Origin of the sequence: Streptosporangium minutum (genome assembly GCF_002149035.1) — a bacterium.
In the GTDB taxonomy this organism is placed as follows: domain Bacteria; phylum Actinomycetota; class Actinomycetes; order Streptosporangiales; family Streptosporangiaceae; genus Streptosporangium; species Streptosporangium minutum.
The window spans coordinates 9,414-65,098 of the sequence record NZ_NGFP01000009.1 but is presented as its reverse complement, the minus strand read 5'-3'; the positions used below and the strand labels follow the sequence as shown (position 1 = coordinate 65,098).

The window sequence follows — 55,685 nt, the reverse complement described above, 5'->3', positions numbered from 1 at the left end:
GCGCCAGGCCAACCTCGCCACCGACAGAGGTGTCCTGTGACCGTCCTGGAGCAGCTCCTCCTCGGCGCTGTCTACGTCCTGCTCGTCGTCGTCGGACTTCAGCGGACCGACATCCGCGAGACCCGCCGGCTCCTTCGCCAGGCCCACGCCGACCGTGCCGCCTACGCCGAGGAGCGGCGGCAGCGCACCGAGCAGGAAACGGCGTGGATCACCGACCAGGCCGCGCGACTCAAGCACATGACCGACGACCTGCGACACATCCGCGAGACCCACACCCCGTGAACAGCAGTAAGGCCGCCCTCGTCGGTAGCGAGGGCGGCCACCCCAAGGATCGCACGACCAGCACGAACGAAGGGAATCGCCTCGTGTTCATAGCCTTCGCCACAACCATTGTCACCGCGAACGAGGAGTACCTCCTCGACGAGGGGCCCGAAGAGCAGATCTCTCGCGCCGTCCAGCGCCTGGAGCACTTCGCCAAGACCACCCCACTCACCGCCGTCCACGGCATGGTTATCGACCTCGCCGGCTTCGGAGAGGCGCCCGTCCACTTCACCAGCCGCGACAACAAGTACCTGTTGATCAGCGAGGTCGCTGCCCAGCTCGGCATGCCGGTCTGGCAGGCGGACGAGTGGGCGCGTCTCCAGTACGGCTACGCCGTGAGGGACCAGCGTGAGCACGATGAGGAGCGCGGAGACGGCCGTCTCGGCTACGAGTGCATGCGCGACTACCTCGACCTTCACTTCTCCTTCGTCCAGGACAACCCGGAGGCCAAGCCCGACGCTGGAGGCCGCCGCTGGTCCGCCTATGGCGACTGGCTGATCAGCAACGATCGGCTCCCGCTGCTCCTCAGCTGCAGCCCGTGGGGCCAGGAGTACATGAACAACACGATGGACGCCTTCGCCCACGGGATGCGGAAGGTGTGGGGCGACAAGCTCAAGGGGCTGACCGCCTACCACGCCGACGGCACCCCGGCGCCGGGCGTCGAGCTGTTCCACAGCGACCTCACCGAAGAGGAAGCGCTGAAGAAGGCCCGCCGCGGCCCGTCCGGCATCCTCTCGCCCGACTCCTGATCCACTCGGGGACGCACGGCCGTCACAGCCGTGCGTCCCTCCTATCAGCGCAGCTCACCGAGAGGGGAACGATTCGTTCCCCCCTCCAGCACAGCCGTACGACTTTCAGGGGGAACCAGTGAGCTCCATGCCGTGCCCGGTCATCTGGTGCGACCGAATGATGCCCGGCTCGGTCCAGGTGTGCGGCGCCTGCTCGGCCGGGCTGGTGCGCGACCTCGCGGACGTGCCCTCCCTCGCCCACCACCTCGACCTCGCCCTGACCCGGCAGACCCGCATGGGCGGCGGCGGCCGTCGCGGAGCCGAGACGCCCATGCCGTGGGACGAGCGGGCGCGGGAAGCCGGATTCATCCTCAAGAGCGCGCTCGTCGGCTGGGCCCGCATGCTCAGCGCCGGCGTGCAGACGCTGCAGGGGCCGCTGTGCGGGCAGGCGTGCGAGCACATGACGTGTGAGTACGCGAGCCTCGGCCGCGGCCCTGCCGATGACATGGCGGCCATCGCCCGGTGGCTGATCTGGCACAGCAAGGCGCTGCTGCGCCGCGAAGCCGCCGCGGAGGCCGTCGAGGAGCTCACCGAAGCCGTACGGCAGGCCCGTAAGGCCGTGGACCGGCCCGCCGACCAGGTCTACGCCGGCCCCTGCGACGAGTGCGGCAGCGACATGTACGCCCGCCCCGACGCGGTGATGGTGGCCTGCCCCGTCTGTGTGGACGACGACGGCCAGCGGCTGCGCTACCGGGTGAAGGACCGGCAGCTGTGGATGCTCGGCGCGGTGGAGGACCTGGAGTTGCCCGCCCCTGACGTCGCCCGTGCGCTGACCACGCTCGTGCGGCCTATCGCCCCCGCCCTGCTGTACACCTGGGTCAGCAGGAAGAAGCTCATCCCCCGCACGACTGACGCCCGCGGCCGAGCCCTGTTCCGGGTCGGGGACGTGCTGGAGCTGATGGATCCCACCAGTGTGCGCAAGGCGAGTTGACCCGACTTGCCGTAATGATCAGTGAGGTGACATGCTGTAGGAGCGTAACCTCGTCACAGTTAGCGAATCAGGCCCCGCCTCAGTGCGGGGCTTTCCGCATTTCCGGGGGTGAGCGCGTGTGCCTGCCCCCATCCCCGACACCACACGCGCCGCGATCCTCAAGGACATCCGCGCTGGTGAGAAGTCGAGAGGACAGATCGCCCGCGATCACGAAGTAAGCACCACGACCGTCAGCAAGATCGCCGCAGACGCCGGAATCGACTCGCCCTTCTCCCGGGAGAAAACCCAAAAAGCGACCGAAGCTCGCGTCATCGACAACAAGGCTCGACGCACACAACTCGCCTCCGGATCACTCGAAGCCGCTGAAGAGGCCCTCGCGGAAATCCGCAAGACGCTCCCCGGCTCCGCTCTACGCGACCTCGCCATCACCTATGGCGTCCTCATCGACAAGCATGTCGCCATCGAGAAGCACGACTCTGGTTCCGGCGCTGAGCAGGCCGTCAGCCTCTTGGGCGCCATGTTCGCCGACATGCAAGGGCGCCACGGTGACACCCCGACTGAGTGACCTGCAAGAGCGCTCGATCGCCCACAGCACGGCGCGCATCAACATTTGGTCCGGCGCCGTACGGTCCGGCAAGACGATCTCCTCCCTGCTGCGCTGGTTGATGTATGTCGCCCAAGCCCCCCGCGGCGGTGCGCTCGTCATCAGCGGCAAGACGTTGGACACGGTGGCTCGCAACGTGCTGGGCCCGCTGCAGGATCCGGCCTTGTTCGGCGACGTCGCCCGCCACGTTCACTACACGCGCGGCGCGTCCACGGCCACGATTCTCGGCCGCCAGATCGAGGTCATCACCGCCAACGACGCCCGCGCCGAAGGCCGCCTCCGAGGGTTGACCGCGGCCGGCGCCTACGTCGACGAGCTCACCCTGTTGCCGGAGTCCTTCTTCGCCCAGCTGCTGGCCCGCCTGTCCGTACCTGGGGCGAAGGTGTTCGCGACGACGAACCCCGATGGGCCGGCCCACTGGGCGCGTAAGAAGTTCATCCTTCGCGCTGGCGAACTCGACCTACGGCACTGGCACTTCACGCTCGACGACAACCCCGCTCTTGATCCTGCCTATGTCGCCTCGCTCAAGCAGGAGTACGTGGGGCTCTGGTATCGGCGGTTCATCCTCGGCGACTGGTGCTTGGCCGAGGGTGCCGTGTTCGACATGTTCGACGAGGCCCGCCACGTCGTCGACGAGCTGCCTGCGATTGACCGCTGGTTCAGCGTGGGCATCGACTACGGAACGGTGAATGCTTTCGCTGGGCTGGCGATCGGCTTGGGCGAGGATCGGCGCCTGCATGTCGTCTCCGAGTACCGGTACGACTCGAAGCTGGCTCGCCGGCAGCTCACCGACGGCGAGTACTCGCTGAACCTTCGGAGCTGGCTCGCCGGGATCCGCCGGCCGGGTGAGCAGGGCCGCGCGCTCGGCATCACACCGGAACGCATCTACGTTGACCCCTCGGCTGCGTCGTTCATGACGCAGCTCTGGCGCGACCAGGTGCCCAACGTCTCGGCCGCCGATAACTCGGTGCTCGACGGCATCCGCACGGTGTCCACGCTGCTGGGCGCCGACCAGCTCCGCATCCACCGATCCTGCGAGGGTCTGCTCGCCGAGCTGCCCAGCTACTCATGGGACGACAAGGCGGCCGAGCGCGGCGAGGACAAGCCCATCAAGGTCGACGACCACAGCACAGACGCGTTGCGGTACGGCGTGCATTCCTCAGCATGGATGTGGCGTCCGCTCATCCGCCCAGCGCTCCGACTGGCCGCGTGAGCGCCGCTCTAGCAGCACTAGCTTGCGGGAATCTCCATTCCCGGTAGTTGTTAAATCCCGATCTTCAACCCCTCTGGAGTTCCTCGTGCTTTCTGCCGGACGCAGCGCCTCGACCTACCGGATCGTCAGCTACTTCGAATTCGAGCACCTGCCCCCGAAGCTGCAGGCGGCCAGTAAGCCGTGCCACGACCTCGCCCACGAGATGATCGAGCAGCTGCCCGACGGCCCGGAGCTCACTGCCGGTCTGCGGAAGCTGTTGGAGGCGAAGGACTGCTTCGTCCGTGCCGCGCTGGACAAGCCCTGATGGCCGCGCGTACCGCCAAGCTGCACCTCACCCCCGGCTTCCTCGGCTCCACCGTCGAGGTCGACGGCCAGAAGCTCACCGGCATCCGGGCCCTCGACCTTCACACCGCCGTCAACGAGCTCCCCACGATCACCCTCGACCTCATCATCCGAGAGGTCGACGTCGACGGCGAGGCCATCGTCACCGTGCCCGACAAGACCCACGCCGCGTTGGTCGCGCTCGGCTGGACACCGCCCGCCGAGCCCGCGCCGGGTGAACCTGCCGAGATTGCGACGCTCCCCGTCGAGGTAGGGCCCCGCCAGTGCTGCCCATACGGCGGCCACGCGGTCAACGACATGTGCCGTCACGCTGACGGCCGTCCCGTCCTCTTGTCCGAAGCCGCCGAGATCCGGGCGCGCTACCCGCTCGACTGAGAGGACGTGCACGATGCCGCTGCCGAGCGGCGGCACCTGGCCGCCCCCCAACCTCACCGACATCTACACCGACTACGACGAAGCAGACGCCTGGTACGCCGGCGACAAGACCCGTCTCGCCGACCTGTACGGCACCCGCCTCGTCCGCGGCCGCGACCGCCAGGAGTACGTCCAACACCTCTGGGCGCAGACCCGGGATCTCACCCGGCACGAGACCCGCCTGCACATCCCCCTCGCCGGCGACATCGCCGCCACCTCGGCCGACCTCATGTTCAGCGAGCCGCCCACGTTCACCGTGGACGACCCGGCGACGCAGGACCGGCTGGACGAGATCCTCGAAGAGGGCGGCGTCCACATGCGCCTGCTGGAGGCCGCCGAGGTCGACTCCGCGCTCGGCGACGTCTACCTGAAACTCGCCTGGGACCAGGACGTGGCGAAGCGGCCGATCCTGGCCGTCGAGCACGGCGACGCCGCCATCCCGGTCTTCCGGTGGGGTCGCCTGACCGAGGTCACGTTCTGGCGCGAGCTGGAGCGCTCCGGTGAGCAGGTCGTCCGGCTGCTGGAGCACCACGAGTCTGGCTACATCTCCTACGCGGTGTTCGAGGGCACGAGCACGCACCTCGGCCAGCAGCTGCCGCTCGACGACCGGCTCGACACCGCGCACCTCGCCTCTGTGGTCGACGCAGACGGTAGGCAGGCAACCGGCATCCCGCTGCTCACCGCCACCCACGTCCCCAACATGCGGCCCAATCGCAAGCACCGCGGCCAGCCGTACGGGCGCTCGGACTACGCCTCCCCCTGCTTCGATCTGTTCGACGCGCTCGACACCACGTGGACATCGTGGATGCGGGACATCCGGCTCGCCCGCGCCCGCCTCATCGTCCCCTCCGGCTACCTGCAGAACCTGGGCCCCGGGAACGGTGCCGCGTTCGACGCCGACCGCGAGGTCTGGCAAGAGCTCACCATGGACCCGACACAGGGCGGCGGCATCACGCTCAACCAGTTCTCCATCCGCGTCGCCGAGCACCAGCAGACCATGCAGGCCATCATCGAGCAGGCCGTACGGAGCGCCGGCTACTCCGCCCAGTCCTTCGGGCTCGCGGGGGAAGCCGCGGCCACTGCGACCGAGGTGACCGCGCGGGAGCGCCGATCGATGATCACACGGGACCGGAAAGCGCAGTACTGGAAGCCCGCGCTGCGCCGCATCACCGAGGCCATGCTCGCCCTCGACAAGGCCCTCGGCTGGTCCAACGCACTCCCCGAGGTGCCGGCCATCGAGTTCGGGGCGGCCGTCTCCCAGGACGCCGAGAGCGTGGCCCGCACCATCCAAATGCTGTCCGACGCCATGGCGGCCAGCACCGACACCAAGGTCCGTATGGCGCATCCCGACTGGGATGACCCACAGGTGGCCGAGGAGGTCGCGAAGATCAAGGCGGATCAGCCGGCCCCGGTGATGGACCCGTTCGCGCTGCCCGGCGAGATGACCGGCGAGGACCCGGAGGCCGAGCAGCAGGACGGCCCACCCGCGCGTGAGGAATGATGGCGGGCATGAGCGACGAATGGACCTTAGGTTGGGCGATCCTGCTCATGGTTGCTGTGTTCATGAGCGGCGCGATCCATGTCCTCGAAACCCGATCGGCGCTTCGTTACTCGTTCGTCCGTGCGGGCACGCTGGTCGGGTCAATTGCCGCGTGCTGGCTAATCCTGCGCCTTCTCCAAGTGCCCATGTAGTACGCGTGAGGAGGTCCCCGTGGCTGTCGACCAGGATCTCCTCGACCAGATCGCCGGCACCGTCGCCGACCTCTACCGGTCGGTCGAGGCCAGCCTGATCACGGTCGTCGCCGACGAGCTCAAGAAGGACTTGATCGCGCCCACAGCCGAGGTCAAGTTGGATGCCATCCGACGGCTCCGCGCTGCCGCGGTGGCCGTCCACGACCGCCTCCAGAAGACCAAGAGCGCGGTCGTCCGCGAGGCCATCCGGCAGGCCTACCGGGACGGCTACGGCTCCGCCCTGACCGGCCTGCCCGTCAGCAAGGCCGTTCGCGACGACGCCCGACAGGCCATGGGCCAGGTGCCCGGCGCGGCCGTCATCGAGAACATCGCCGCCGCCCTGCACCGCGACCTCGGCAGGGTTGAAGGCAACATCTTGCGAGCCCCCATGGACGCCTACCGGGCCGTGCAGGCGGCCACCGCCGCCCGCATCGCCACCGGCACAGCCACCCGGCGGCAGGCGTCTCAGGCTGCGTGGCAGCGCCTCATGGACCAGGGGATCGTCAGCTTCACGGACCGGGCCGGGCGGCAGTGGCGCCTGTCCTCCTACACGGAGATGATCGGCCGCACCAACGCCGCCCGCGCCGCCATCCAAGGCCAGATGGACCGGCTCGCTTCGATCGGCATCGACCTGGTGTACGTCTCCGACAACACGCAGGAGTGCAGGAGGTGCCGGCCGTACGAGTCCAAGGTGCTCAGGCGGAACAGCGGACCGATCGGCAAGATCCGGATGGAGCACGCCACGCAGGACGGTGAACAGGTCACCGTCGACGTCCTCGACACCCTCGACGGCGCCCGCGCGAAGGGGTTCCAGCACCCGAACTGCCGCCACTCCGTCAGCGCCTACCTCCCGGGCGTGACCAAGCTCAAGAAGGACACCGCCGACCCCGAAGGCGACGTCGCACGGCAGAAGCAGCGCGCCCTCGAGCGGAAGATCCGGAAGGAGAAGGAGAGCGCCCTCGCCGCGCTCACCCCGGAGGCGAAGAAGGCCGCGAACGCCCGCGTCCGTGCCGCCCAGGCCAACCTGCGCGACCACCTCGCCAAGCACCCGAAGCTCAAGCGGCTCAGCTACCGGGAGCAGATCGGCGCCGGCAACCACCCGGGCCCCGGCGGGCCGAAGGGCGGACCGGTCGGCGACATGCAGCCGCCCACCCCTACCCCTACGCCCGACGCCGGGCCCGCGGCGAAGAAGGCCGAGGCCAAGGCCCGTGCCCTCGCACAGGCCAAGAAGAAGGCCGAGGCCCAAAAGTTCGGCGGCATGCGCAAGGCGTTGCGTCACCGCACCAACGCCGACGGTGTGAAGTGGGCCAACACCAAGCACCCCACACCCAACCTCACCCCCGACGAGCAGAGCGCGCTACGGGGTTACACCGGCATCGCCCATGACATGGTCAACAAGGCCCTACGCGGCGGCGTCCTACCTACGACCTCGCGCGACCTGGCGAACTACAACCGGATCGTCAAGGGCCTGGAAACCGCGTTCGACAAAGCGGAACTGCCCGAAGACGTCATTCTGCACCGCGGTGTCGGCGAGATGTTCGCTCGGTTCCTGGGGGCCGACCTCAGACGACCTGAGACGATGGCTGATCTGGTCGGCAAGGAATTCGCTGAGCAGGGCTACATGTCCACATCGGTCGGCCGCAACGCCGCGTTCAACGGCGAGATCTACCTCATGATCAAAGCGCCGAAGGGCACCAAGGCGCTGAACGTGATGGATTTCTCGCAGTACGGTGAAGAAGAACGCGAAATGCTCCTCGACCGTGGCATGCGGTATGTGGTTCACGCCGCCTACGAGCGGAACAACAAATGGTTCATGGAACTTGAGATCGTCCCCGACGACTGGACCAAGCCCACGGGCTGGAAGCCGGACCCGGTCGGTGATGTAGACGACGGATACGCTGGCGGGTTCGCGAAGGAGGACGGCGAGTGATGGCGGAGGCATATGGGCGGTGGGCCGATGACCCACGCCCAGCCGAGGTGAACGCTCCGGCCGGCTACTCCTCCGCTCCGCAGGGCCCGGTGCGCCGGGCCGAGCTCCACCAAGGCGGCGTCCTGTTGGGCCACGTGTGGACCGACGACCGCCAGGCGGCCGGGTTCCTGCCCGCCGAGCAAGCCGGGCCCGCCGGGGTGCGCGCGGCCGGAGCCGTGTGGACCATCCTCCAGGCCTGCTACGAGGCGGGCATGGAGGCCGAGGACCTGATCGACCCGGACCTCTTCGAGGGCTTCGAACTGCGCGTCTAGCGGCACCAACCGCCGTCCTCGATCAGCTTCACGATGGCCCGCGCGTCCGCCGTGTCGATGTCGGCCACCCCGTCGAACCGTAGCTGTGTCCGCTTGATCACATCATTGCGGTCTTCACCGTTCAAGAGGTCCGAGCAGCTGTTCCGGGCCCGGTCGATGGACCTCGCCCGATCTAGCTCCCGGTCGATCTGACGCAGCCCGTACAGCAGGTCTTCCGTCTGCTGCGCGTCGGGCTTCGGGATCTTCGACACGGCGGCCGGCGTAGCCACGGCTTGCTCATCGCCGCCTGTGACTTTCACCTCCCCGCCCCCGTCTACGAGCTTCAGCAGCCCGCCGAGCGCGGCCAGCACAACGATCAGCCCGATGACGATGGCGATGGCCGCGCCCTTCCCACCCTTCTTTGGAGGCGGCGGAGGCTGCTGCCAGCCGGGCGGCGGCCCTGGCTGCGTGTACTGCTGCGTCGGCTGACCGTACGGCCCCTGCTGAGGCTGCTGCGGAGGGTGCATCCGCGCACGATACGACGCAACCACGACTTTCCAGCCCGGATCACCTGGGATGGATGCCCGAAACGCTGGCCAGGCGCCAGCCGTAACCCCACGCCCCAGGAGGGCACCATGCCGCACCCCCTGCCGACCGCGCCCGGAGCGCTCCTCGGCTACCGCAAGACCGGCCAGCCCATCTACCTCCAGGCCGGCGGGTCCGGCGACGGAGACGCGGGCGATGGCACCCAGCAGGACAGCCAGGACACCGGCCAGCAGTCCCCGGCCACCCAAGGGCAGCAGGGCAGCAGCCAGGACGGTCAGCACGGCAGCGAGGGCGACGTCGCCTCACTGCCCGACTTCGCCCAGAAGCTCATCCGCGACCTGCGCACCGAGGCGGCCAGCAGCCGCACCAACGCCAAGACTCAGGCCGCCGAGCAGGCGAGGCAGGACCTCGCCCAGCAGATCGGCAAGGCCCTCGGCCTCGTCAAGGACGGCGACCAGCCCGCCGACCCTGCCCAGCTCGCCCAGCAGATCGGCGATCTGTCCGGCCAGAACAAGTCGCTCACGGTCGAGCTCGCCGTCTACAAGGCCGCGGCCAAGGTCGGAGCGGACGCCGGGAAGCTCACCGACTCCCGGGCGTTCCTCGCCCAGCTCGACAAGCTCGACCCGACCGCCGACGGCTTCGACGCCAAGCTGCGCGACGCCATCAAGAAGGCGGTCGAGGACAACCCGCAGTACCGCACGGACGGCCAGGCGCCGGCCCCGCGTGGCGGCTCCGAACCCCCCGGCAGGCCCGGGACGGCAGGCAAGGCCGCCAACCTGACCGACGCCATCACCGCGAAGCTCGCCAAGAGCAGCGGCTGACCATCCGGAGGAACATCCCATGCCCGTTTCCCTCGCCCAGGCGAAGCTCAACACCACCGACGACGTCGATCTGCAGGTCATCGACGAGTTCCAGAAGTCATCCTTCCTGCTCGACGCGCTCACTTTCGACGACGTCGTCTCCGGCGCTGGCAACGGCGCCACCCTCACCTACGCCTACCAGCGGCTCATCACCCAGCCCACCGCAGCGTTCCGTGCGATCAACTCGGAGTACACGCCCGCCGAGGTGACGAAGCAGCGCTACTCGGTGGACCTCAAGCCGCTCGGTGGGTCCTTCCAGATCGACAGGGTGCTGGACAGGATGGCGGCCGGCGCCGAGACCGCACTCCAGATGTCGCAGAAGATCAAGGCGGCGAACGCGTTCTTCTCCGACCAGGTGATCAACGGCGACAGCGCGGTGACCACCGACGGCTTCGACGGCCTCAGCAAGATCCTCACTGGCACGTCGACCGAGTACCTACCTCTGTCCAACGGTGTGACCACCGGCTACATCGACATGACCACCATCGACACCAAGGCGGAGGCCTTGGCGTTCATGGCGCACATCGACTCCTGGCTCGCCCTCATGGACGGCACCCCGGACGCCATCTTCGGCAACCGGAAGACCCTCGCCCTGTTCAAGTACGCGGCGGCCTGGTCGGAGATGATCGACAAGACGACCGACTCGTTCGGCCGGCCGGTGCAGGCGTACAACGGGATCAGGCTCATCGACCTGGGCGCCAAGGCCGGATCGAACACCGCGGTCATCGACCTGGTCACCCGGGACGCCGACGCCGGCGGCGCGGGCGGCAACATCACCGGCCTCGGCGACCTGTACGCGGCGAGGTTCGGCCTGGACGGCTTCCACGGCGTGTCCATGGCGGGCCGCCCCTTGGTGCAGACCTGGCTGCCGGACTTCACCCGCGCGGGCGCTGTGAAGACAGGCGAAGTCGAATTGGGTCCGGTGGCGCCGGTGCTCAAGGCGACCAAGGCCGCGGCCGTGTTCAGGAACCTCAAGAGCGCCTGATCGGAGGCAGACTCATGGCACGGATCACCGCCCCCGTGAAGGACTACAACGGCACCATCGGCGACGTCCAGTTCCGCGACGGCGTCGCCGAGACCGACAACGCCGCCGTCATCAACTACTGCCGGGGCGCCGGATACGACGTCGACGGCGAGACCACCGAGCAGCCGGACGGCCCGACCCCGGTCGACTCCCGCGACGTCGAGCGCGTCCAGGCAGGCACCCGCCTCCGGGACGCGGCCGTCAACCCGCAGCCGGGCGACTTCCTGCCGCCGACCAACGCCGGCCAGGCCGACCCGCATGGGCCGGCCGTCGTCGCCCCCGGCGTACACGCGGACGGCCCCGCGCCGATCGTCCCCGGCCCCGTGCCGAGCGATCCGGCCGCCCAGCAGGAGCGGGAGACCGAGGTTGCGCAGCGCGTCCTGGTAGACGGGGAGCCCGCCACGGCGGTTGCCCAGGACCGGCCGCCGCAGTCCGCTCCGAAGGCTGCCTGGGTCGACTGGGCTGTCTCCCAGGGCATGGACCGCGAGCAGGCCGCGGATCTCACCAAGGCCGAGCTCATCGACCTGCACGGCCGCGCCGCGGCCGACGAGGAGGAGTAACCATGGCGCGAGTCGCTACCACCCCCGTCGCCGCCTCTACCACCGGCGCCATCTGCACGCCGGCCGCGTTCACCGCGGACGGCATCTCGGTGCCGAACGACGGCCGGACCGCGGTCGTCGTCAACAACGGCGCCGTCGGCTCGGTGAACATCACCACCCAGTTCGGTGACCGCGCCCAGGTCGATGGGGTCGTCCCCGCCGACCGGGTCAAGGCCGTCGCACCCGCCACCTCCCAGGTGTTCGGGCCGTGGGGTTCGGAGTACGACCAGGGCGGCGCGGACGGCCGCGTCGTCTTCCTGGACGTCTCCGCGCCCGCCTCCGTCACCTACTCGGTCATCCGAGTCACCCCTAAGTAGCGGGGGCCCATGATCGCGCGGGTGGGCGGCTCGGAGGGGGACCGCCCGCCCGCGTACAACCACGCAGAGGGAGGCAGCGATGGCGCATGCAACCGCCGAGGACTACGAGGACTACACCGGCACCACCGCGCCAGCCGGGATCGGCCTCATGCTCACCCGGGCGTCCCGCGTCGTCAACGGCGCCCTCATCTCCGCGATCTACACCACCGACGACGACGGCATGGCTACTGACCCGCGGGTCCTGGCCGCGCTGCGCGACGCCACGATCGAGCAGACCGCCGCGTGGATCGTGGGCGGTGAGGACGGCACCGGAGCGGCACCCGTCTACGACAACGTGAGCATCGGCTCTGTCACTCTCGGCGGCCGGACCGGCGGCACAGCCGGGAGTGCGGGCACAGCGGACGGCCTGGCATCGCAGGCCCGACAGGTCCTCGCCCAGGCGGGTCTGCTCGGCCACGCGCCGCGGACGTACTGCTGATGGGCGTCCTCCCCGCGTGGCTGCTCGTCCACCAGGTGCTCGTCGAGCCCGCTGAGGGTGAGGGCCCGTTCGGCCCGGAGTACGGCGACGCCGTGACCGTGCGCTGCTTCGTCGACGAGAAACGGCGACTCGTCCGCGACGCCGAAGGCTCCGAGGTCGTCTCCGAGACCACCGTCTACATGCCGCTCGACACCGCCTGCCCGACCGGCTCCCGCGTCACCGCCAATGGCCGCACGACGACTGTGATCACTTCGTCCCGGCGCGACGGCGGCGGCCTGCCGGTGCCGGATCACCTTGAAGTCGCGCTCCAGTAGGGAGGCCTCGATGGCGCAACGCTCGGAGCTGAAACTCGACCTCGGCAAGCTCGACAAGGGCGTGCACGAGGCCGCAGTGAAGGGCCTACAGGTCGCCATGGAGCACCTGCTCCAGGTGTCCCGCGAGCAGGTCCCGCACGAAGAGGGGACGCTGGAGCGGTCCGGCACGCCGAGCGTGGATCCTGCAACCCTGACCGGCGCCGTCTCCTACGACACGCCCTACGCCGTACGGCAGCACGAGGAGCTCAATCTCCAGCACGATGAGGGCCGCAAGGCGAAGTACCTGGAGGACCCGTTCGACTCCGAGCAGCAGACGATGCAGGAACTCATCGCTGCGGAGATTCGGCGGGCCCTGCGGTGAGCGACTGGACCACCGACCTCCTCACCGCCCTGGCCGAGCAGCTGCACAACGCGGGCGCCGGAGTGTGGCGCCCGGCCGGCCCGTCGTACACCGCGTCAGAGACGGCCATCGTGCTCGGCCGCCTGCCCACCGCGCCGGACCGGGCCATCGCGCTTCAGCCGTACGGCGTCGACCAGGACGGCGACGACCCCGTCAACACCGACGGCACGCTCGGCGTGCAGTTCCGCATGCGCGGCACCCCAGACATTCGCGTGCTCAACGGCATCGCCGAGGACGTGTTCGACGCCCTCCAGGGCCTCAAGCTCCCGGCCGTCGGCGTGCTCCTCATGACCCGCCGCATCCAGGCCCCCATGGGCTCGGACGGCAACGGCCGGTGGGAGCGCGCCGACTCCTACCGCCTCCTCACACACCACCCGACCACGCACCGCCCCGGATAGGGAGATCACCAATGGGAACTCGTTCCATGCTCGCGAGCGCGTGGGCGCTCGACGTCAACACCGGGACCACCGCGTCGCCGGTGTGGACACCCTTCAAGGGCATGTCTTCCTTCAAGGAGACGATCGACTCCACCCTCGAAGACGACAGCGACTTCGACAGCGACGGCTGGGGCAGCGACGAGACGACCCAGCGCAAATGGAAGCTCGAAACCGAGGGCAAGCGAAAGCGCGACGCCGACAACGACGCGACCTTCATTCCCGACCCTGGCCAGCAGTTCGTCCTGGAGGCCGGTAACGCGGTCGGGGTCGGCTCCGACATCGAAATCCGCTACTACCGGCGCGACGGAGCCCCCGACGCCTGGCAGGGCCGCGTCAACGTCCAGTACGGCGGAGGCGGTGGCGGCGTGACCGCGCTGGAGCCGTTCAACGTGACGTTCGGCGGCAAGGGCAAGCGCACCGCCATCACCAACCCCGCAGCGTAGAAAGGTCCCCCCTCCATGCCTCGATTCCCTGAACTCGACGCCAGCCTCGGCGAGACGCTGGACCTGCCCGTCCCCCTCCCGGTCGGCGGGGTCATGACCTACAGCGTCCTCCCCTTGGACGCCGACACCTGGACCCGTCTCGCGAGCCGGTTCACCGGCATCAAGGACAAGGCGCTGGCCGCCCAGGACGACGATGAGGAGGTCGCGGACGACAAGTCCGAGGCCGCCCTCTACCGGCAGTCGCTCGGATCGGTCTACGACGACCTCGTCAGCGACGGCGCCACCTGGAAGCAGATCAGGGCGTGCGGATTGACCGCGCTCACCTGGCACATCCACGGCACCGAGGCCGCCATGGAGATCTGGGCGCGGGGTGGCATCCCAAAACCACGATCGACCTCGACGAGCGACGAGACGGAGACTCCGGCGGAGGGCCGATCGACCCCGAGACCGGGCTCCGCGAGTGGTACAACCCGGAGCCGGAAGGCCCCGGCATCACCTGGGAAGACCTCTTCTCCCGCTGGTCGCTGATCGAAGCCGATCTGCACCAGGTCTACGGGGTCGACCTGGAGCAGCCGGGCCTCCTGAAGGCCCGTACCGGCCGGTGGCTGCGCGTGCGCGTCCTCGGCCTGCTCGCTGATCCGAAGACCCGCATCTTCCGCGTGCTGCGCGCTGAACGTGAACCAGACGCCCCGGCCGCCACCGACGTGAGCGACTTCGACGACTACGGCTGACCCGTGAGAGGGGTGATCCTCTCGTGGCGCTCACTGTCGGCGAGCTCGTCGCCTACGCCCAGCTCGACAAGAGCGACTTCACCAGCGGCACCCGGGCCATCGGCTCGGACCTGACCCGCCTGCAGTCCTCGACCTCCTCCTCCATGGCCAGCATGGAGAGCACGGTCACCAAGAGCCTCGCGGAGATCGAGCGCAGCATCGCCGACGGCCTCGACCCTGCCGAGGCGATCCGCGACCTCGACCGGCTGGAGGCCGCCCTCGACGCCGGCCTGGACGAGATGCTGGCCGAGGCCGACGCCTTCGCGGCTGAGCTGGACGCCGCGATCGACGAGGCGTTCGACCGGCTCGACGACGACGCCCAGCAGGCCGGCCAGCGCGCCGGTGACGAGCTCGTTGACGGCCTCCGCGCCGGAGTGCGGGACGCCGAGCGGGTCGCCCGGGAGTCCGGCGAGGACGCCGGGCGCGGTCTCGGCGACGGGGTCGAGGAGACCGGGCGTGGCCGCATGTCCGGCGTCGGCGACACCCTCATGACCGGCCTGAAGGGGCTCGGCTGGGCGGCCGCGGGCGCGGCGATCGGCGCCGCCCTCATGTCCGGCCTGGAATCCGCCATGGACGCAGAGTCAGCCAAGGCCAAGCTGTATGCCCAACTCGGCACGACCGGCGCGGAGTCGGAGAAGCTCGGCCAGGCGGCGGGTGAGTTGTACGCGCAGGCCTATGGCGACTCGGTCGGCGAGGTCGCCGAAGCCCTGTCTGCGGTCGGCTCAACCCTCGTCGACCTGGACATGACCAACACCGCCACTTTGCAGAGCATGGGCGCCAAAGCCCTGGACGTGGCGAAGATCTTCGACCTCGACGTCAACAACGCCGTGGCCTCCGTCGGAATCCTGCTCAAGACGGGGCTTGCCAAGGACAGTACCGAGGCCTTCGACCTCATCACGACTGGCCTGCAGCGGGTCCCGGCCGCAGTCCGGGAGGACCTTCTCGAAGCCTCCGACGAGTACTCCGTGTTCTTCCAGAGCTTGGGCATCTCCGGCCGGGAGGGGTTCGGCATCCTGGCCGAGGCGGCCAAGGGCGGCAAGATTCAGCTCGATAAGGCCGGCGACGCCCTGAAGGAATTCCGGATCCGCTCGGTCGACATGTCCGACGGCTCGGTCAAGGCCTATAAGGCGCTCGGCCTCAACGCCGAGGACATGGCGAAGAAGATCCTGGCCGGCGGACCTGCAGCGAAGACCGCTTTCCAGCAGATCCTCGACGGCATCCTCTCAATCGACGATCCGGTCAAGAAGGAACAGGTCGCGGTCGCTCTGTTCGGCACCCAGTTCGAGGACCTCGGCAACATCGACGCCTTGGCCGCCCTGCGCCCGATGACCAACTCCCTCGGGGACGTCGGCGGGGCGGCTCAGCGCGCGGGCGACCAGCTGCATGACACGGCCGCCAACAAGATCGAGGAGTTCAAGCGCGGCCTGGAGACCGGCGTCGTCAACGTCATCGGCGGCTCGGTCCTGCCCGCCCTGGAGAGCCTTGGGAATGGCTTCCAGCTGAGCGGCGCCCTGGAGACAGTGCAGGAGTGGGCGGGCCAGCTCGGCGAGATCTGGGACTCCGTCGTCGCTGACGTCACTGAGTGGGTGTCGGCGAACCAGGAGACCATCGACGGGTGGAGGACGAAACTCGAAGAGGGTTTCAGTTCGGTGAAGGAAATCGTCACCGAAGTCCTGACGACGCTCGGCGAATTGTGGGATGAATACGGCGACACCATCATCACTAGCGTTACCTTTCTGGTTGACACCTTCCTGAATATCTGGAATGCCTTTTGGGGAATCGTCTCCGGCCTATTCAAAACCATTAAAGGCATCCTGACTGGCGATTTCGATGAAATGAAAGACGGGCTCCTTAAAATCTGGGACAGCCTGTGGGGGCTGGCCGAGGACACCGTGACCACGGGCCTCAACGCCATCGCCGGTTTCATGGGCACCACCTGGGAGCAGCTGAAGAGTGATGCGTCAGCGGCCTGGGATCGGCTCGTCGCCGCCGTCACATCCAAGGTCTCCGAGCTGATCGCGGACGTGAAGGCACTCCCCGGCAAGATCAAGGCCGTTTTCGCGAACGCCGGTACCTGGCTGCTCCAAATTGGCATGGATCTGATCCAGGGTCTGATCAATGGCGTAAAGGCGAAAGCCCAGGAAGTCGTTAACACGGTTTCCGGCATCGCTAAATCCATGATCGATACCGCGAAAAGGGTAATCGACTCCAACTCGCCATCGAAGGAATTTGAGAAAATCGGGAAGTGGACGGTACAGGGTCTGGTAATCGGCCTTACCAAGGAAGAGGGGAGCGTCAAGTCGACCGTCGAGAAGATGGTCGAGACCATCAAGACCGCGTTCAAGAGTCAGCCCGACGTCGCCGAAGGCTTGATCGACTTCGTCCGCACCGGCAACCGGAATCTGGAGTCGCTCGCCCTGCAGCGGGAGGCGCTGGTCGAGAAGCTCGCGGCGGCCAAGGAGTACGCGAAGAAGGTCGCCGGCACCGCCGAGGAGTGGGCGTCCATCACCGGCTTGAAGGCCGAAGACATCGGCGGCGCTGGTGATATGGCGTCTGAGCTGAAGAACAAGGCGTCTGCGATCAACGAATTCGCCAACAACATTCAGACGCTGGCGAAGCGCGGCCTGAACAAGAAGATCATTCAGGACATCATCGACGCTGGAGTCGAGAAGGGTGCGAGCTTCGCGGAGATGCTGGTCGGCTCGGACGGCTCGGAGATCAAGGCGCTTAACAAGGCTCAGGCCGCCGTAGACAAGGCCTCCAAGAAGTTGGGCAAGGCCAGCGCGGACGCCATGTTCGACACCGGCAAAAAGGCTGGTGAGGGCTACCTGAAGGGGCTCGAAGAGTCCCTGAAGGATCTCGACAAGCAGATGAAGAAGATCGTCGATGCCCTAGTGAAGGCGATCAAGAAAGAGCTGAAAATCAAGTCTCCGTCGCAGGTCATGGCCGAGATCGGCGTCTTCACCATGGCCGGCCTGATCGAGGGCGTCCAATCCATGGAGTCCTCCACCATCGGCGCCATGACCGGACTCGTCGGCCGGGCCGTGTCCGCCACCTCGGATGCGGCGATCGGCAGTATCGGCAAGGCCGCATCCACCGTCGCCAAGCAGACGATCAACACCGCAGGCGGCAGCGTCACGGGTGGCGGTGGGATCCCGGCCCCGCCCGGCGGCTGGGGCGGCACCCCACCTCCGGCAGGATCCCAGGGCGGCGTGACCGTCACCATGCACGACACCGTGATCCGCGAGGAAGCCGACGTCGCCAAGGTAGGCGCCCAGTTCGGGTTCGAATACTCCCTCCGCGGCGCCGTCTGACCCTTCACCCCCGTCACCTCACGAGAGGCGGTATCGCCATGCCCTTGCAGGGCTACACGCCCGCGGACCTGGCCAGGCTGCGGTCTGTCCAGACCAACCAGGGCCACACCACGCCGATGGTCCGGGATCGGCGGGTGGGCCTGCAGGTGGTGCGCGTCGTCCGCCGGGCTACCGACTCCGGCGCGATCGTCACCACCCGAGAGCACTACCACCACCGGGGCGACCACAAGGACGTCCACATCCAGGCCCCGCACATCCGCGGGTTCGGCACCATCGGGAGGCAGGCGTGAGAGCACGCGGGAAGGCGCGCCGCGAGCTGGAGATGCTCGCAGCGCTGGAGGTCGAGCAGGACCGCCTGGACGACGCCAAGCAGGCCGCGGCCGAGGACCCGTCGCCGGAGAACCTCACGGCCAAACGCCGTGAGATGGCGTCGATGGCGGAGACCCGATCCTGGCTGCGCGCGGTCGCCCGCATCGCCCAGGCCGAGCGCGAGCTGGTCGAGTACGCGACCGCGACCGACCTGAGGAAGGTGGCCAAGCGGGAGGCGGCGGAGGCCGACATTGAGCGGCTGCGGCGTGACTTCGGGCCGCTGATCGCCGCCATGGAGCAGCTGGCCGGCGCCGCGCCTGCGAATCCGGCCGAGCAGCTGCCGCCCGGCTCCGCCACCGTCACTCCCCGGCCCGTCCGCGGGCGTACCCGGTTCGGAAAGGACGGCGCCTGATGGCCTGGACGGCTTCCGGCTTCTTCGTCGCCACGCACATCGACCAGTGGGACGACACCGCCCTCAGCGTGGACCTGACGAGCGAGGTGGACCTGAAGGCCGCCTTCTACGGGTCTTCGGTGACACCCGACTTCGGTGCGGCTGCTCCGGCATACAACGCCGGCGTGTGGGCGTCCGGCCAGTCATCCGGAGCCGGCTACACCGCGGGCGGCATCGCCGTCACCGGCACCACCCTCGCCATCGCCAGCGGGTCGATGAAGTTCGACGCCGACAACTTCAGCATCCCGAACAGCACCATCACAGCCGAGGGCTACCTGCTGTACGACGACAGCACCCAGGACCGCGCTGTCCTGGCCGTCTGGTTCGGCGGGCCGGAGTCCACACAGGACGGCACGTTCCTGGTCACCCATGACGCGGCCGGGATCGCCGCCCTCGATCTCACCCCGTAGGAGGCGGCGATGCCCACCGTCAAGCAACTACTCCTCCCAGAGGAGTCTGTCGGCCCCGCCACAGTGTTCGCGCCGGTGGACATCATCCAGGGCACGAGTTTTCCCATGCCCCGGTTGTTGTTCGACGCGGGCGCCGACGAGGCCCGGATGTGGAAGACCTCAGCGGTCAGCTACGGGTCCGGGGCGTGGACGATCGAGGTCATCTGGTACGCGGTCAACGCCACCTCCGGCGTGGTCCGGTGGGAGATCGCGGTGGCCGCGGTCACCCCCGAAACCGACAGCCAGGACATCGAGACGAAGGCGTTCGCGACTGCGGTGACGGTCGACGACACCCACCTCGGCACGACGTCCAAACGCCTGCACAAGGCCACGTTCACCGTGTCCGGCGCCAACTTGGACGGCGTCGCGGCCGACGACGACGTCCGTATCCGGCTGCGCCGCATCGGCTCCAACGTTGCCGACACCCTGGCCAACGACGCCGCGGTGACCGAGGTCCGGCTCAGCTACAGCGACTCATAGGAGGAACCTGTGGCGGTCCGCTTCGCAGCTGACGGACAGGACTACACGCGGACGCTCGGCCTCGCGTCAACCAGCCAGTACAGCTTCTCCTTGTGGGTGCGGCTGGCGGCTGACCGCAACGCCTTCTCCGCGGCGCTGACCCTCAACGACGGCGTCTCCTTCGGCTCCGAGGTGTTCTTGGAGACCGACGCCGACGGCACGACGATGGCGCTCTACTCCGGGGGCGTGAAGGGCGCACGGTCGCTGACGGTCGGCACCTGGTACTACTTCGGCGTCAGCGTCAACGGCACCAACGGCACCATGGTCAGCCGATCCTTGGCAGACACCTCGTTCGCAGTCACCACCTGGACCAACGGCGGCGCCGCGATGGCGTTGAACGGGTTGATCCTGGGCGAGTCCAGAAACGGCGGTGAGTGGCTCAACGGCGACCTGGCCGCGGTCAAGCTGTGGACCGGCGTCACGTTGACGCAGGCCGAGCTGGAGGCCGAGGCGGGGGCCTACGTCCCGCAGCGCACCGCCGGCTTGAAGGCGTGGTATCCGCTCACCCAGGCCGAGACCGCCGACCATTCCGGGCAGGGACAGACTCTGTCCGGCGGTGCGGGCGCGACCACGGTGGACGGGCCGAACATCCCATGGCGGCAGGGCCGCCGCCGGGTGATCCTGCCGCAGGGGTTCGGCGCGTCGGTGACCCCGGCCCCCGTGCAGGGCGTCGCGTCCATCCCGACCCCGGCCATCTCCTTGGGCACACGCGTCCAGCCCGGGATTGTTCAGGGCAGCACGACCATTCCCATGCCGGACGTGTTCGTCGGATCGTCGCCGCCGACGAACGTGCAGCCCACGCTCGTCACGGGTGCCGCGTCCATCCCGACGCCGACCATCACCACCGTCCGAAACGTCACCATCGCGCCGGTGCCGCTGATCGGCCGCGCGATCATCCTCGAGCCCAACGTGTCGGTGCCGATCGCCGCCGGCGACGATCTCACCGGCCCCGGCCAGCTGTCCTACAACGGCTTCAAGATGGGCTCCGGCACCCGGTACTCCTGGCAGATGCTCACCGGCTGGTGGGTTGACATGCCCGCTCTGGACAACGGCGACATGCCCGACCCCAGCGCCCACGGATCCATGCCCGGGCAGAAGCTTTCCGGGCCGCGCATCATCACCTACGAGTCGCTCATCAAAGCGCCGAAAGACGAGATCGAGCAGGCCGCGCTTGATTTCCTGGCCGGGCTCCCCGTCCCGGACGCCGACGAGCAGCTGCCCCTGGCCGTTCAAGTGCTCGACCAGATCCTCATCGGTTACGGGGCCTGCACCCAGCGGGCCGCGCCGATCGACAAGCGCACCCGGCTGGGACACATCAAGGCGGTCGCCCAGTTCACGCTCGCCCGTCCCGAGCTCTACAGCCGCGAGCTGCTCAGCGCGACCATAAGCGACGGCGGGATCGTTGAGGTGTTCAACGCCGGCAACACCCGAACCAAGCCGCTCATCCGCTGTCCCGGCCCGGCGATCGGGCCCGAGCTGGTCGTTGAACGCATCCTGCCTGATGGGTCCACAGACCTGCGCGTGCTGGAGTTCAACCTCACCATCGCGGCCGGCGAAACGCTCATCATCGATCCCGCCTTCGGAAACGCGACGATCGGCGAGGTCAACAAGCGGCGCTTCCGTACCGGCGCATCCGTCGGCATACCTGACTTCGTGCTCGGCCCCGGCGTCTCGGAGGTCTCCTACTTCACGTTCGCCGGCGGCGCCCCACCGGCCACCGTCTTGTGGCGGCACGCCCACCTGTAACCATCACGAAGGGGGAACCTGTGGGACTCGCCTCCGTTCGCTCCGTCGTCGCCACCCCGATCCCGGGCGCGGCCGCCGGCGTTGCCGCCCGCGGAGAGGGCCAGCCCGGAGACGTCATCCTCGCCATCCAAAGCTCGGACAAGCTCGGCGGGTTCGCCGATATGACCATCTCCGGGGGCGGCACCTGGCAGCCCGTGGACTCCTTGGAGGGGCCCAACTGGGCTGGGACGAAGATCTCACGCAAGATCCTCACCACCGCCGAGCCGGAGCAGTACACCGTCACGCAGACCGATGCCAACACCTACGGCACGGTCATCATCCTCGTGCTGAAGGATGCGGACCCGGCCGGCATCCTCGTCGTCAAAAGGCCCGGCACGGTCGCCCCGGCCGCGACCCCGGTGTCTGCCTCCGGCCTGGAACTGCGGTACGGCGTCGGCATCGTGGAGGGGCTCGCCTCGTGGGCGCAGCTCACCGGCTACGAAGGCCTGGACGTGCTGTCCGGGGTGTTCATCACCGCCAGCCTGGCCGGCCGCCCGTTCGCGTCGTCGTCCCGGATGAGCGCGCTCGACCTGGCCCCGTCGCCTCCGATCGCCGAGGCGAACAGTCAGGCGTTCACGATCCTCGTGCAGTCCGCCGGGTCGGCCCCGGGCGGCGGGGACATCCCCACCCCGCCCACCTTCCCTGCGTTCACCCCTACCAAGGGCGTGGCGAGAACGAGCTACACGGTGCACGACTTCCTCACCGGGGAGCTCCGCGGCGACATCTACCCGGTCGACCCGACCTACGACCGCAGGGACGGTGAGGCGGGCGGCTGGTCGGGGTTCCTGCCGTTCGCCAGCCGGCGGGACGCCGACAAGATCGCCGAGATGATCCCCCGCGACCCCGCCGACCTGACCTCCGGGCCCGGCCGGCTCGTCGTGCACTCCTGGCGTGAGGGCGTCCCGATGGGCGTCCATTGGATTCACACCGCGGAGATCGCCAAATCGTCCCGGCTGGGATGGGGGGTCCAGCTGCAGGGCACCACCCTGGACGGCTACATGAACAGCGTCTCCCTGGAGGCCGACGTCGAGTTCTACGACGACCAGATCCAAAACGCCCGCGACCTGATCGCCCACATGGGCCTCGACCCTCGCAGCAATCCGGGGTTCGCACTGCAGGCCGGGATGTCGGGCCTGGTTCGGCCGCTGGCCGCCAAGCAGGCCGACACCACCACGTACGGGCGGGTGCTGCGCGACTACGCGCGCGCCGCGGGCGGCTTCGGCTACGTCATCAACCCCACCCTGGTCGGCGGCAACCTGGAGCGCCGCTGGGCGTGGGGCTCGCCGCGGCTGGACTTTCCGGACCTGCAGTGGACGTTCACCGAGGCGCGCGACGGCGGCGAGATCATCGACTGGCGGGAGGTGCGCTCCGCACTGCAGGGCGGCACCCGGATCGGCGTCATCGGCGGCACCCCCGAGCAGGAGGACGCCACCCAGAACAGCGTCGCCGCCCGCTCAACGCTGATTGAGACGCCGCACCTGGCGGCCGGGTGGCCGATCATCGACCTGCGCATCAACCACCCCTCGGCCTCCACAGACCTGACCGAGCTGGAGCGGTACGCGCAGAGGTATGCGGCGACCGCGGCCGGCGCACCCCGAGTGTTCTCCGCGACCGTGATCCTCGGCAAGCACAGCGACTTCGACCCCAACGGCATCGGCGGGTGGGTCGAGTTTGTGATGAACAACAACTGGCACATCCGCACAGATGCGGGCGGCGCCTTCCAGATGCCTGCTCAGCGCCTGATCGGGTGGGCTCTCACTCCGGCCGGCCGAGGCAACGGCAAAGACCGGCTGCAGATCATCACCGCCCAGGACACGGAGGCTGCGTGAACCCGGACCAGTTCCCCACCGATCAGAACCGCATCATCCAGCAGCTGGAGCGCCGCATCGCGGATCTGGAGGCCCGCGTGGGCACCGCGCAAGGCGCCCCGATCACCCGGGCGAGCAGCTCATTCTTCATCCCGAACGGGTCCGCGCCCTCTCCCGAGGGCGGCGCAGCGTTCTACGTGGTCGGCGGGCAGATGCGTTGGGCGTCATCATCGGGCAGCACCTACAGCCTGATCCCTCCGACGCTGCCGATCGGTGCCGCGGTGGTCGGCCCGGCCAACCTGTTCACCTCGTCAGGCAGCGCGCCGGGCTCCTACAGCTCCTCGCACAGCACGGACATGGCGCGTGACATCAACAACCTGCACACCACGCTGGGCGCACTGTTGATGTCGCTGCGCGGCGCCCCCCTCATCCAAACCTGACCCCATGAAAGGTGGTCCGTTGGACTTCGCGTCCATTCCATGGGTCCAGGGATCCATGGTCGCGGTCGCCCTGGCCATCATTCTGTCCGCCGTCGGCGCGGTGTTCAAGGGGCTGCTCATCCCCCGCCCCAACCACGACCTGATCGTCGCGGTGATGGATGCCCGGCTCGCAGAGAAGGCGGTCGAGGCGGAGAACTACAAGGCCGCCTGGCAGGCCGCCGAGGCCGCGAGGCGCGAGCAGGACGGCCAACTCTCGGAGCTGCTGGAGTTCGCCCGAACGACCGATCAGGTCCTCAAGGCCTTGGGCCGGAGAGGGAGCCGCGATGCGCTGGCGCCGTAGACGACCCCCGATCCCCGATCCGTCGCCCCCGCCGGAAGTACAGGCGGCGCTCGCCGAGGCGCGTGCCGCCCGCGAGGAGTCTGAGCAGGGCCTACGCGAGGTGTGCGGCCAATGGCCCGAGGTGCGCGCGGTCTCGTCGGCGATGCGTGAGCACCGTGAACGCAACGGCTTCAGAGAGATGTTCGAGCGCGCCCTGTTGAAAGGAGGGGAAGCGTGATCCAGTTCGTCGGCGGTCTGCTCGTCATCGCATCCGCCGTGTTCGCGGCTACGGCCGCGCTGCTGTACGGCACCCGGTTCCCCTGGTGGCGGTCCGCTGACGGCCGCCACCTGTTCGCCTACCAGGTCGTCATCGGCGCCGCGCTCACCCTGTGGGCGGGCCGGCTGATCGCCACCGATCAGCTGACCGGCCCGGCCGAACCCGGCCCGTGGCCCTACATCCGACTGGTCTGGTTCGGGCTGATCGCCTGGGTGCTCGGCTGGCGGCTGCTCATCATCACCCGGGCCTGGCGCGAGCAGCGCCGAGATCGAGTCAAGGAGGAGCGATGACGACGATCATCTCCCGTAAGGCGTGGGGTGCACGAGCGCCTCGCAACCGCTACACGGTGACGTGGGCGCAGCGAACCGAGTTCTTCGTCCACCACACCGCAGGGCCGAAGACGCAGACGATCCAGCAGATCCAGGCGTTCCATATGGGCCCTTCCCGCGGCTGGTCGGACATCGGCTACGGGCACCTCGTCGATGCGGACGGCAAGATCTACGAGGGCCGCGGCTGGCTTGTGGTGGGTGCGCACTGCCCAGGCCACAACCGGTCGGGTGAGTCCGTCGCCTACATCGGCGATGACGACCCGACACCAGCGGCCAAGCGCTCGATCCGTTGGCTGTATGACGAGGCGTGCCGCCGCGCCGGCAAGAAGCTCAAGATGCTCGGCCACGGCCAGCGATACGCCACGTCCTGCCCTGGGCCGAAGCTCCAAGCGTGGGTGAACGCCGGGATGCCCGTCGAAGCCGCTGAGAAGCCCGCTAAGCCTGCCCCGAAGCCACAGCCCACCGAGACGGAGGCGATCGTGAAGAAGCTGCCCACCCTCAAGCAGGGCGATCACGGCTGGCACGTCAAGACGATGCACTACCTGCTCGCCGCCCGCGACTACGCGGTCCCGGCCGAGGTGGACGACACCACGTTCACCGAGCAGCACACGAACGGCGTGAAGGGCATCCAGGCGGCGGCCGGGTTGAAGGAGACCGGCGTCGTGGATGGGCCCACGTGGGCCGCGTTGCTGCGCGTGGCGTAGCCGTGGAGCCCGTCGACTCCCTGCCGCTGCTCCTGACCCGCCTCGCGGCGCTGTGGCCGGCCGAGGAGCAGGCGGAGCAAGACGACCCGCGTATCCCCGGGCTCGTCGACGCAACGAACTGACCCCTCATCCTCGGCCGCCATGGTGGCGGTCCTGACCTCCTCGGAGGAACCATGTACGACCTCGTCCTGTCCTGGGTGCGGACCGCGGTCCCGGCGGCCGTCGGCTCCCTGATTGCCTGGCTGGCCACCAAGGGGCTAGTGCTCAACCCGGCGGAGGCGACCGGGCTGATTCTGGCCGTCGGCGGTGTCTGCGTCACCCTCTACCAGGTGCTCGTCAGCACCCTGCAGCGCAAGTGGCCGATCGTCGGCGTGCTGCTCGGCAGTACGAAGGTGCCGACCTATCAGCCGGGCACCTCGCAGGGCCTGCACGCTGGCCGGGACCTGACCAGCCTGTAGGATGATCACAGGTGCTTTTGTCATCTAGCGGCCTAAGACCTCAAGATCCCGCAAGGGACTTGAAAACGTCGGTTCGAATCCGGCCAAGAGCACAAGAATGCCCCCGCTCGTCCTCTCCGGAGGATGAGCGGGGGCGCTTTCGCGTTCCCTTGAATCAACCGATGGTCGCTTTCCATCGCCCGCGTTGGAGATGGATCACACCGTCCGGGGCGACGCACACGAAGGCGCCACGCACGGGCAGCTCGCCGTGCTGCAGCCAGTAGGCGCGGGCCTCGTCCAGCACATCCCACAGACGACGTGGGCCGCCCTGATGGATCACAGGCGGACCGTCTGCCTGCGCGGTGGCCCTGGCCCACGACCCGTCAGCGTGCACCATGCGCGCCGTACGCCAGCCGTCGTCGCCTTCCTCGTAGTGGTGTTCGATGCCGGGGCAGACGACTTCGAGCATGGCGGGTAGCTCCCAGTTGTAGGAGACGTTCAGCACCGGGTAGCGGCCTTGGGTGACCTCGTCCCCTTCGGCGTCCCAGACGGCGTCGAACAGGTCGCGCGCTCCCGGCGGATAGTCCCCGCCGGAACGGGTCGGCATGAACATGGCCCGGTCCCATTCGATCTGCCCCTCGGCGCTTCCGTCGTCGGCCTTGGCTGCGGTGACGATCAGAGAGGTGTTGGCGATGACCGTGACCAGCCGGCCGCCCGGCCGCAGCGCGACCAGCCAGCTCGCCGGGATCGGCCGTACCGAGACCATGGACACGATGCGGTCGTAGGTGCCGGGGAGCGGCCCGGTCGCATCGACAGCCAGGACGTCCGGGCGCAGGCCGATGCTCTCCAGTCGCCCGGCCGCGGCCTCAACGAGGTAGGGGTCCACGTCGATGCTGGTCACCCGGTCGTCGCCGAGGCGCTGCGCCAGCAGAGCGGCGCTGTAGCCCGAGCCGGTGGCGACGTCGAGCACGTCCGCACCGTCGTAGATCTCAGCATGGCGCAGCATCCGCACCACGAGGCTGGGCAGCGTGGCCGAAGAGGTGGGCCTACCGCCGGGCCGGGCGTCCGGTGCGGCGTGATCGGCGTGGGACTCCCCAACGCGTGTGATCAACGACTGGTCGCTGTAGGCCGTGCGCATCCACACGCCGGGATCGGCCGGGCCGTCGTGTAGTTCCCAGGTGCCGAACCGGGCTCCGGCCGGGGTCTCCCACCAGCGTGGGATGAACAGGTGGCGGGGGGTGGTGGTGACCGGCCGCCGCCACTGGGATCCGCGAGGGGTCACAGTGGCGGCCAGCTCGGTGGCGTGGGGGTGCCAGTCCATGCTTACTTCTTACCGGCTACCGGGCCTCTTGGGGGATGGGTTGAGTTCCGGACTACAGAAGCGGGGATTGCAGGCGGGCCTTGACGCCGGCGCGCAGTCCGAGCCGTCCCCCTGGGTCGGCTTGCAGGTGTTGGCGTCCGGCTTACACCTCGTCCCATCGGCCCGGGGGCTGGGGATCGTCGAGACGAGCCGACGCCAGGTGGAGCTGTTGACGATGTCGACCAGCGACGATTCCAGCACGTTGCCGGCGGTCATCCACCGCGCCATGAGGCACGGCCGGACATTGCCATCAGGGCTGATCGAGGCTTTCCCCCTGCCGCACTGCCCGCAGAGCTGCGACACGTCCGGGATGGTGGCGGCGGCCCGGCCGATCCCGCGGACCCGGTCGGTACCGATGCTGGTCACGCCCATGGCTTCCAGCTCCGTGCGGGCCTGCTCGACGCGTTGGCCGTTGAAGATGTCCACGATGCCGGCCCGCAGCGGGATGCCGCGCTTGAGTGCTTCGGCGATGTTCGCCCGGGTCCGGGCGTGGCTGGCTCGTCGGCCGGTGACGGTGGCGTGCTGGGCCGGGTCGTCGGAGTAGTAGCTCGTCGCCAGGTTGACGCGCGGGCTGCTGAGTAGCTCCCACCACTCGTCGCGCACGTTGACGAGGTTGCTGTACACCTCGACGTCGAGGCCGGCATCGATCGCGTGCGCCAGGAGCTCGGCGAAGTCCGGGTGCATGGTCGGCTCTCCGCCGATGAGCTGGACGCTGCGCGAGCCCAGCGCTTTCGCATCAGTGATGAGCGTGAGCCATTCGCTGGTGCTCATGGTGCCGTGCCCGACGTTCGGCCCGGAGTCGGTGCAGCAGTGCTGGCATACGAGCTGGCACTTGCCGGTGATCTCCAACTCCCAATGCCAGTCGAGCAGGGGGAAGACGTCTGCCGCTTCTACAACCTCTGCCGTCATGGTGCCCTTCCTTTCTTCCGCTAGCGCGGGGTGAGGGGATGGTGCCCCGCGAGCGGCCCCTGGTTGCGCACCGCCGCTCGCGGGGGTTGGACGACGCGACGGCACGGGAGGCGCGCTCACCGTGCCGCCGCGCCAGCTCATGGGGTGGTGAAGGAGTGGGTGGCGCGCAGGGTGTGCAGCAACTCGATCTGCATCGCCAGCGCCGAACCGAGCCCTTCGGGGGATGCGCACGTGATCTGTGTTTTGACCTTGGCCGCTTTCTCCCGGAGGGTGACGGGCGCCCGCCGGATGGCTGTCCAGTGGCCGAGGAGCGCATCGTGGGTGATGTGCCAGCCGGGGTAGGTCTGCTGCAGTACAGCGAGCTGTTCGGCTCCTACGTCGCGAGCCTGGAGGGGCGTGTTCACGTGATGTCCTGACACTGAGGGGCGGATCGAGGAGTGATGGGGCGAGGGCCTGCCACAGGCATTGTCGAGAGGGAGCCGGTGAGCCTCAGGTCACTGGGGGGCCGCGACATGATGCTCCCCGCCCTGCTCCGGCAGCGCCTGGTCCAACAAGGCATCAGCCAGCAACGGGCCGGCCAGGAGCCGAGCCGGTGCGGGCCGGGCTGCGGCGAGCTGCTCCATGAGCCGCTCAGCGGCCAAGGCTGGCGTGCGGTACACCGCCAGCCGCGGCGCCCTGTGGCGGGCACCCCAGATGACCCACCAGAGGCGCACACCGTCAGTGCGGACGAGCATGCCCCGCGCGACCGATACCGCGACGCGGCCGGAGGCGAGCACGTGCGCGTCCGTCTTGCGGCCGTGCTCCAGCAGCGCGTCCTGGAGACGAGCGGCCATGACGGCGGCCTGACGGCGCCGATGCCGGCGACCGGTCAGCGGCATATGCCGTACGGCCAGAGGTGTCCGGCTGGGGGCGACTGAGGGAGCCACGACCAGCGGGGATGGCTGGGGGTGCATGCTCCTAGTGAACGCCCGGTAACAGATGAGAAGGGGGAGGGGTTCTCCCCCTTCTCGTGGGGGGAGGATCCCTCTCCCCATGATGGGGAGGAATCCTCCCCGTTGACCTCAGGCGGCAGAGGGAAGGCTGATCTTGCGCGCCAAGTCGCGCGCCTCGTCTCGTATGGTCGCTCCGCCGGTAGTCATCAGCTCGCTGACGACCCCCCGCGTGAACAGGTTGTAGGCGATCGTGTCGGGGCTGATGTCGTAAGCCTTCTGCAGCAGGTGAATCGTCGCGACCGGCTCTCGTCGGAGATGAAAGCCGCGGGCGATCTCGACCGTGTGGAAGGCGCGGCGAGTCTTCGACGGGATGGCGGCCAAGTCGATTCGATCCCCCTGTCGGGTGGCCTCATGGCCATTGGTCAGGTCGGCCGACATCGTCACGGCGTACGCGTCGACCATGCCGGTCCCGAACATCAGCCACGGGTGATGTCCCTCAAGGGCGCGGGCAGCGCGGCTGGCTTCGTCCCAGTGGTGTTCGGCGTCGCCGCGGCGGCCGGTCTTGGCGTAGGACAGGGCCATGGCCAGTTGCAGCAGACCCCACAGGCTGCGGTCTTCCTCATCGTCGGGGCGTAGCAGCCGCCCGGCCTGGTGGGCGAGATCGATTCGGGCCTCGGCCTGCTCACCCGCATCCCGCCACACGTGGTTGAGGTACCAGGTAGCGGCCGCCATGGCCTTCGGATCATCGGCGTCCTGGGCGGCCTGCATCGCGCGGTCCCCGGTCATCAGGATGAGCTCGGGGTAGGGCTGGAACGACAGGTAGAGCTGCGCCAGGTGGTAGATCTGCGCCAGCGAGGTCAGCGCGCGGCGCCGATGAAGGCCTTCCAGGAGCCGCACGGAGATGCGGGCATCCTCCAGCAGGCGAGGCAGGACCGTGGCCACAGCGGTCCGCTGTGTGGGCGAGCCGTGCCACACCATCCACGCCTGAGCGACATTCGCGGCGAGGGCGTCGGCGGATACCGGTTCACGATCAGGGACGACCAGCGGGTAGGCGGACAAGGCCCGCGCGACGGCCGGCGCCTGATCGTGGGAGCGCTTGCTGTAGGTCGCCCTGGTCAGGCGCTGCTCACCCGTGAACTGGGCGAGATCCTCGACCCCCAGGATCTCGGCCATGCGAATCAGCATGCTCAGGCCGGGCATGCCGATCTTTCCGTTCTCGATGCCCTTGGCCCAGTCTTCGCTGCGGCCACACAGTTCGCCGAACAAGGTGCGCGACATGCCGGCTTTGTCGCGGAAGAATCTGACCCGGCCGCCGAAGGACTTAGGCGTGTTATCTTCGGGCATAGCCCTGCACCTCCTGGAGACTCGACATCCTCAGGCTAAGCGTGTGGGGCTCATTCATGTCCAGAGTCGGACGCAAGTTTTCATGCCGCCACCAGGACATTCCAGGTCGGCTGATGCGTAAGGTTCCACAAGGACCCAACCGGGCTTCGGCGTTGCCCTTGTTTGCCGCCGTAAGGAAGTTGACGGCGGGATGACCTGCACTTTTGAGGATTACCTTTAGAAGGGGTACGCCCTAGTGCGTACCCTTCGCGCCCGTCAGCCTGACGGTCGCGACCATTTCGGTGACGTCACCGAAATGGTCAGCAGGGGTACTCAGTAGTGAGTACCCCTCGCTCCGCAGGGGTCCTCGCGGGACAGTTCCCCAGTTGGGGAAAAGGATCATCCCGCTGTCAGGGGTGGGAGCTGTCTCCCGTCCTTCAGGGGTACACGCTGGCGTGTACCCCTGGCTTCACACGGGTCCTGCTGGGACCTACCTCTATGAGGGGTACGCCCTGGTGCGTACCCCTGGATCTATCGGCGGACCTCTCCCTTGCCGCCGCAGCGTCGGCACGCGCCGTACGCGCTGCCGTTCCACGCGGACACCTTGCGGCCCGGCGAGCGTCGGCAGGCCGGGCACCGCTTGAGCGGGTGCCGGCGCCGGTCCCAGCTCCACCAGATCACAACGGCGGTGATCCCGATCAGGATCAGCTCCATGTCTCCTACCTCTGCTTTCCAGCCCTCTCAGGGCCGTTTCGGGGGGTGGCGCGGAAGCGTCTACCGGGCCTACCTCGCAGCTCAGATGCGGTAGAGGCGGGGTAGACCCGGTTTCAGTGGTAGAGCCTCGGTAGAGGCGTCTCAGGAGCCGTTGAGCGCGGCCATGAGGTCGCCGCGGCGGTAGCCGTTGCGGTTGCGGCCGTCGATCTTCACGTCACCGGGAGAGACCCCGTACGGCTTGAGCGCCTCGGCGACCCGGGCGGGAGTCCAGCCGTCGCCGAGCGCCTCGACCAGGTCCACGGTGTGCAGCCGGTCGGCGTCGCCGAACGCGGACACGATCGCCTCGACCGGGTCCTCGGCGAGAGGGTGATTCACCCTCTCCGGCAGAGTGCCGGCCGCGGCCCGCAGCATGTACGCCACCTCGGCGACCTCGACCAGGTCGGGATCGTCGAGGAAGTAACTGCGCAGCTTCACCGGGTCGGAGCCGTCCGCGTCGAGGATGCCGACGCCGCGGTGAGAGCGGGGGATCTCCGAGCAGTTGTAGCCAGCGCCGGCCGCGCCCTGCCCCATGACGGCGTTGGACGCGGTGGTGTCCGGGCAACGCATCCCCCACCGCAGCGAGCACACGCCCTTGAGCGGCCCGGGGATGGCGTCGGTCGTCATGCGCTGCGTAGCCAAGATCAGCAGCACCCCGGCGGCCGGCCCCCGGGAGGCGATGTCCACCATGAGGGCGACGATCTCTTCGCCCTGCGGTGAGGTGACGTAGTACCGGGTCTCGTCCACGATGGTCAGCTCGATGTCCACGCCGAACCGGCGGCACAGCTCCGGGGTCAGCTTGGTCGAGCCGCCCGCGTCGTCGAGCAGGTCGAACACGCTCTCCATCTGCGCCTGCATGCGCTTCAGGTGCGCGAGCAGGCCGACGGCGTTGCGCTTCTCCGCGGTATGCGCGATGCGCCGCCATGGGCGGTGGTCGCCAGCGCCCTTGCCGTCCCACAGGTGGATCTTCGGCGTGACCGCGAGACCGGCCGCGGCGATGATGCCGTTTACCGCCGCGGACTTGCCCGCCCGGGGTTCGCCGGCGACGAGAAGGGACGCGTCGACTAGCCGGAGCCGTTCCTCCCGGCCGCGCCCGTTGATCCCGGCCGGGATCCCCCGCCAGAAGTCGACCGGCTCCGTACGCCCGATCAGCGGACTTGGGTAGAGCTTCAGGAATGGGTCGGCCTTGGCGACGAAGATAGCCAAGCGTCCGGCGTGAGCGTCGACGAGCTCGAACACGACCTGGGTTTCGCCGACGCCGAGCGCGGACGCGAACGCGCCCTCCATGCCGAGGCACTTGCGGGCGAGCTGGCCGGGCGGCAGTTGCAGCACCGTCGACCATCCGCCGTCCTCGGTCAGGACCGGGGAGGCGAGCCGCATCCCCTCGGCGCGGCCGAGCTTGGCGTCGATCGCCGCCCGGATCACCGTGTTCTCCGCCGGCGTCTTACGGTTCAGGCCGGGGATCTTCAGCGGTACCGGCCGCTCGACGATGCGCTTGCGGACCTCAACCGCCGTGCCCACGCCGACGACCGCGCCGACCGCGAGGGCCGCGGCGGTCCCGCCGTACAGGCCGGTGGACGTGACCGCCGAGGCGAGGTAGCCGGCACCGGTCCACCACGCGGTACGGCGCCGCCGGGTGCGGACCTTCTCCCGGAAGATGTAGTCGTCGGTGCCCGCGTAGTCGTCCGCCCGGATCCACCGCCACGCCGTCTTGGCGAGCAGGGACGTCCCCGTGACGGGCGCCATGCCGGACCGGTAGGCGAACCTCACGGTGCGGGTCGGGTACTTGCCCTGCCGTACCCGGTGGACGATCTGACGGACCGGGACACGTATCTGCGGGGACTTCTGCCAGAACTCCGGTGAGGTCTGGCGCCGCTGAAACAGCACGGTGCTCTCGTGCTCTTGGACGGCTTGAGACATGATTGATCTCCTCCATTCAGGTGGAGATCCGCCCCCGGGACTGTCTTGGTCGGATCGGCCCGGGGGCGGACCTGGTCTAGGACACGGCGAGTCGGGCGAGCTGGTCGAGGTACAGGCGGATCTTCACGGCGCGCGGCTGGCCGACCTTCATCTCTCGCTTGATGCGGGTGAGCGTCGGCACCACACCCGTGGCGACCTCGTCGGCGTACCTGGCCGCGGCCACCGGGAACAGCTCGTCAGGCGCGGGTGTGAGAACCGGCGTCTGTGCAGGTGGCGCCGGGAGTAGGGCGGGTACAAACGGTGGCAGATCTGCCACCGTTTTCTCGCTCTCTGTACCTGACTCGACACCTTGTGAAGAATCTTCACTAGGTACAGCTGCTGCCTCGACTTCCTTGTGATTCACAAGGAGGTCCGAGGGGGTTGTCTCGACCCTTTCGAGGGTGTCAGCGGTGACACCCTCGGATGCGGCTACCTCGTCCCGGGCGGCGACGCCGAGCAGGTGCGCCAGCCCGCCCAAGGCGATCGGCGGAACCACCGACACCGCGACCACCAGCACCCAGGACGCGCCACCCAGCTCGATCACCTCGGCCTCGATCAGGTGGAACATGGCGTTGCCCAGGACGGAGACGACCACCGCGGCGAGCGCGTGCCCGAACGCGTGCCCGCGCACCTCCGCCGAGTACTTGCCCTTGTCGGTCGCGATACGGGTAGCGGCGATCCCGTAGGCGTCCACCGTGATCGGCAGCAGCCACGACATCGACACCTCGACGCCGAACACGTGGAACACGGTGGTCCAGCCGGCGAGCTCGCCGAGACCGGACTGTGCGGTGAAGGACGCGGTCACGGTGGCGAGGGCGACCAGGGCGACGCACCCGATCACCGTCCAGTCGCGACGGGCGTTCACAGGCCACCGTCCAGGACCCGAGCGGCCGTACCCAGCGCCTCGGCGAACTCGGTGAACGACCGGATGTCGAGACCGGCGATGACCTGTCCCCAGTCGTAGGCGTCGGTGGGCTCGAGGTCACGGACCCTCCGCTGTTCGCCGACGTAGTAGGACAGGCGGCCCAGCGCCGGGTAGCGGGTGCCGTCCGTGTCGGCCTGCACGTAGCGGATGACGACCTGGCCGGGACCGCCGAACGGGCCAAGGACGGCGGCGTGGGTGCGATCCGGGTCGGCGTCGGTGTGCTCGGCCTTGCACCATGGCGGGCACGGCATCGAGGCGGGTAGGTTCTGCTGCACGGCTTCTTCTCCTGTTCAGGCAGGGGGTGGGGTCCAGGCCCCGGGCCGGTGTGCAACCACCGGCCCGGGGCCGTTGTGCTATGAGGTGCTGCGGGCGGCGGCGACCTGGGCGAGCAAGGCGCGGGCGAGCTGCTCGGCCTCGTCGACGGTGAGCTCGTCACGGGTGTTGTACAGCCAGACGATCGCGCCCTCGTCGGGCGTGTAGGTCATGACCGTCTCGCCGTAGGCGTCCGAGACACTGCGGGTACGGCACAGCGAGTCGTCGGGGTGACCGGCCTGCCGATGGTCGGTGCACCAGGCGGGACAAGAGGGCAGGACGCTCACGCCGCGTCCTCGCCCTGGTGCGCAGTGCGGCCCCGGCCGGCGGCGACGAGCTGCAGCAGGTGCGCGGCGATCTCCTCGGCCTCGGCCAGCGACAGGTAGTAGGAGGTGCCCTTGTCGGTCGAGTCGTTGAGGCAGATGCGCGGCTCGGCCTCCAGGTGGCCCTGAACGAGGTCCGTCATCAGCGAGACGGGCCGATGCTCGGGCTTGGTGGGCGATCCGAAGTTCTCGAAGTCCATGGTGAGCAGGTCGGTGCTGTGGATGACGCTCGTGTGCTGACGGTCGTCGGGGTGGTCGCCGCCCCTGTGCTGCTCCGTGCACCAGGCCGGGCATGGCTTGGTGAGCCAGGTGGGCGGGTTCGCCGCAGCGTCCCGCTCCCAGGCGTGGGAGTCGCACTCGACGACCGCGACGTCGAGCAGCATGCCAGCGGGCTTGAGCGGGTAATCAGAGGAACCGCACTGGACGCACGCACGACCGTTCCGCTGGGCCATCGTCAGGCTCTCTTTGAGAATTCCCAGATCGAGGGTTGCGGGGGCGGTCGTGGGGGTGGCGTTCGTAAGCTTGTCCATCAGGTGAGGGACCTTTCCGGTTGGTGCCGATCCAGGACCCGTTCCGGTGGTGACTCACCGGGCGGGTCCGCCTAACCGATCTAGAGAATCGCTTCTCTGTGGCGATTGCTACGCTACGGGATCGCCTATGGGAATCGCAAGGGTGTTGCGATACTCTCTTGCCATGGCGAACAAGGACCCACTCGACGCGCTCGACGAGAGCACCCGCCGGTACCGCGAGACGGAGAAGGCGCATGAGCGATCACGCAAGGACGTCACTACCGACGTAGTAGCGGCACTGAAGGCCGGCAAACGCCCGACTGACGTTGTGGAGCACTCCCCCTTCACCGCCGCCCACGTCCGCAAGATCGCACGGGAGAACGGCATTGAGCCGGCGCCGCGGGGCGGAGGCAAGAAGAAGTAGTGACGGGCGGCCCGTAGAGCAGTCACCCGGCTGTGACGTTTTGAGTCCAGTCGCATGCGCCTGCGGCTCCTGCGCGGCGTGCGCGGCCGGCGACCAGCAGGTCTGCGAGCGCCAGACCCAGCCGGGGTTCACCCACTGGGGCTCCTTCGCCGAGTACGTGGCGATCGAGAACGCGGATGTGAACCTGGTGGCGCTGCCGGAGGAGATGACCTTCCCCACCGCCGCGAGCCTGGGCTGCCGCTTCGCCACCGCCTTCCGCGCCGTCGTCACGGTCGGCCGGGTACGGCCCGGCGAGTGGGTGGCGGTGCACGGCTGCGGCGGGGTCGGCCTGTCCGCCGTGATGATCGCCGCCGCCGCGGGCGCGCGGGTGGTCGCCGTGGACGTCTCCCCCCAGGCCCTGGACCTGGCCCGGCGGTTCGGCGCCGCCGCCTGCGTCACCGCCGCCCCCGCCGCCCCTGACACCCCGCCGGACGGGGCCGGTGCCGCCGCGCGCGTCCGGAAGCTGACCGGTGGCGGGGCCCACGTCTCGATCGACGCGCTGGGCAGCCCGCAGACGTGCGCGTCCTCGATCGAGGGCCTGCGCCGCCGGGGCCGTCACGTCCAGATCGGCCTGCTCCCCGGCCTCACCTCGCTGCCGATGAACCGGGTGATCGGCTACGAGCTCGAACTCCTCGGTAGCCACGGCATGGCCGCCCACGCCTACCCCTCGATGCTGGAGATGGTCGCCGCCGGGCTCCTCCGCCCGGACCTGCTGATCACCCGCACCGTCGGCCTCGACGGAGCGGGGCCCGCGCTCGCCGCGATCGGCTCCGTCCCCGGCGTCACGATGATCCTGCCGGGGGATCCGGCGGGTCTCCGGCACCCGTGAGCGCCGTGCCGGCGTCCTCCTCCAGGGGGACACGCAGGGTGGTGAGGACCACGGCGAGCATGTCGTAGTGGGCGACGAGCATGACCAGTTCGATCCGGCCGGGCTCGTCGTAGCGGGCGCACAGGGCCTCCCACGTCTCGTCGGTGACGTCTCCGGAGCGGTGCATCTCGTCGGCCACGTCCAGCACCAGCCGGTCGCCGGCGTCCCAGCCGTGCCCGTGACCGCGGACGGCCTCGATCTCGGCCTCGGCCAGCCCTGCCTCCCGGGCCAGCCGTACGTGCTGGGCCCACTCGTAGGCGCTCCCGCGGTTGTGCGCGGTGCGCAGGACGGCCAGCTCCCGGTCGCGGGCGGGCAGCGTACCGTACAGCAGCGCGGCGCCGAACCCGATCCACGCCTGGAACAGCGCGGGGTGGCGGGCCAGCGTGGTGAAGACGTTGTAGGGGCCGGTGCCCTCGACGACGCGGGCGAGGAACCCGTCCCACTGCTCCGGCGGTAGCGGCTCGACTCGGGGATTCACAGATCAGAGAGTACTTACTACGATCACGATTGTGAACGGTCGCTTGGTAGGTAGACGTGTGCTGGTCGTGGGCGCGGGCACCCGCCCCTCCCCCGACCCCGAACCGCCGATCGGGAACGGGCGGGCGATCGCGGTCGAGGCCGCGCGGCAGGGCGCCACGGTGATCTGTGCGGACGTCGATGAGGACGCGGCCGCCGAGACGGCCGGGTGGATCGGCCGCGAGGGCGGGAAGGCCGAGGTGATCACCGTGGACCTGGCCGACGGTGACGCCTGCGAGGCGCTGGCCGGGCGGGCGGGCGCGGTGGACGGCATCGTGCTCAACGCCGCGATCGGCGCCGGGCTGGCCCTGGCGGGCACCAGCGCCGCCGACTGGGACCAGGTGTTCGCGGTCAACCTGCGCGGCCACTTCCTGGTCTGCAAGGGAGCGCTGCCCCTGCTCGGCTCCGGCGGCTCGATCGTGTTCATCGGTTCGGTGGCCGGGCTGCGCCCGGGCAGCCTGATCCCGGCCTACGACGCCTCCAAGGCGGGGCTGGTCGGCCTGGCCAGGCACGTCGCGCTGGAGGGCGCCGGCCGCGGGATCCGGGCGAACATGGTCGCCCCCGGCCTGATCGACACCCCGCTCGGCCGGGACGCGGCCAGGCTCTGGGAGCACCGCGGCCAGGTGATGATCCCGATGGGCCGTCAGGGCACCGCCTGGGAGGTGGCGAAGGTGACGGCCTTCCTGCTCTCGGACGAGGCGGGCTACGTCACCGGCCAGACCCTCGCCGTGGACGGCGGGCTCACCCTGCTGTAGGTGCCTCACCCTGCGGTAGCGGCCTCACCCCGCTGTAGGGGCCTCACTCTGCTGCAGGGGCGACGGCGACGGGCACTCCGGCGCCTCGCGCGGCGTCTTCGAGCGCACGGCCGGGGCCGGCCAGGCCGTCGCGGCTCACCGAGTGGCTCCGCGCCCGCCCCTCATCGGCCCGTGCCGCGCCGGGCCGTACTCCCCGGTTCCGTGACGGGCGGAGCTGCCGGCGCGGACATGCGGGTTTCACACCGCAAAAGATGATTAATGCGGTGATAACGTCCCTGGGCATGCGTCCAGAAGATCTCGCCCTGCTGCATCTCCCCGGTAGCGTCACCCTTCACGAGGATCTCATCCTCGTCGACGTGGCCCGCCCCGACCTGGAGGCCGACGCCTACCGCGGGAGCCTGTGGCGGCTCCCCCAGGACGGCCCGCCCGTCCGGTTCACCTTCGGCGACCACGACAGCGCGCCCCGGATCTCCCCCGACGGGGCCTGGGTGGCCTTCCTGCGCGCGCAGGACGGCGGCAGGCCGCAGCTCCACGTGATGCCCACCGGCGGCGGCGAGGCACGCCCCCTCACCGACCTGCCGCTCGGCGCGGGCGCCCCGGTCTGGGCCCCCGACTCCCGCCGGATCGCGTTCGTCGCCCGGGTCCCCGAAGCCGGCCGCTACGGCACCGAGGAGGACGTGAGCGCCGCGGCCGAGGCGCCTCGCCGCATCACCGGGTTCCGCTACCGGCACGACGGCGTCGGCTTCACCCTTGACCGGCCGCCCGCCCTGTTCGTGGTCAACGCCCTGGCCGACATCCCGCAGCCGGTACGGCTCACCGACGGCCCCTACGACATCGCCTCCCCGAGCTGGACCCCCGACGGCGAGCACGTGCTGGTCTCGGCCGACCGCGACCTGGACGGCGAGAGCCTGCACTCCGACCTGTACGCGGTGCCGGCCGCCGGCGGCGCGCCGATCCTGGTGGTGCGCAGCACCGGATCGGCCGGGTATCCCGTCGCGCTCCCCGGCGGGGACGTGCTCTACCTCGGCACCGCCTTCTCCGGCATCCACGCGGTGGCCCGCAACACCGGCCTCTTCCGCGCTCCCCTGCGGATCGGCGGCGAGCCGGCGACCGGGGTGCGGCTGACCGAGGAGGAGTCGGTGGACATCGAGCCGCTGTCCCCCATCGCGACCGAGGACGGCGTGCTGGTCGCGGTCCGGGTCCGCGGCGCGGTCGAGCTGCGGCTGGTCCCCTCCGACGCCGCGGAGGCGCCGCTGGAGAAGCTCCCCCTCGTGCTGGGCGAGCGGGCGGGCGTCAAGTCGTTCACCTCCTACGGCGGGCAGGTCGTGGCGGTGGTGTCCACCCCGCAGAGCCCCGGGGAGGTGGTCACCCCGGCCGGGACGCTCACGGACTTCAACGGGTCGCCTGCCGGAAGGCGTCCGCTCCAGGAGATCACCGCCGTGTCCGCCGACGGCTACCCGGTCCACGGCTGGCTGGCCCTGCCGGAGGGCGAGGGCCCGCACCCGGTCCTGCTGAACGTGCACGGCGGCCCCTTCCACCACCACGGGTGGGGCTTCATGGACGAGACCCAGGTCTACGCCGCCGCCGGATACGCGGTGGTCCTGCCCAACCCGCGCGGTTCCAGCGGGTACGGCCAGGCGCACGGCCAGTCGGTGATCGGCGCCTTCGGCACCGTGGACGTCGACGACGTGCTCGCCCTGCTGGACGCGGCGCTGGCCCGGCCCGAGTGCGACGGCGAGCGGGTGGGCGTGATGGGCGGCTCCTACGGCGGATTCATGACGAGCTGGCTGGCCGCCCACCACGGAGAGCGTTTCAAGGCGGCCTGGAGCGAGCGGGCGGTCAACGCCTGGGACTCCTTCACCGGTTCCTCCGACATCGGCTGGTTCTTCGCCGAGGCCTACTGCGGCCCCGACGTCGAGGTCCAGCGCGCGATGAGCCCGCTGTACCACGCCGACCGGATCGACCTGCCGTTCGCCGTGGTCCACTCCGAGGAGGACTGGCGCTGCCCGGTCGAGCAGGCCCAGCGCATGTTCGTCGCCCTGCGCCGCAACGGCACCCCGGCCGAGTTCCTGCTCTTCCCCGGCGAGGGGCACGAGCTCAGCCGGAGCGGCCGCCCCAGGCACCGCCTCCAGCGCTTCGAGGCCGTCCTCGAATGGTGGTCGCGCCACCTGTCCTGATCCTTTCGGGGCAGGCGTTCACCTGGCGCCCGCGGGGCGGGCGCCAGGTGAGGCCGGCCAGGCCAGACAGATCAGGCCATGCGGGTCAGGCCAGGCAGGTCAGCGGCCTGCCTCCGTTGAACTCCACCATCTCGAGCATCGCGGCGGCGAGGTCGATCGGCTCCCTGAGCCCGTCGAGCGCCGCGATCGAACCTGGACCGAGCCCACCATCACGAACGGCGTGCCGCCGTTGAAGACCAGGTCACCGGCGGACAGCAGCGCCCGCTCAGGGATCCACACGATCGAGTCGTTGGTCGTGTGCGCCGGGCCGCCGACGTGCCGCACCTCGCAGCGCAGCTCGTCGGAGTGGACGGTCACCCCGTCGGTGCAGATGAGGAGCTTCCGCCGCTCCAGCGCCTTACCCCAACTCAGGCTCTAAACATTCCCGACCTGCTGCTATATCCCGTTTTCCGAGGACTGCGCGCCGAAGCCCTGGGTATTCGCACAACGCTGCCCAAGGGTCAAGCCCATGAGTTGCGCAGCGCGAGGGGGAACGAACATGGAAAAGTCCCATCCCATCAAGGCGGCGGTGGACAAGGTCGTGGACACGGTGTCCGGCAGGGGCGAGCGGGCCGAAATCCCGGGGGTGCCCAACAGTGAGCCGCCGTCGCTGGAGCAGCCCACCGAGCCGAGGGAGCCGCTGCCGCCCAAGCCCGACCAGCGCGGACCTGACACGTTCTCCCCGACGGGCCAGCCCACCGGTGTGCCGCAGGACAAGGTCGCCCAGGAGGGCGCGTACCTGACGACCGCACAGGGTGTGCGGCTGCGGGACACCGACCACTCGCTCAAGGCGGGCCCGCGCGGCCCGGTCCTGCTACAGGACCACCACCTGCGCGAGAAGGTCATGCACTTCGACCACGAGCGCATCCCGGAGCGCGTGGTGCACGCGCGCGGCGCCGGCGCCCACGGCGTGTTCCGCTCCTACGGCACCGCCGCGAACGTCACCCGGGCGGGCTTCCTCGCCGAAGGCGCCGAGACAGCGGTCTTCGTGCGCTTCTCGACTGTGCTCGGCTCGCGGGGCTCGGCCGACACCGTACGCGACACGCGCGGCTTCGCCACCAAGTTCTACACCGGCGAAGGCGTTTTCGACCTGGTCGGCAACAACATCCCGGTGTTCTTCATCCAGGACGGGATCAAGTTCCCCGACATCATTCACGCCGCCAAGCCGCACCCTGACCGGGAGATCCCGCAGGCCCAGAGCGCGCACGACACGTTCTGGGACTTCGTGTCCCTGCACACCGAGGCGACGTTCCACACGATGTGGAACATGTCCGACCGGGGGATCCCGCGCTCGTACCGGATGATGGAGGGCTTCGGCGTCCACACCTTCCGGCTGGTCGACGCCCAGGGCAAGACGACGCTGGTCAAGTGGCACTGGAAGCCCAAGCTCGGCGTGCACTCCCTGACATGGGAGGAGGCGCAGATCATCGGCGGCGTGGACCCGGACTTCCACCGGCGCGACCTCGCCGATGCGATCGAGTCGGGCGCCTTCCCCGAGTGGGAGCTGGGCATCCAGATCTTCCCCGACACGCCCGACCAGATGTTCGAGGGCATCGATCTGCTGGACTCGACCAAGATCGTGCCGGAGGAACTGGCGTCGGTCCAGCCGGTCGGACTGCTGACGCTCAACGCCAATCCGTCGAACTTCTTCGCCGAGACCGAGCAGGTCGCCTTCCACACCGGCCACCTCGTACCCGGCATCGACGTCACCGACGACCCACTGCTGGCCGCGCGGCTCTTCTCCTACCTCGACACGCAGATCACCCGGCTGGCCGGGCCCAACTTCGCGCAGATCCCGATCAACCGGCCCCACGCACCGGTCAACGATATGCTGCGGGACGGCTTCCACCAGTCGGCCGTGCACCGGGGCGTGGCGCCGTACAAGCCGAACTCGCTGGACGGCGGCTGCCCGTTCCACGCCGGTGCGGCCGAGGGTGCCTACGTCGAGGTGCCGCTGGAGGTCGCCGGTCGCAAGGTGCGCGAGGCGCCCGCCTCGTACGCCGACCACTTCAGCCAGCCGCGCCTGTTCTGGCGGAGCCTGTCGCCCGTCGAGCGCGAGCACCTCGTCTCCGCCTACACCTTCGAGCTTTCCAAGTGCTACGAGCAGGCCGTCAAGGAGCGCACGTTGCACGTGCTGGCTGAGATCGACCCGGTGTTGTGCGAGCAGGTAGCCGACGGGCTCGGGCTGCCCGCGCCGCAGCCGTCCCAGCCACCGGCCGCCCACCTGCCGTCGAGCCCCGCGCTGTCCCAGGTCGGCCGGGAGTGGCCGGTCGACGGACGGATCATCGGCATCGTGGCCGACGACAGCAGCGACCTCGGCGTGGTCGGGGCCGTCCGCCAGGCCGTACTCGGCGCCGGCATGACGCCCCTGATCATCGCCCCGAAGGGGGGCATGCTCGGTGGCTCGCTGGCGGTACAGCGCACGTTCGCCACCGCGCGTTCGGTCGAGTTCGACGCGATCCTGCTGGCGGGCGCGCCCGTACCGGGCAAGGACGCGTACGGGGCGCGCGACGCCAAGGCCGGTGACGCCGCCGGTGCGGGCGTGGACCCGCGCGTGGCGCTCATGGTCGGCGAGGCGTACCGGCATGCCAAGGTGCTCGGCGGCTGGGGGGCTGCGGAACGGGCGTTCGTCCAGGCGGGCGTGCCCGCGTCGGCCGCCGGGGTGGTCCTCGGCGACGACGGCGAGGCGGTGCTGCGCGACGCGGTCGCGCTTCTCGCCCGCCACCGCGTATGGGACCGCTTTCCGCCCGCCGCCGAACTCACCTGACGCGGTCGGTGGCATCGGCAGAACACGGCGGTCCGCGCCCGGCAAGCACGAGCCCGAGGTTCCGGACTCGTAGGACGCGGCACGTGGTCGATGACCTCCGGTCCGCAGACCCCGCCGTGGCCGGGCACGACCGTCTCGGCGTTCAGCTCCCTGAGCCCGTCGGGCTGGATGTAGGCGTAGACGCCGTCGGAGACCTGCTGGACGCGGGCGGGAGGCAGCGGGTGGTCGTGCCTGGATGAGCTCATGGCTGGAATTGCCGTGTGAGGGCCCGGTCGGGGGCGTCAGGATCAGAAGGTTCGGTCAGGATGTCCCGGCCGCCTCCAGCCGGGCGATCTCGTCCGCGTCGAGCGCCAGGCCGGCGGCGGCCGCGGAGTCACGGATCGTCTCGGGGCGGCTGGCCCCGGGGATGGGGATGACGGCCGGAGACCGGGCGAGCAGCCAGGCGAGGCAGACCCGCTGCGGGCTCACGCCGTGCTCGCGGGCGACCTCGTGGAAGGCGGCGTAGGCCGGGTCGGGCGCGCCGGGACGCGATCCGCCGTCGAGCGAGCTGCGGGAGATCCCGCCGAGCGGGCTCCAGGGCAGGAATGCGATGCCCAGCTCCTCGCACAGGCGCAGCTCCGGCTCGCCGGTGCGCAGGGCCGGGGAGAAGCGGTTCTGCACCGATGCCAGCCGGTCGCCGAGGATGTCGCGTGCCTGGCGGATCTGCCCGGTGCCGACGTTGGAGACGCCGGCCATGCGGATCTTGCCCTCGTCGAGCAGCTCGGCCAGCGCGCCGACGGAGTCGGCCCAGGGGACGGCGGGGTCCGGCTTGTGGAGCTGGTACAGCCCGATCGCGTCGACGCCGAGCCGCCTGAGCGACGCCTCACAGGCCCGCTTGAGGTGGTCCGGCGAGCCGTCGACCGTCCACGAGCCGTCGCCCGGCCGGCCCCGGCCCCCCTTGGTCGCGACGAGCACCGCCCCGGCGTCGTCGCGGGCGGCGAGCGCGCGGGCGACCAGCTCCTCGTTGTGACCGGCCTCGCCGGCGTGCCAGTGGTAGGAGTCGGCGGTGTCGATCAGCGTGACGCCGGCGTCGAGCGCGGCGTGGATCGTGGCGATCGCCCGGCCCTCGTCCGGCCGTCCCTCGATCGACAGGGGCATGGCGCCCAGTCCGACGGCGCCGACGGGGACGGCGCCGATGTGGCGGATGTGCATGGCGGAGGACCTCACAGTGCTTCGGAGCCGACGCCGGACAGTGCTTCGGAGATGACGCCGGGCAGCCAGTCGCCGGTGTGCGAGAAGGCGAAGCCGAGCCGGCCCGCCCGGCTGTTGTCCATGCCGTAATAGTGGCCGAAGGAGTACGGCGAGGCCCCGGCGCCCTCGCCGATCTCGTAGACCGGCCGTACCCCGAGGCGCGCCGCGATCCGCTCGCACAGCTCGATGACGTCGAACTCGCCGTGGGAGCGGGCGTTGACGGCGCCGGTGAAGCCGGCGCCCGCCGCCCAGTACAGGAACTCGGCGATCTCCCGGTCGTGGACGAACGACGACGGGTGGGGCTCGCGGTGGACGGCGACGGGACGGCCGGCGCGGATGCGCCCGGCGTAGTGCTCCAGCCGCCCGGTGAAGTCGGCGGGGCCGCCGCCCATCACGTGACCGGAGCGCACTGCGGCGAACGGGAACACGGCCTCGCGGGCGAAGACCGCCTCGGCCTGCCGCTTGCCCTCGCCGTACCGGGCATCGCGGAACGCCTGGTCGTGCCAGGGCAGTTCCAGATCCACCGGCCACCGCAGCGGGTCGACGGCCTCCTCGGCCAGCGGGGCGCCCGGCACGGCCGCCGGAACGTCTCCGGTCGAGGCGTGGTCGTAGACCTCGATGGTCGAGGTCATCACATACCGTCCGGTGCGGCCGGCGAAGACGCGCGCGGCGACGGCGGCCTGGCGCGGCGTGCCGCACACCTGGTCGACGACCACGTCGAAGTCGCGGGCGCCCAGCGCCGCGGTGAGCGCCCGCTCGTCGTCGCGGTCGGCCACGAGATGGGTGACGCCCGGGGGCGGCGCCTGCGCGCCCCGGTTGACCAGCGTGACGTTGACACCGGCATCACGCAGTCGTAGTACCAGGCGCCTGCCGAAGTAGCGGCTGCCGCCGATGACGCATACCTCTTTCATGCCTTCAGCCTGTCGGTATACGGTCCTAAGCGGAAGTGGTGATCTACTTAACCGGCTGTTAGGAAAACTGATGATCGACGTTCAGCGGCTGCGGATCCTGCGCGAGGTCGCCCTGCACGGCAGCTTCAGCGGGGCCGCCGCCGCGCTGCTGCTCACACCGTCGGCCATCTCCCAGCAGGTCGCCACCCTGGAGCGGGCGCTCGGCGCGGCGGTGGTCCACCGCAGCACCCGCGGGGTGGTGCTCACCGAGCCGGGACGGCTGCTCGTCGAGGCGGCCGAGACGATCTCGGCCGAGCTGCGGCACACCCAGGAGCGGATCGACCGGCTCACGAGCGGGCGCACGACCCTGACGGTCGCGACGTTCACCAGCGGCGGCCGGTACCTGCTGCCCGCCGCGCTCGCCCGGTTCGCGGCCGGCCACCCGGACGTCGAGCTGACCGTGCTGGAACGCGAGCCGGAGGACAGCCTGCCGATGGTCCGCGAGGGGCGGGCCGACCTCGCGCTGGCCTACCACTTCGACGAGCCGCTGCCGATCCGGCCCGGCGACCGCTCCCGCCTGGTGTGGACTCCGCTGATGGACGACCCGATGTCCGTCGTGATGCCCGCCGGCCACGAGTTCGCCGGCCGCGCGTCGGTGGACCTGGCCGAGGTCGCCGCCGACCGGTGGGTGATGGGCTGTCTCAAGACCGGTGCGTTCCTGCACCGGTACGCCACGCTCGCCGGTTTCGAGCTGCGCGTCGCGGCGAGCACCACCGACTACTTCTTCGCCCAGGTGCTGGTCGCCGCCGGGGTCGGCATCGCGCTCATCCCCCACGTGGCGCTGCAGCCGTCCGCGGAGCTGGCCGTCGTGCCGATCCGGCCGCCGCGCCCCGCCCGATACGTCGGCGTGGCCGTCACGCCCCGGCGTCTGGCGGAGCCGCACGTCGCCGGGCTCGCCGACGCGCTGCGCCTGGCCGTGCCCGGCGCCCCGGCCGCCCGGCCGTGAGCGGTTCCCCCGCCGATCGTGCGGCGGGCCGCCGACGCGGGGGTGACCTTCTTCGACACCGCCGACGTCTACTCCGCCGGCAGCAGCGAGGAGGTCACCGGCAACCTGCTCCGCGAGATCTTCTCCCACCGGACGACTACGTGCTGGCCACCAAGCCCGCAGTGATCGCGTCACCGGCGCGGGTGACCGTCAGGTGATCGCGTTTTCGTCACTTGGCATGTGCGAAAGCGGCCGCAGCCGCTCTTCCTTACCACCCGAGGGTTGGTCGTCCGCCTCCACAGTCACGTGAGCGCCTCTCGGATCAGCGCCGCGTCTTGGTCGAGAAGCTCACGCGAGCGCTTCTTCCAGTCAGCGGTGACCACAACGCCGTCCCCCGGATAACGCGGCACCACGTGCAGGTGGAGGTGGAAGACATCCTGCCCGGCGGCTTCCCCGTCGGCCAACGACAACCTCACCCCGTCACAGCGGAGCCCCGACGCCCGCAACGCAACCGACACACGCCGTGCCGTCCGCCAGATCGCCGCACCGACCGCGTCATCGGCGTCCGCCAACCCGGCCACGTGCACGCGCGGGATCACCAGTACATGACCGACTGTGGCCGGGTTGAGATCCAAGATGGCCACCACGGTGTCATCGTCATAGACGACGCTGGCCTCGGCTCGCCCTGCGATGATCTCGCAGAAGGGGCAGACTCTCATGCGGATCATGATGTCGGTCGCACCAGGTCTGCCGCACCCGGATTTCTCATGACCGCCCACCTGGAACGACGTGTCCGCCAGCCAGGATTTCCCGGGGGCCGCTTACACAGGCGATTGGCGACGTCCTCATGATCGCCTGATGGTGGCCGATCTCCGCACGAGGTCGGGGGTGATCAACGGTCCGGCGCTTCGTCCCTCAGCACCGGCCCACGGGCAGCGGGATACGGCACAGCTCATTCACTGCATGCCTGTCGTGGTCTGCCGGCAGGTTTCCTAGGACAGGCATAGGAAGTCACGAGGAATGATCCGCTCACTCTTACCTGGTGAGCCGTCCGGCATGGGTACGAGGTTGTTGCTTGCTTTCCGCTGCTCCGACCACCGGCCCCAACCGCTTCGCGGCCCCTACGGAGTGCTTCGCATTGGCGCCGGCCGCTCCGCTCCCGCTGATGGTTTCCCCGGCGATGCCGGGTGGTTCCTCCCCCCTCGACTGTCTGACATGCTCGTGTCCCTTGGTGTGCGTCGTCTCCGCCGATGCACGCTGTGGGGGCAACGATGCATCGCGCGCGTGGGGACGCGCCAGAACGGAGCTCAGCTTCAGCCAGGCCGCAAGATCGGCAGCCACCGAGAACGGGAAAGGAACGGGAGCAGGAGTTCCCGGATGACTCCTGGCAGGCGTGGCGACGCCGTCCCTCCAGATCTCACGCCGCCACGCCCGTCTCTACCGGGCTCTTCCGGACAGCAACCCTGTCCAGATCGCCCGAGTCTCATAGGTCGACCGGACAGCGGTCTCGTGTATCTCGTGCCCGCCATCGAGCTGAACGGTCCGGCGAACGAACGCCCGCCCCCTCATACAGCTCATGGACCGTCGCGCGGCAGAAGCAGGTCCAGGCCACCGAGCGCGCCCGCTCCAGCACCGGGTACGGCACGCACCACTCCAACCGCACATGATCACGTTGAAGCATGGCCACGTGCGGGCTCAGGCACTCCTCCAGCACCGTCACAACATGCTTTCCGCGATCAGTTCGGACAGCGAGCCGCTCTCACGGAGATTCGCGTAGCGGAAGGCGACCCGGCGAGCGGCCCGGCGCGAATCCAGCGCCGGATGCCAGGCATAGGTGAAACGGGCGCGCCGGGCGTCCCAGCCGGTGCGCCACCAGAACCGTTCCCCGTCCGACCACACGACCAGGCCCCCCCAGACCGACACCAGTGCCAGCCCGTATCCGTCGTGAACATCGGCCGTTATCCCCTGCTCCTCCAGAGCCTTACGGAGTTCTTCGGCGGTATCGAGCGGCATCATCGAAGCGACGCCGAGCACCCTGCTCTGATGGCCCGCTGTGCCCCTGTTCGCGGGGATCGGAGCGCCTCTAGAGTTGTCCATGGGTCGCACCTCCAATGTGCGATCAAGGGACCCGTACGGCGTGTCAGCGCCTGCGGGTCCCGCTTTTCACGGTCCTCCCATGACATCGCCGGGGATACACGCACCGACAGTGCGAGTAGGGGAGACTGAGGGAGACAGGCGGACCCCCGAGTCCCCCGAGGTGCGCACGATGAGCAACGTTCCAGATTGGGCCGTACGGCTACGCGCCGAAAGGCGCGGCAAGTTGTGGACACAGCGAGACATGGCCAAGCAGCTCGCCGACGTTGCGGACATACGCACCCGCGCCCGTCTGCCCGAGCGGGAATCCCTGATCCGCATGATCAAGGACTGGGAAGCCGGGAGACACCAGCCGAAGGACCCTTACCGGGTGCTCTACTGCCGGGTGTTCGGTGTGAGAGAAGCCGAGCTGTTCGGCGATGACACCGGGAACAGCGCGCAGGGCACGACTCGCTTCGGCGACGAGATCGAAGCGATGGAGCTGGCCCGCCGTGTCGCCGCGAGCGATGTAGGCAATGAGACGCTTGACCGGCTGGAATTGGCTGTTGACGATCTCGCGACCGCCTACCCGCAGACACCACCGGCCGACCTGCTCGAACGAGTACGCCAGCACCTGTCCTACGTCTCGCATCTGGTCGATGCGAAGAAGACACTCACCGAGCATCGCCGTCTTCTCACGGTCGGCGGCTGGTTGTCGCTGCTCGCCTCCACCTGCCATATCGACCTTCGTGAGTTCGGAACCGCCGCAACGTGGCTTCGGACGGCCGCCCAGTTGGCAAGGCACGCCGAGCATCCCGAGATCGCGGCATGGTGCCTGGAGACGGAGGCATGGCAGGCGGTGACCACTGGCGACTACCGGCGTGCCTTGACTCTCACCCAAGGGGCACAGGTCATCGCACCGCGCAAAAGCTCCGCCTACATTCAGGCGACCGCGCAGGAAGGCCGGGTATGGGCGCGACTCGGAGCTGGTTCGGAGACGCGTGACGCACTGACCCGGGTTGCTCGATTGGTCTCGCCCTTGCCGATGCCCGAGCGTTCCGAGCATCACTACCGCTACGACCCCTCCAAGAGTGACGCGTACATCGCGACCACCCTTTCCTGGCTGGGAGACTCAGCCGCTGAACCCTATGCGCGGCAGGTGCTCGCGCGTCTGGAGTCGGCCGCAGATGGACCGCGCCGTCCACGTAGGGCGGTATCCGCGCGCCTTGACCTGTCCTTGGCCCTCTTGGCCTCTGATCAGCCGGACGAGGCAGCGCACCTCACTCTCACGGCTGTGACCAGCGGCCTGTTGGTGCCGTCCAACTACTGGAGGGCACGAGAGGTGATCAATTCCATCGAAGCACACGATGCGCCTCAGGGCGCAGAGCTTCGCGAGGCGTATCAAGAGCTGAGCAGTCTTGAGTGAGGGACGCTTTCGGCAGAAACCATCAGAGGACCTGACCGATCTACTCCTGTGATCGTTCCCGAGTGATCTTGCGAGCCGTGGCGATGCGTTACCGGGCGAGTTCGGCCCAGAAGGGTTCGCCGTGCCGGTGCCCGCTTCCGGCGTAGCGCCACTCGGAGACCGTGAGCATCTTGCCGTCAGCGGGATCCGGTAGGCCGAGGACCAGTCGGGCTTGTTCGGCGCGGTGACCGGCCCGTGCCTGCCGGGGATCGCTGAGGGTCGTGGAGTAGTGGCGGGACTTGGTGGAGAAGTGGCCCCGGTAGGCGCGAAGGATGCAACTCCGTTCACGCGGCATTCCCCCTGCTCACTTTGTCAGGCAGGGAACCGGCATCATGCGCCTCAGCAACGCTGACGTTGAACACAACGGCGACACGTCGCCACTTCTCATCAGACACCAGCGGGGGACCGTTCGGCTTGTTGTCTGCCCCACTCCCGAGCAGACAGGGGTTCAGGTGGACTCCTAACCTCGCGGGTGGATTCACCGCCGCACCTGACGGACAGGACGTCGCGCGCCGACGCCGGGGCAGCCCGAAGACAGCCGTTGGCGTGTGGTGCGCAGCAGCGAGAGATCGGAATGGAATGCAGCAGTCGCGTCCGTAAGCGTCCGACTCTCACCGAGGATTCGGCGGAAAAAGAAAGCAGGCTTGTCACCTTCAGGTAAGACTCAAGACGCCCAGGATGTCTTACAGGTGCATGATCGCTCCAAGTCGGCCGGCTCATGGCCGTAGCGTCGGATACATGATCTAGTAGAGTCACAGCTCCAGACAGTCCGGTATTTCCGAAGAGTGCAGTCCATCTGGCCCGCCGACTTTCATGAGGAAGACAGCCGGAGATGAAGAACGTTCGGTCCCCCTACCGAACAGCGCTCTGCGCCGTGATGATCCTGATTCCGCTGATCGCTGGATGCACGTCATCGAAGGCGGACCCCCGCAAAGATGAGCGAACGCTTGTGGAGCTTGCCCTCAGCGCCTTATCTGTCTCCCGCCCGGATTACGGTTTCAACCCAGCTCCCACAAGCGAGAAGACGGCCGACGGTCTGGTGGTGACGGCAACCGCATATCCCCTCGGCGCCTTCATGGCCGAACGTCCAGGCGACATCCCTGTCTCGGTGACATTCGATCATGACTCAGTGGTCACCCACGTGTCTCCGCTGCCTGAAACCCGTCTGGGGCGAGCACTGAAACTTCTGGGGACCTCGAATGGGAGCGCCGAAAGCGCGCAGGCCATCCGAGAGTTGCTCTCGAACATGGGGCGCGATGTCGAGGTTGTGGCCGTTGCTGAACTCGCCGAGCCCATGACAGAGACCGCAGCCCTGAAAGACGAGGCAGGACTGACCCAACCCCAACGGGCGCTTCTGTCGCCGGGAGGAGACGGACTCCCCCTCGGCAACAGCCTCTACTGCGGCCGCACATGTGACGAGCAGTCCTATACGGCCTCCTTCCAAGAATGGGTGTCCACCCTGCGGCCACAGGACCAGCACACGCTGAAGGCATTCGGTCTGGACCTGAATGCTCTGAGAGCGACCTCTCAGAGAGGGAGGATCCACGGCCTCATCTACGAGAACTACGACGTGCGAACGCTACTGGAGATCTCCAAGAACCCCAGGGTGAAGGCGTTGTACGTGGCGGACATCAACTCCAAGTGAGCTTCCGATGAAGCCGCCGTCTACCAACTGGCGGGCGAACGAAGCATCTGTTCCCAATCGAAGCCTTGGAACTGACCCGCCGCGTCGCCGCCAGCGACGTGGGAGCCGGGACACTTGACCGGTTGGAAACAGCCGTCGATGATCTGCGGCACCTGCCGTACCGCGTCGCTCGGCGAGATGTCAGGACGGCCCCTTCCCGGCGATCTCCGCCGGGACCGCCGGTCGTAGGCTGGGCCCTGGCAGCAGAGATCGGGAGGTTTCACCATGGAATACGTGCGCCTGGGGTCCACCGGCACGAAGGTGTCGAGGATCTGTCTCGGCATGATGAGCTACGGCGACCCCGCCAAGTGGAGCGAGTGGGTTCTCGACGAGGCCGCGGCCGAGCCGATCGTGCGCCGGGCCGCCGACGCGGGGGTGACCTTCTTCGACACCGCCGACGTCTACTCCGCCGGCAGCAGCGAGGAGGTCACCGGCAACCTGCTCCGCGGGATCTTCCCCCACCGGGACGACTACGTGCTGGCCACCAAGGTGTTCTTCCCGATGGGCGAGGGCGTCAACGACCGCGGCCTGTCGCGCAAGCACATCCACTCCGCGATCGACGGCTCGCTGCGCCGTCTCGGCACCGACCACGTGGACCTCTACCAGATCCACCGCTGGGACTCCGAGACCCCGATCGAGGAGACCATGGAGGCCCTGCACGAGGTGGTCCGCGCCGGCAAGGCCCGCTACCTCGGCGCCTCCAGCATGAGCGCCTGGCAGTTCGCCAAGGCCCAGCACGTGGCCGAGGTCAACGGCTGGACGAAGTTCGTGACCATGCAAAATCATTACAACAAGCGGTTCACTTCATGCGGGAAGTTCACCTTGGCCGCCTGAACCCGGTCACTTCTTGATCATTATGGCGACGAAGCCCCGTTGAGCTGCCGATTCACTCCAGGGCACACCGCCTCACCTACCAGCCGAAGGCTTCACGATCAGCGCGAAGGAGCCGATCCGGCGAGGACTTTCATTACATGATCAAGGCCGACCCGCCTATGGCGGCCCGGCGCGCGTAGTGCGATCTGCTGCCCACACTGCGGTTTTCCACTGGTCTCGACCGGCCTCACCCTACGCCTATCACTCCTAGCGACTCTGCATCACCGATGCGATACCTAAGCAATCTAGGTGACTTCCAAGATCATAGAAAAACCCCACCGCGCGCGAAAATCCACATATAAGACATAACTCAATACTCTTACGCTTAACTCATTCATTAACGCAATACGGACACAGAGTGACAGCAAGGGCGGCGAGAGGTCTATCGATAAACCGCCACACGTTGTAATCTGCTATGCGTGCGGATCATAGTTGCTTCGACTGACATAAATGTCCAAGGCGATCTCTTCGCGGAGCGAATGTCGGATGTTGTCCACGCTCTAGGCTACGAGACGCTGTACATGAACATCAATAAACCTGGTCGCGAGATAGACATACACGCGCGCCACCGACTAGAGAACCGGAGCATAGTCGTAGAGTGCAAGGCGCATAACCGGCCGATTTCCGGCTCAGATCTAAATAAATTTGCCGGCATCTTGGAAAGCGAGAGAGTTAAGGATCCTGGCATTTCGGGATATTTCATATCAATATCAGGTTTTACCGCGCCCGCACGGTTACAAGAAAGCGAATTCCCGCGCCCGCGTTTTTTGCTTCTAGGGCCGGACGAGATATACAAGCAGCTAATTGCTGGGCGAATTCTTGTCACCAGAGAACAAGCAGTGTTCTCTGCCGCCAACTTTCTCGAAGCTGATAACAACCTATCGATCAGCGAGAAACCTGTATTAGTAGCCCACCAATCCGGATGGCTATGGCTTATAGAATTCACCAAATTTGGTATTACAGTTGGATTTTCCCTAGTGCATGCCAGCGGGCACTTGGTCCCTACTTCTGCGGCAGAGTCAATAAAGAGCAGCTTGCCGGAAGAATTCAGAACAATAAAAATTTATGCCCCACGGGACCCGGAGGAGTGGGGCAATGAAGATGCTTTTAGCGCATATGCTCAATATGTCCTACAGGAATGCGGATCAATAACGCTTGAAGGCATGCCCGTAGACAATTACGCAAGCACCGCACGACATGACGTTGAGGCATTTTACATAGACATAACTCTTGAAAAAATGCCGACACATCTGGAAGAGCGGCCGCAGGGGAATTTAGCATCTCGCGGCCCAAGAGAGGAAGTTCGTGTTGAGCGACTCGGTGAAATATTAACTGTAGAGAAAAAAATTGCCGTTCTTGCACCACCAGGGTCAGGAAAATCCACACTCATTAAGCGGCTTGCAGTGGCATATCTAGACCCGCATCGGCGCAGTCTAATCGATGACGATCTACCAAGTGAACCGTGGATGCCTATAGTAATACGCGGTCGCGACCTCAAAATAAGCGAGCAGACAACAATTCTCGGATTAATTCACGATATACCCAGAAAAGCGGAATTTCCACAGCTAGATAATAGTTTTCGTCGACTAGTTAACGAAACTATGCGAGCAGGGAAAGCCTTACTACTCATCGACGGCATTGATGAAATAGCCGACGAAACGGCGCGACGTCGTTTCACTACTCAGCTACGCACATTCCTTGCGATTTACCCGAGCGTACGCTTAGTGTTGACCTCTAGAGAAGCAGGGTTTCGCGTCGTAGCGACAGATATTAACTATTGCTGTGTTGTTTATCGTCTTTCGGAGCTAACTGACGCAAATATTTACAAGCTTACGCACGCCTGGTATGCACATGTCGATCCTACTCCCAGAGGAAAAGATTATATCGATCAAGTGGTAAACCGAATAACCGACAACAGTAGGGTTCGGCGTCTTGCCGAAAACCCTCTTCTCCTCACAACTCTTCTTTATGTTCAAAGATGGATCGGCGACATGCCAAAGCGAAGGATCATTCTATACGACAAAGCTATTGAATTATTACTGATGACTTGGAACGTCGAAGGGCACACGCCGCTAAATCTTGATGAAGTTGTTCCTCAATTATCTTATCTCGCTTTCAAAATGACTATTCAAGGTGAGCAACGAGCAAGCTACCATGATATGGAGAAAACTTTTCTAGAAGCACGAAAAGAAATGCCTGAAGTACTAGCCTATGTGTCAACTACTGCAGGTGAGGTAATCAGGAGAGTAGAGCTACGTAGCAGTCTACTCGTGAAGGCGGGTCACACCATAGAGGCAGGACGCCTGCTAACCTCATACGAGTTTCGCCACTTAACGTTTCAGGAGTACTTAACAGCGCGCGCTATTGCTAATGACTGGATCCCTGCATCAATGGATAGAGATCCGGTAGAGCTACTGAAACAACATTTTTCGGATCCCAATTGGAGTGAGGTTATCGTACTCTGCAGCACCCTTCTTGGTAGAAAGGGTGCTGAACTCATTAAGGCACTTGTAGCGTACGTAAATGAAATGATTTCCAGCCAGGAAGAAGAAAACAATACATCCGACCGTATCGATACGCTAGTACACGTGCTTCTTTCCTGCATAAGTGATGAGGCTCAGGCTTTTCCGGAGGACGCAGAAGACGCCATTGATTTAGCCCTGCACTTTAGTTACTACACCCTCGGTATGTACCAAGATATTTTAACAGGCCGCTATGGCGATACAGCTAAGAGTTTAATTATACAACAACTCTCTGATCGCGACGCTGAATATCTAATTAAATATTTCCAGGTCGCTGCCGACGTTTTCGCTCACGAGACCAACGGATTGGACTCCTCAGGGATATCGCAATTACTAACCAACCGTCTCCAGTCATCCTCATTGGCCGAACAGCTATGCGCTATCAGCTTTTTGTTCTCACTTAGTTATCATTTAGATGTAAACGACAACCTGCCGATTAGCTTTTTCGGCGGAAGAGACGCCGTCTTTCAGTACGTCAGCGGAAACGTTGAGCACGTATGCAATTTCCTAATTGAAAGCAAAGATGAGGAACATTTAGTACTGTGCCTGATTTGGGCATTGGCTTGGATGACCGAAACAGTAACACTGCCAGATTCTGTCCTTTTAGATACGGCCTCAACGTTGATTTTCTGGGTTTTAAATAAACCGCTATCTCAGCAAGGCTGGTTTTCTGGATGGGTACTTAGCAATATTCATGGACAACTCAAAAATTTCGGGGACAAACTTTTGTCCGAAATCGATATAGCTATCATCCAGGCATGTCTTAGAAGAAAAGATAAGTTGCCAGAATTTGCCGCTATGGGGATTTCTGCGTTAGCCATAATCGCAGACTGCATAGATAAAGATATTATACGCAACTATATTGATTCCGTCTCAGATGCGGCCGACGAGAGATGGGATAAGATTCGGGGCAGCGTTTCTTCTAGCTAGCTCTCTTTGTAGCGCAAGAAACTTCGCTCGTTATATTGCCGCAAGACTTCCGTTCCCTGGACCTGATGCTCCTCAGTCTTGGCTCTTGCCATCTGTCCGAGGAACCCTCTTAGGTCGTGACAGGCTCCCATTGGCCAGCAGGACGCAGGAGATCAGGTACGGCAGCGCTTTGCACCGTCGCACGGCGGGGCGTGCCCGCCCCCGCCGCGCGGACATCGGGACCGGGCATGCGGCCTGGAGGCCGGTCCCGGCC

The 55,685-nt window shown here is 67.7% G+C and carries 66 protein-coding genes, 1 tRNA gene and 1 pseudogene (1 of these 68 only partly in view); 49 read left to right on the top strand and 19 right to left on the bottom strand.

Annotated elements, in window-relative coordinates; genetic code table 11:
• The 12 genes from CA984_RS03785 to CA984_RS03735 form a co-directional block, all read left to right on the top strand.
• Window positions 1–40: the final stretch of a hypothetical protein gene (locus CA984_RS03785; RefSeq protein WP_086568114.1), read on the top strand. It extends 164 nt beyond the left edge of the window; 40 of the gene's 204 nt are visible here — the last part of the coding sequence; its start codon lies beyond the left edge, outside the window; its stop codon occupies window positions 38–40.
• Window positions 37–282: a hypothetical protein gene (locus CA984_RS03780; protein WP_086568112.1), complete on the top strand. Its 246-nt coding sequence runs from the start codon at window positions 37–39 to the stop codon at window positions 280–282. The genes CA984_RS03785 and CA984_RS03780 overlap by 4 nt, the downstream gene beginning before the upstream one ends.
• A gap of 83 nt (window positions 283–365) precedes the next feature.
• Complete coding sequence (locus CA984_RS03775; RefSeq protein WP_086568108.1) at window positions 366–1,070, top strand: hypothetical protein; 705 nt, start codon at window positions 366–368, stop codon at window positions 1,068–1,070.
• A gap of 118 nt (window positions 1,071–1,188) precedes the next feature.
• Window positions 1,189–2,040 carry a hypothetical protein gene (locus CA984_RS03770; protein WP_133061536.1) on the top strand — a complete coding sequence of 284 codons (852 nt, stop codon included), beginning with the start codon at window positions 1,189–1,191 and terminating at the stop codon, window positions 2,038–2,040.
• A 118-nt stretch (window positions 2,041–2,158) separates the two neighbouring features.
• Complete coding sequence (locus CA984_RS45295) at window positions 2,159–2,605, top strand: hypothetical protein (RefSeq protein ID WP_133061535.1); 447 nt, start codon at window positions 2,159–2,161, stop codon at window positions 2,603–2,605.
• The gene (locus CA984_RS03765) at window positions 2,586–3,857 is read left to right on the top strand and encodes a PBSX family phage terminase large subunit (RefSeq protein WP_242675715.1); all 1,272 of its coding nucleotides are present in this window, start codon (window positions 2,586–2,588) and stop codon (window positions 3,855–3,857) included. The genes CA984_RS45295 and CA984_RS03765 overlap by 20 nt, the downstream gene beginning before the upstream one ends.
• A gap of 85 nt (window positions 3,858–3,942) precedes the next feature.
• Window positions 3,943–4,161: a hypothetical protein gene (locus CA984_RS03760; RefSeq protein WP_108724525.1), complete on the top strand. Its 219-nt coding sequence runs from the start codon at window positions 3,943–3,945 to the stop codon at window positions 4,159–4,161.
• Complete coding sequence (locus CA984_RS03755) at window positions 4,161–4,574, top strand: hypothetical protein (RefSeq protein ID WP_086568099.1); 414 nt, start codon at window positions 4,161–4,163, stop codon at window positions 4,572–4,574. The genes CA984_RS03760 and CA984_RS03755 overlap by 1 nt, the downstream gene beginning before the upstream one ends.
• A gap of 13 nt (window positions 4,575–4,587) precedes the next feature.
• Entirely contained in the window at window positions 4,588–6,114 is a 1,527-nt protein-coding gene (locus CA984_RS03750) for a phage portal protein (protein WP_086568096.1), read from the top strand.
• A gap of 8 nt (window positions 6,115–6,122) precedes the next feature.
• Window positions 6,123–6,305: a hypothetical protein gene (locus CA984_RS03745; protein ID WP_133061534.1), complete on the top strand. Its 183-nt coding sequence runs from the start codon at window positions 6,123–6,125 to the stop codon at window positions 6,303–6,305.
• Between the two features lie 19 nt (window positions 6,306–6,324).
• Window positions 6,325–8,274 carry a phage minor capsid protein gene (locus CA984_RS03740; RefSeq protein ID WP_086568091.1) on the top strand — a complete coding sequence of 650 codons (1,950 nt, stop codon included), beginning with the start codon at window positions 6,325–6,327 and terminating at the stop codon, window positions 8,272–8,274.
• Entirely contained in the window at window positions 8,274–8,585 is a 312-nt protein-coding gene (locus CA984_RS03735) for a hypothetical protein (RefSeq protein WP_133061533.1), read from the top strand. Before CA984_RS03740 ends, CA984_RS03735 begins: the two co-directional genes overlap by 1 nt.
• On the opposite strand, the gene CA984_RS03730 is transcribed toward CA984_RS03735, so the two are convergent.
• Complete coding sequence (locus CA984_RS03730) at window positions 8,582–9,091, bottom strand: hypothetical protein (RefSeq protein WP_086568087.1); 510 nt, start codon at window positions 9,089–9,091, stop codon at window positions 8,582–8,584. The genes CA984_RS03735 and CA984_RS03730 overlap by 4 nt on opposite strands.
• A gap of 108 nt (window positions 9,092–9,199) precedes the next feature.
• On the opposite strand from CA984_RS03730, the gene CA984_RS03725 reads away from it, so the two are divergent.
• The 25 genes from CA984_RS03725 (at window position 9,200) to CA984_RS45840 (ending at window position 26,006) form a co-directional block, all read left to right on the top strand.
• Window positions 9,200–9,931, top strand: coding sequence for a hypothetical protein (locus CA984_RS03725; RefSeq protein WP_086568084.1), 732 nt, complete (start codon window positions 9,200–9,202; stop codon window positions 9,929–9,931).
• A 19-nt stretch (window positions 9,932–9,950) separates the two neighbouring features.
• Complete coding sequence (locus CA984_RS03720; protein ID WP_086568080.1) at window positions 9,951–10,955, top strand: major capsid protein; 1,005 nt, start codon at window positions 9,951–9,953, stop codon at window positions 10,953–10,955.
• A gap of 14 nt (window positions 10,956–10,969) precedes the next feature.
• Window positions 10,970–11,554, top strand: coding sequence for a hypothetical protein (locus CA984_RS03715; protein WP_086568077.1), 585 nt, complete (start codon window positions 10,970–10,972; stop codon window positions 11,552–11,554).
• 2 nt (window positions 11,555–11,556) lie between these two features.
• On the top strand, window positions 11,557–11,910 hold the full coding sequence (locus CA984_RS03710) for a hypothetical protein (RefSeq protein WP_086568075.1): 354 nt from the start codon (window positions 11,557–11,559) through the stop codon (window positions 11,908–11,910).
• Window positions 11,911–11,989: 79 nt separating this feature from the next.
• Window positions 11,990–12,388 (top strand): hypothetical protein, encoded by a 399-nt coding sequence (locus tag CA984_RS45855; protein ID WP_086568073.1) that lies wholly within the window; start codon window positions 11,990–11,992, stop codon window positions 12,386–12,388.
• Complete coding sequence (locus CA984_RS03700; protein ID WP_086568070.1) at window positions 12,388–12,702, top strand: hypothetical protein; 315 nt, start codon at window positions 12,388–12,390, stop codon at window positions 12,700–12,702. The genes CA984_RS45855 and CA984_RS03700 overlap by 1 nt, the downstream gene beginning before the upstream one ends.
• A gap of 10 nt (window positions 12,703–12,712) precedes the next feature.
• Entirely contained in the window at window positions 12,713–13,063 is a 351-nt protein-coding gene (locus CA984_RS03695; RefSeq protein WP_086568067.1) for a hypothetical protein, read from the top strand.
• Window positions 13,060–13,500, top strand: a complete 441-nt coding sequence (locus CA984_RS03690; RefSeq protein WP_086568063.1) for a minor capsid protein — start codon at window positions 13,060–13,062, stop codon at window positions 13,498–13,500. Before CA984_RS03695 ends, CA984_RS03690 begins: the two co-directional genes overlap by 4 nt.
• 11 nt (window positions 13,501–13,511) lie before the next feature.
• A complete protein-coding gene (locus CA984_RS03685; protein WP_133061531.1) occupies window positions 13,512–13,982 on the top strand; it encodes a phage tail tube protein in 471 nt (156 codons plus the stop codon).
• Between the two features lie 15 nt (window positions 13,983–13,997).
• A complete protein-coding gene (locus tag CA984_RS45850; RefSeq protein ID WP_165781083.1) occupies window positions 13,998–14,510 on the top strand; it encodes a DUF7426 family protein in 513 nt (170 codons plus the stop codon).
• Window positions 14,511–14,736: 226 nt separating this feature from the next.
• Complete coding sequence (locus CA984_RS03675) at window positions 14,737–18,066, top strand: phage tail tape measure protein (protein WP_086568059.1); 3,330 nt, start codon at window positions 14,737–14,739, stop codon at window positions 18,064–18,066.
• 38 nt (window positions 18,067–18,104) lie between these two features.
• Complete coding sequence (locus tag CA984_RS03670; protein ID WP_086568057.1) at window positions 18,105–18,356, top strand: hypothetical protein; 252 nt, start codon at window positions 18,105–18,107, stop codon at window positions 18,354–18,356.
• Window positions 18,353–18,787: a hypothetical protein gene (locus CA984_RS03665; protein WP_086568055.1), complete on the top strand. Its 435-nt coding sequence runs from the start codon at window positions 18,353–18,355 to the stop codon at window positions 18,785–18,787. The genes CA984_RS03670 and CA984_RS03665 overlap by 4 nt, the downstream gene beginning before the upstream one ends.
• Entirely contained in the window at window positions 18,787–19,236 is a 450-nt protein-coding gene (locus tag CA984_RS03660) for a hypothetical protein (RefSeq protein ID WP_086568053.1), read from the top strand. Before CA984_RS03665 ends, CA984_RS03660 begins: the two co-directional genes overlap by 1 nt.
• 9 nt (window positions 19,237–19,245) lie before the next feature.
• Window positions 19,246–19,755 carry a hypothetical protein gene (locus tag CA984_RS03655; protein WP_133061530.1) on the top strand — a complete coding sequence of 170 codons (510 nt, stop codon included), beginning with the start codon at window positions 19,246–19,248 and terminating at the stop codon, window positions 19,753–19,755.
• Between the two features lie 9 nt (window positions 19,756–19,764).
• Entirely contained in the window at window positions 19,765–21,540 is a 1,776-nt protein-coding gene (locus tag CA984_RS03650; RefSeq protein ID WP_086568049.1) for a hypothetical protein, read from the top strand.
• 20 nt (window positions 21,541–21,560) lie between these two features.
• Window positions 21,561–23,408: a hypothetical protein gene (locus CA984_RS03645; protein ID WP_086568047.1), complete on the top strand. Its 1,848-nt coding sequence runs from the start codon at window positions 21,561–21,563 to the stop codon at window positions 23,406–23,408.
• Entirely contained in the window at window positions 23,405–23,827 is a 423-nt protein-coding gene (locus CA984_RS03640) for a hypothetical protein (protein ID WP_086568045.1), read from the top strand. The genes CA984_RS03645 and CA984_RS03640 overlap by 4 nt, the downstream gene beginning before the upstream one ends.
• A 19-nt stretch (window positions 23,828–23,846) precedes the next feature.
• Window positions 23,847–24,167 (top strand): hypothetical protein, encoded by a 321-nt coding sequence (locus CA984_RS03635; protein WP_133061529.1) that lies wholly within the window; start codon window positions 23,847–23,849, stop codon window positions 24,165–24,167.
• Complete coding sequence (locus CA984_RS45285) at window positions 24,151–24,384, top strand: DUF7620 family protein (protein WP_133061528.1); 234 nt, start codon at window positions 24,151–24,153, stop codon at window positions 24,382–24,384. Before CA984_RS03635 ends, CA984_RS45285 begins: the two co-directional genes overlap by 17 nt.
• On the top strand, window positions 24,381–24,713 hold the full coding sequence (locus CA984_RS03630; protein ID WP_086568041.1) for a putative phage holin: 333 nt from the start codon (window positions 24,381–24,383) through the stop codon (window positions 24,711–24,713). The genes CA984_RS45285 and CA984_RS03630 overlap by 4 nt, the downstream gene beginning before the upstream one ends.
• A complete protein-coding gene (locus tag CA984_RS03625) occupies window positions 24,710–25,456 on the top strand; it encodes a peptidoglycan recognition protein family protein (RefSeq protein WP_086568039.1) in 747 nt (248 codons plus the stop codon). Before CA984_RS03630 ends, CA984_RS03625 begins: the two co-directional genes overlap by 4 nt.
• Window positions 25,429–25,578, top strand: a complete 150-nt coding sequence (locus CA984_RS45845; protein WP_165781082.1) for a hypothetical protein — start codon at window positions 25,429–25,431, stop codon at window positions 25,576–25,578. Before CA984_RS03625 ends, CA984_RS45845 begins: the two co-directional genes overlap by 28 nt.
• 51 nt (window positions 25,579–25,629) lie before the next feature.
• Window positions 25,630–25,914: a hypothetical protein gene (locus tag CA984_RS03620; protein WP_086568036.1), complete on the top strand. Its 285-nt coding sequence runs from the start codon at window positions 25,630–25,632 to the stop codon at window positions 25,912–25,914.
• A 13-nt stretch (window positions 25,915–25,927) separates the two neighbouring features.
• Window positions 25,928–26,006, top strand: a tRNA-OTHER gene (locus tag CA984_RS45840).
• Between the two features lie 62 nt (window positions 26,007–26,068).
• On the opposite strand, the gene CA984_RS03615 is transcribed toward CA984_RS45840, so the two are convergent.
• The 11 genes from CA984_RS03615 to CA984_RS03565 all read right to left on the bottom strand — a co-directional run bounded on the left by CA984_RS03615 (window position 26,069) and on the right by CA984_RS03565 (window position 35,216).
• Entirely contained in the window at window positions 26,069–27,214 is a 1,146-nt protein-coding gene (locus tag CA984_RS03615) for a methyltransferase domain-containing protein (RefSeq protein WP_086568033.1), read from the bottom strand.
• 9 nt (window positions 27,215–27,223) lie between these two features.
• Complete coding sequence (locus CA984_RS03610) at window positions 27,224–28,162, bottom strand: radical SAM/SPASM domain-containing protein (RefSeq protein WP_086568031.1); 939 nt, start codon at window positions 28,160–28,162, stop codon at window positions 27,224–27,226.
• Between the two features lie 137 nt (window positions 28,163–28,299).
• Window positions 28,300–28,566 (bottom strand): hypothetical protein, encoded by a 267-nt coding sequence (locus CA984_RS03605; RefSeq protein ID WP_086568028.1) that lies wholly within the window; start codon window positions 28,564–28,566, stop codon window positions 28,300–28,302.
• A 90-nt stretch (window positions 28,567–28,656) separates the two neighbouring features.
• Entirely contained in the window at window positions 28,657–29,115 is a 459-nt protein-coding gene (locus tag CA984_RS03600; protein ID WP_133061527.1) for a hypothetical protein, read from the bottom strand.
• Window positions 29,116–29,223: 108 nt separating this feature from the next.
• On the bottom strand, window positions 29,224–30,438 hold the full coding sequence (locus CA984_RS03595; protein ID WP_086568023.1) for a helix-turn-helix domain-containing protein: 1,215 nt from the start codon (window positions 30,436–30,438) through the stop codon (window positions 29,224–29,226).
• A 510-nt stretch (window positions 30,439–30,948) separates the two neighbouring features.
• Window positions 30,949–31,131: a hypothetical protein gene (locus tag CA984_RS03590; RefSeq protein ID WP_086568020.1), complete on the bottom strand. Its 183-nt coding sequence runs from the start codon at window positions 31,129–31,131 to the stop codon at window positions 30,949–30,951.
• A gap of 141 nt (window positions 31,132–31,272) precedes the next feature.
• Window positions 31,273–33,087: a P-loop NTPase family protein gene (locus CA984_RS03585; protein ID WP_086568017.1), complete on the bottom strand. Its 1,815-nt coding sequence runs from the start codon at window positions 33,085–33,087 to the stop codon at window positions 31,273–31,275.
• A gap of 76 nt (window positions 33,088–33,163) precedes the next feature.
• A complete protein-coding gene (locus CA984_RS03580; protein ID WP_086568014.1) occupies window positions 33,164–33,991 on the bottom strand; it encodes a hypothetical protein in 828 nt (275 codons plus the stop codon).
• Window positions 33,988–34,326 (bottom strand): hypothetical protein, encoded by a 339-nt coding sequence (locus CA984_RS03575; RefSeq protein WP_086568011.1) that lies wholly within the window; start codon window positions 34,324–34,326, stop codon window positions 33,988–33,990. The genes CA984_RS03580 and CA984_RS03575 overlap by 4 nt, the downstream gene beginning before the upstream one ends.
• A 78-nt stretch (window positions 34,327–34,404) precedes the next feature.
• Window positions 34,405–34,650, bottom strand: a complete 246-nt coding sequence (locus CA984_RS03570; RefSeq protein WP_086568008.1) for a hypothetical protein — start codon at window positions 34,648–34,650, stop codon at window positions 34,405–34,407.
• Window positions 34,647–35,216, bottom strand: coding sequence for a DUF6907 domain-containing protein (locus CA984_RS03565; protein ID WP_133061526.1), 570 nt, complete (start codon window positions 35,214–35,216; stop codon window positions 34,647–34,649). The genes CA984_RS03570 and CA984_RS03565 overlap by 4 nt, the downstream gene beginning before the upstream one ends.
• A 163-nt stretch (window positions 35,217–35,379) precedes the next feature.
• On the opposite strand from CA984_RS03565, the gene CA984_RS03560 reads away from it, so the two are divergent.
• Window positions 35,380–35,619 (top strand): hypothetical protein, encoded by a 240-nt coding sequence (locus CA984_RS03560; RefSeq protein WP_086568002.1) that lies wholly within the window; start codon window positions 35,380–35,382, stop codon window positions 35,617–35,619.
• Window positions 35,522–36,487, top strand: coding sequence for a zinc-binding dehydrogenase (locus CA984_RS03555; RefSeq protein WP_341351696.1), 966 nt, complete (start codon window positions 35,522–35,524; stop codon window positions 36,485–36,487). The genes CA984_RS03560 and CA984_RS03555 overlap by 98 nt, the downstream gene beginning before the upstream one ends.
• On the opposite strand, the gene CA984_RS03550 is transcribed toward CA984_RS03555, so the two are convergent.
• The gene (locus CA984_RS03550) at window positions 36,441–37,004 is read right to left on the bottom strand and encodes a carboxymuconolactone decarboxylase family protein (RefSeq protein ID WP_086567999.1); all 564 of its coding nucleotides are present in this window, start codon (window positions 37,002–37,004) and stop codon (window positions 36,441–36,443) included. The genes CA984_RS03555 and CA984_RS03550 overlap by 47 nt on opposite strands.
• 31 nt (window positions 37,005–37,035) lie before the next feature.
• On the opposite strand from CA984_RS03550, the gene CA984_RS03545 reads away from it, so the two are divergent.
• A complete protein-coding gene (locus CA984_RS03545; protein WP_086567996.1) occupies window positions 37,036–37,797 on the top strand; it encodes an SDR family NAD(P)-dependent oxidoreductase in 762 nt (253 codons plus the stop codon).
• A 281-nt stretch (window positions 37,798–38,078) separates the two neighbouring features.
• On the top strand, window positions 38,079–39,974 hold the full coding sequence (locus tag CA984_RS03540) for a S9 family peptidase (protein ID WP_086567994.1): 1,896 nt from the start codon (window positions 38,079–38,081) through the stop codon (window positions 39,972–39,974).
• A gap of 99 nt (window positions 39,975–40,073) precedes the next feature.
• Here CA984_RS03540 and CA984_RS03535 read toward each other — a convergent pair whose 3' ends face one another.
• Window positions 40,074–40,331 carry an MBL fold metallo-hydrolase gene (locus tag CA984_RS03535; protein WP_242675713.1) on the bottom strand — a complete coding sequence of 86 codons (258 nt, stop codon included), beginning with the start codon at window positions 40,329–40,331 and terminating at the stop codon, window positions 40,074–40,076.
• Between the two features lie 181 nt (window positions 40,332–40,512).
• On the opposite strand from CA984_RS03535, the gene CA984_RS03530 reads away from it, so the two are divergent.
• Window positions 40,513–42,780: a catalase gene (locus tag CA984_RS03530; RefSeq protein WP_086567991.1), complete on the top strand. Its 2,268-nt coding sequence runs from the start codon at window positions 40,513–40,515 to the stop codon at window positions 42,778–42,780.
• Window positions 42,781–42,863: 83 nt separating this feature from the next.
• Window positions 42,864–43,019: a hypothetical protein gene (locus CA984_RS45835; RefSeq protein WP_165781085.1), complete on the top strand. Its 156-nt coding sequence runs from the start codon at window positions 42,864–42,866 to the stop codon at window positions 43,017–43,019.
• Between the two features lie 61 nt (window positions 43,020–43,080).
• On the opposite strand, the gene CA984_RS03525 is transcribed toward CA984_RS45835, so the two are convergent.
• Window positions 43,081–43,971, bottom strand: a complete 891-nt coding sequence (locus CA984_RS03525; protein WP_086567989.1) for an aldo/keto reductase — start codon at window positions 43,969–43,971, stop codon at window positions 43,081–43,083.
• Window positions 43,972–43,982: 11 nt separating this feature from the next.
• Window positions 43,983–44,921, bottom strand: coding sequence for an NAD-dependent epimerase/dehydratase family protein (locus tag CA984_RS03520; protein WP_086567986.1), 939 nt, complete (start codon window positions 44,919–44,921; stop codon window positions 43,983–43,985).
• Window positions 44,922–44,991: 70 nt separating this feature from the next.
• Here CA984_RS03520 and CA984_RS03515 point away from each other — a divergent pair, with 70 nt between their 5' ends.
• Together CA984_RS03515 and CA984_RS47010 are read left to right on the top strand one after the other, a co-directional pair.
• Window positions 44,992–45,906: a LysR family transcriptional regulator gene (locus tag CA984_RS03515; RefSeq protein WP_086567983.1), complete on the top strand. Its 915-nt coding sequence runs from the start codon at window positions 44,992–44,994 to the stop codon at window positions 45,904–45,906.
• A gap of 18 nt (window positions 45,907–45,924) precedes the next feature.
• Window positions 45,925–46,071: an aldo/keto reductase gene (locus tag CA984_RS47010; protein ID WP_423229280.1), complete on the top strand. Its 147-nt coding sequence runs from the start codon at window positions 45,925–45,927 to the stop codon at window positions 46,069–46,071.
• A gap of 116 nt (window positions 46,072–46,187) precedes the next feature.
• Here CA984_RS47010 and CA984_RS03505 read toward each other — a convergent pair whose 3' ends face one another.
• Together CA984_RS03505 and CA984_RS03500 are read right to left on the bottom strand one after the other, a co-directional pair.
• A complete protein-coding gene (locus CA984_RS03505) occupies window positions 46,188–46,604 on the bottom strand; it encodes an HIT family protein (RefSeq protein WP_086567977.1) in 417 nt (138 codons plus the stop codon).
• 997 nt (window positions 46,605–47,601) lie between these two features.
• Window positions 47,602–47,919 (bottom strand): hypothetical protein, encoded by a 318-nt coding sequence (locus CA984_RS03500; RefSeq protein WP_086567974.1) that lies wholly within the window; start codon window positions 47,917–47,919, stop codon window positions 47,602–47,604.
• A 61-nt stretch (window positions 47,920–47,980) separates the two neighbouring features.
• Here CA984_RS03500 and CA984_RS03495 point away from each other — a divergent pair, with 61 nt between their 5' ends.
• Window positions 47,981–49,384 carry an NsdA family TPR-like regulatory protein gene (locus CA984_RS03495; protein ID WP_479725527.1) on the top strand — a complete coding sequence of 468 codons (1,404 nt, stop codon included), beginning with the start codon at window positions 47,981–47,983 and terminating at the stop codon, window positions 49,382–49,384.
• Window positions 49,385–49,472: 88 nt separating this feature from the next.
• On the opposite strand, the gene CA984_RS03490 is transcribed toward CA984_RS03495, so the two are convergent.
• Window positions 49,473–49,718: a replication initiator gene (locus tag CA984_RS03490; protein ID WP_086567971.1), complete on the bottom strand. Its 246-nt coding sequence runs from the start codon at window positions 49,716–49,718 to the stop codon at window positions 49,473–49,475.
• Window positions 49,719–50,255: 537 nt separating this feature from the next.
• Here CA984_RS03490 and CA984_RS03485 point away from each other — a divergent pair.
• From CA984_RS03485 to CA984_RS03475, 3 genes and pseudogenes are all read left to right on the top strand, one after another.
• Entirely contained in the window at window positions 50,256–51,068 is an 813-nt protein-coding gene (locus CA984_RS03485; protein ID WP_133061525.1) for a hypothetical protein, read from the top strand.
• A 264-nt stretch (window positions 51,069–51,332) separates the two neighbouring features.
• Window positions 51,333–51,899: pseudogene (locus CA984_RS03480) on the top strand (aldo/keto reductase); the annotation flags it as partial.
• 500 nt (window positions 51,900–52,399) lie between these two features.
• Complete coding sequence (locus tag CA984_RS03475) at window positions 52,400–55,432, top strand: restriction endonuclease (protein ID WP_133061524.1); 3,033 nt, start codon at window positions 52,400–52,402, stop codon at window positions 55,430–55,432.
• Window positions 55,433–55,685: the final 253 nt, after the last annotated feature.

What these genes read in the sequence shown, in the direction of transcription:
- CA984_RS03755 (WP_086568099.1), top strand. Translation starts at nt 4,161, where the DNA reads ATGGCCGCGCGTACCGCCAAGCTGCACCTCACCCCCGGCTTCCTCGGC.
- CA984_RS03750 (WP_086568096.1), top strand. Translation starts at nt 4,588, where the DNA reads ATGCCGCTGCCGAGCGGCGGCACCTGGCCGCCCCCCAACCTCACCGAC.
- CA984_RS03745 (WP_133061534.1), top strand. Translation starts at nt 6,123, where the DNA reads ATGAGCGACGAATGGACCTTAGGTTGGGCGATCCTGCTCATGGTTGCT.
- CA984_RS03735 (WP_133061533.1), top strand. Translation starts at nt 8,274, where the DNA reads ATGGCGGAGGCATATGGGCGGTGGGCCGATGACCCACGCCCAGCCGAG.
- CA984_RS03730 (WP_086568087.1), bottom strand. Translation starts at nt 9,091, where the DNA reads ATGCACCCTCCGCAGCAGCCTCAGCAGGGGCCGTACGGTCAGCCGACG.
- CA984_RS03725 (WP_086568084.1), top strand. Translation starts at nt 9,200, where the DNA reads ATGCCGCACCCCCTGCCGACCGCGCCCGGAGCGCTCCTCGGCTACCGC.
- CA984_RS03720 (WP_086568080.1), top strand. Translation starts at nt 9,951, where the DNA reads ATGCCCGTTTCCCTCGCCCAGGCGAAGCTCAACACCACCGACGACGTC.
- CA984_RS03715 (WP_086568077.1), top strand. Translation starts at nt 10,970, where the DNA reads ATGGCACGGATCACCGCCCCCGTGAAGGACTACAACGGCACCATCGGC.
- CA984_RS03710 (WP_086568075.1), top strand. Translation starts at nt 11,557, where the DNA reads ATGGCGCGAGTCGCTACCACCCCCGTCGCCGCCTCTACCACCGGCGCC.
- CA984_RS45855 (WP_086568073.1), top strand. Translation starts at nt 11,990, where the DNA reads ATGGCGCATGCAACCGCCGAGGACTACGAGGACTACACCGGCACCACC.
- CA984_RS03700 (WP_086568070.1), top strand. Translation starts at nt 12,388, where the DNA reads ATGGGCGTCCTCCCCGCGTGGCTGCTCGTCCACCAGGTGCTCGTCGAG.
- CA984_RS03695 (WP_086568067.1), top strand. Translation starts at nt 12,713, where the DNA reads ATGGCGCAACGCTCGGAGCTGAAACTCGACCTCGGCAAGCTCGACAAG.
- CA984_RS03685 (WP_133061531.1), top strand. Translation starts at nt 13,512, where the DNA reads ATGGGAACTCGTTCCATGCTCGCGAGCGCGTGGGCGCTCGACGTCAAC.
- CA984_RS45850 (WP_165781083.1), top strand. Translation starts at nt 13,998, where the DNA reads ATGCCTCGATTCCCTGAACTCGACGCCAGCCTCGGCGAGACGCTGGAC.
- CA984_RS03670 (WP_086568057.1), top strand. Translation starts at nt 18,105, where the DNA reads ATGCCCTTGCAGGGCTACACGCCCGCGGACCTGGCCAGGCTGCGGTCT.
- CA984_RS03660 (WP_086568053.1), top strand. Translation starts at nt 18,787, where the DNA reads ATGGCCTGGACGGCTTCCGGCTTCTTCGTCGCCACGCACATCGACCAG.
- CA984_RS03655 (WP_133061530.1), top strand. Translation starts at nt 19,246, where the DNA reads ATGCCCACCGTCAAGCAACTACTCCTCCCAGAGGAGTCTGTCGGCCCC.
- CA984_RS45285 (WP_133061528.1), top strand. Translation starts at nt 24,151, where the DNA reads ATGCGCTGGCGCCGTAGACGACCCCCGATCCCCGATCCGTCGCCCCCG.
- CA984_RS03625 (WP_086568039.1), top strand. Translation starts at nt 24,710, where the DNA reads ATGACGACGATCATCTCCCGTAAGGCGTGGGGTGCACGAGCGCCTCGC.
- CA984_RS03620 (WP_086568036.1), top strand. Translation starts at nt 25,630, where the DNA reads ATGTACGACCTCGTCCTGTCCTGGGTGCGGACCGCGGTCCCGGCGGCC.
- CA984_RS03615 (WP_086568033.1), bottom strand. Translation starts at nt 27,214, where the DNA reads ATGGACTGGCACCCCCACGCCACCGAGCTGGCCGCCACTGTGACCCCT.
- CA984_RS03610 (WP_086568031.1), bottom strand. Translation starts at nt 28,162, where the DNA reads ATGACGGCAGAGGTTGTAGAAGCGGCAGACGTCTTCCCCCTGCTCGAC.
- CA984_RS03600 (WP_133061527.1), bottom strand. Translation starts at nt 29,115, where the DNA reads ATGCACCCCCAGCCATCCCCGCTGGTCGTGGCTCCCTCAGTCGCCCCC.
- CA984_RS03595 (WP_086568023.1), bottom strand. Translation starts at nt 30,438, where the DNA reads ATGCCCGAAGATAACACGCCTAAGTCCTTCGGCGGCCGGGTCAGATTC.
- CA984_RS03590 (WP_086568020.1), bottom strand. Translation starts at nt 31,131, where the DNA reads ATGGAGCTGATCCTGATCGGGATCACCGCCGTTGTGATCTGGTGGAGC.
- CA984_RS03585 (WP_086568017.1), bottom strand. Translation starts at nt 33,087, where the DNA reads ATGTCTCAAGCCGTCCAAGAGCACGAGAGCACCGTGCTGTTTCAGCGG.
- CA984_RS03565 (WP_133061526.1), bottom strand. Translation starts at nt 35,216, where the DNA reads ATGGACAAGCTTACGAACGCCACCCCCACGACCGCCCCCGCAACCCTC.
- CA984_RS03560 (WP_086568002.1), top strand. Translation starts at nt 35,380, where the DNA reads ATGGCGAACAAGGACCCACTCGACGCGCTCGACGAGAGCACCCGCCGG.
- CA984_RS03540 (WP_086567994.1), top strand. Translation starts at nt 38,079, where the DNA reads ATGCGTCCAGAAGATCTCGCCCTGCTGCATCTCCCCGGTAGCGTCACC.
- CA984_RS03530 (WP_086567991.1), top strand. Translation starts at nt 40,513, where the DNA reads ATGGAAAAGTCCCATCCCATCAAGGCGGCGGTGGACAAGGTCGTGGAC.
- CA984_RS03525 (WP_086567989.1), bottom strand. Translation starts at nt 43,971, where the DNA reads ATGCACATCCGCCACATCGGCGCCGTCCCCGTCGGCGCCGTCGGACTG.
- CA984_RS03520 (WP_086567986.1), bottom strand. Translation starts at nt 44,921, where the DNA reads ATGAAAGAGGTATGCGTCATCGGCGGCAGCCGCTACTTCGGCAGGCGC.
- CA984_RS03515 (WP_086567983.1), top strand. Translation starts at nt 44,992, where the DNA reads ATGATCGACGTTCAGCGGCTGCGGATCCTGCGCGAGGTCGCCCTGCAC.
- CA984_RS03505 (WP_086567977.1), bottom strand. Translation starts at nt 46,604, where the DNA reads ATGAGAGTCTGCCCCTTCTGCGAGATCATCGCAGGGCGAGCCGAGGCC.
- CA984_RS03495 (WP_479725527.1), top strand. Translation starts at nt 47,981, where the DNA reads ATGGGTCGCACCTCCAATGTGCGATCAAGGGACCCGTACGGCGTGTCA.
- CA984_RS03490 (WP_086567971.1), bottom strand. Translation starts at nt 49,718, where the DNA reads ATGCCGCGTGAACGGAGTTGCATCCTTCGCGCCTACCGGGGCCACTTC.
- CA984_RS03485 (WP_133061525.1), top strand. Translation starts at nt 50,256, where the DNA reads ATGAAGAACGTTCGGTCCCCCTACCGAACAGCGCTCTGCGCCGTGATG.